The organism is Rhizobium herbae, from assembly GCF_017873135.1.
In the GTDB taxonomy this organism is placed as follows: domain Bacteria; phylum Pseudomonadota; class Alphaproteobacteria; order Rhizobiales; family Rhizobiaceae; genus Pararhizobium; species Pararhizobium herbae.
Genome location: NZ_JAGGJV010000010.1, coordinates 228,340 through 278,288 on the forward strand (window position 1 = coordinate 228,340; position 49,949 = coordinate 278,288).

Consider the following 49,949-nt stretch of genomic DNA (forward strand, 5'->3'; position numbering starts at 1 on the left):
GCTGTTCCAGACGTGCCAGCCTGAGGACTGGCTGGCCCGCCGAAACTGTCTGCCCCATTTCAACGAAGGTGGCGGTAACAACGCCGTCGAACTCCGCCCTCACCTCGGCATAACCAAGCTGCTCATGCGCCTTGGCGAGGCTGGCCATCGATTTTGCGACATTCGCTTTGGCCGATTTCAATTGTTGCTCGGCAAGGTCCCGATCCGCAACGCTGGCGGCGTTTATGCGCGCAAGGGTACGCCTGCGCTTTTCTGTCATGGCAGCGTTCTCAAACTGCGCCTCGGCATCACGCAGGTCGGCCTCTGCGCTCCTGACCGCCAGCCGCAGGCTCAGCGGATCAATCTCGGCAACAAGATCGCCTTTCTCCACGAGATCGCCCACGTCGACCTTGCGCGATACGATTCGTCCGAGCGTGCGGAAGGCCAGGTCGGTCTCGACCCGGGCCCGGACAACCCCGGGCAAGCCCCGGGCCTCCTCCTGCTCGGCTGTCACCGTGACGGATTTGACGGGACGGGGGCCTACCTCCTCGCCTGCGACCGAGCTTTGCTCGCAGCTGACAAGAAGTGAGATCGACAGAAAAAGGGGAAGGGAAGCATACCAACGGTTAAGGCTCATCTCACTTGCCCTCCCAGGCCACTGCCTGGCCTTCCTTGAGAAACTTTCCGCCGTCCGTGACGATCAGATCATTGGGGGCGATGCCGCCGGTCACGACGAAATCGTTTTTGCGGTAGCGGGCGACCGTAACCTTGCGGAGGGACACGGAGCGGCTTTCGCTGTCGACCAGCCACACGGCGGGTTCACCTTTGGCCGAGGCGATCGCGCTATAGGACAGCACGATGCCCTTGCGCGGAGACGAGCGAAGCTTGCCCACGACCGGCGTGCCGAGCGGCCATTGCGCGTCCTGCGGAAACCCGACCTTGATCCGGATTGTACCGGCTTTGGTGTCTATCACCGGGGAGACCTCCCGGATGCCGGCATGCACTTGGAGCGCACGATCGCCGACCGGCGCCACCTCGACGTCGGCTGACGGGGGGCCGCCCAGGAAGAAAGCCTCGAAGACATCGAACACCGCATCCCGGGGGCCGTCATGGGCAAGCGTGAAGGCGGACTGCGCGGCTGACACAACCTGCCCCACCTCTATGTTTCGCGCGGTGATGATCCCATCGGTATCGGCCTTCAACTCCGTATAGGACAATGCGTCCAGGGCTGTTGCCAGCGCTGCCTTTGCAGCTTCCAGAGAGGCCTGCGCGCTCGTCAGGTCCTTGCGAGATTCGTCAAAAACCTGCTGCGCTATCACCTGTGCCTGGGCGAGCTTTTCGGCCCGCTCGAAGGCCAGCATCTTTTGATTGACGATTGCCTGCGCCGATTCCAATGCGGCCCGGGCGACGCTTACGTCGGCTTGTTGCTCGACATCGTGAAGCCGTGCGAGGACTTCTCCGGCGTGAACGTGCGAGCCGACATCAACCCATCTCTGAATGACCCTGCCACTGATGCGAAAGGAAAGTTCAGTCTGGATCCGGGCCTTCACCTCGCCCGTGATTTCCGCGCCCGGCTGATACTGGGCGGTCGTCGCGGGAACGACCCGCACCTGTTGCGGCGGTGGCGCCACCCGGGCCTGGTCCTCACAGCTGGCCAAGTAGGCGCAGGCAAGACCAATTCCCAACAATCGAAAAGGCTGCATTTTTTGCTCCGCTAGTGTTGCAACCAAAAAAGAGCCCACGCCGTTCATTTGCAGTCTCCGATCTGATGCGTGACGGGCCGCAGCCCTATGTTGACAGCGCCCACTTAAGCGCAGAAGTAGACATTGTCAACATTGACTTGGCATAAAAGTTGACACGCGCAACATCAGCATCTAGATGGACAAGCATGACCAAAGCCGCTTCAACTGCAGATCAGCGCCCCTATCACCATGGAGACCTACACCGGGCGATCGTCGGTGCTGCGCTCGATGTCCTCAGCGAATCGCAAAGCACGGAGTTTTCGCTTCGGGAACTCGCCCGTCGAGCGGGCGTCAGCCATAACGCCCCCTACAAGCACTTCGCCGACAAACGTGATTTGTTGGCGGCCGTCTCGGCGGCAGGATTCGAGCTTCTCGCAAAAAAGATGAGCGACGCGACGCAGCATCTCGACAGTCCGCGCGAGCGGCTGGCAGCAATTGCGCGTGCTTATGTTTGTGGCGGAGTCAACAATCCCGCGCTCTATAGGTTGATGTTCGGCGGCTATCTTGCCGGTCAGGATAATGGGCGCCCTGCTATCGAAAGAAATGCGGCTGAGAGCTTGAAGGCGCTTCTGGTGGACGCGATAAGCGACGGCGCTCTCGGACGCCTCCTTCCGAACACCGTGGCAAATACACGAGAGATTAATGGTGCCATTCTAATCTTTTGGTCGCAAATGCATGGTCTCACTTTGTTGCTGGTAGACCACCTCGTCGGCCCCAGCGAAAAGGCAGACGAGCTGAGCGAGAGCGTCCTGCAAAGTATGCTTGATGGCTTGGCGAATGTTATTCCCGCCATCCCGGCAGGCGTGTGGGTAGGTCCTCCGCCTGCCGGGTAGATTGCATTCAGCCCCCCTCATAGCGCAACGCTTTGCCGCAACGTTATTTGTAGATGAACCCCACCGATCCGTAATAGCGGCCTTCCGGCTTCTTTCCAGTTGCGCCGTAAATTCGGTTGACGTGGCCAAGGAAGCCGCTTTCCAAATCGTTTGCGGGGTTGAAATTGTCGTCGGGTCGAGAAATCGCCGAGCGGGCGACGGGCCGAACCAGATATGGCGTTGCAATGATGACCAGCTCTGATTCGTTGCGGATAAAGTCTTTGCTTCGAAACAGCGCACCAAAAACCGGGATCTTTGACATGCCCGGCAGACCGGAGATGGCCTGACGGACATTGTCCTGTACCAAACCCGCGATCACAATCGATCCCCCCGACGGCAATTCGACGGTCGTGGACGCTTCGCGTTTTCGAATGGCGAGGTAGGTCTGGCCGGGAACGCTTGCATCCGAATTGCCGTTAACGATGGAGCCTTCGAACGTCGGCTCAGAAACCTTGGTTTCGATGAAGAGACTGATGCGGCCCGGTCCGAGCACGACCGGCTTGAAGTTGAGTTCGATGCCGTATTCCACACTCTCGACCTCGCGGGTCACGGTTTTGCTGCCATCGTCCTCTTGCGTGACCTCCTGACCGGACGCCAGGCGGTAGTCGCCACCCACATAGAGCTTGGCTTCTTGTCCGGAAATGGCGGTGAGACTGGGTTCAGCCAGCGTGCGCATGACGCCGGCCTGTTCCATTGCATTCATTGAACTCGATAGATCAAAACCTCCGACCGAGCCGTGGAACGTCGATGCGGTCGTATTTGTCGCATTGCCGAGGTTTGACGGATTTGAAAAAGAGAAATCGACCCCCGACCCGGTGATCGAGCCGCTAAACCCAAGTTGTTTCAAAACCTGACGGCTGACCTCGGCGACAGTGACCTTGAGCGTGACCTGATCCTCGCCCTCCACTCTCAGCAAGTTGACAATCTGTGACGTCTGGCGGTCCTCTGCAAAGATGGCGGCGTCACCATTGTTGCCTTGTGCGGTAATGTTGCGTGTTGTCGCCTCCCCTCCCTTCAGAAAGGCCTCGGCCAGGTCAGCGGCGGTCGTGGAATCCAACGTTGTACTGACGGTGCCGGTAAGCACGATGTTATCGGAGACGATTTCGACACTGATGTCCGCATCCCTTATGAAGCGGCGCAGGTTGGCCTCCAACTCCGCGATGTCGCGCTCGATGCGGATGTCAAGTCTGACGATCTCTTTACCGTCAGGACCAAAGACGAAGATGTTGGTCTGACCGATCGACTTGCCAAAAAGATAGATTCGCCGCGAGGTCCGTGTCACCGCATCGGCAAGGGACGGATCGGCAACAAGTATATCATGCGCGTCCGAGGGAAGATCGACAACGACAGCCTTGTTGAGGCCAAGCTTTATCGCCTCTTTTGCTCCAGGACCGACATTCGAAATCCTCATGATCGTATCGTGAGGCTCTGGCCCTTCCAACCCCGGAGGCTTACGATTTTCGGCATTTGCAAAGCATACATGGAGGAAAATCCAGAGGGCGGTTGCGATGCAAACCCGTATCATGAATAACACCTCTTGCTCGCCGAGAGCTCACATCAAATAAAAATTCCCTTCATTACCAATTATATACTTGATTGATTCGTACAAATAATATTTTTTTTCATAAAAGTATCATTTTATTTCAATATACTCATTAATGTATCACTTCATTTCTGAATCAATACGTATTTATATTATATTTTTCGGCGTGGACACGAGACAATCTCACACAGCCGCACTGCGGCTGTGTGGTGAAAAGCTGTCGGGAAGGAGCCAGCATGTGCCAAGCTTGGCGCAACGATTTCTCGTGCCCTCCCCATCCGGCGGCGGCAGAGTTGCATCGTTACTGCACGACCGAGTTCAGCCCCGGCCTCGGACTTGCCCAACCTTGCTCGATCAGGGCGGCGGTCGGGCTAGATTCAAGCCATTGGCGATCCGCTACCGCTGCATTGTTGGACTTCCGATCACGAAGCTTGCCGCGGGGCTCGGATTTTACCCAGTTTTACATCCTCTTAACAGCGCTTAACGTTCGTTGGTCTATCAAGAGCCACTGAAGATTTCGCTGTCTATCGCAGAGATCAGCCTTGGGGTCGGCCGTCGGCCTCCAGGAGCGCGATTGCCGTGCGTAACTCCTGATTTCACCCATACAGGACTGTACGATGCAACTGAAAATATCCGGTCGTCCGCATGAGATCCGCCCGCACCTGACGGCATTGCTATCGTTTATGTTGATCATAAACGGGTGCACGGTCGGGCCGGACTACAAGGAACCGGCAATGTCTCTTCCAGCTCTCTGGACGAGGGAAAAGCTTCCGTCTAAACCGCCCGAGCTCGCGCAATGGTGGAAGCGGTTAGGGGATCCGGTGCTTGATCAGCTTGTTGCAGACGCCGTTGCGGGAAACCTGGACGTTGCCGCGGCGAAAGCCAAGATCCGCGAAGCCAGGGCAACCACCAGACAGGAGGCCGGAAGTCTTTTCCCAACGCTTTCCGCCACCTCGGCCGTCGATCGGCTCAAGAGTTCGTCGTCATCAGCCGATGCGTCAGTCTACAGCCAGTATCAGGCAGGTTTTGACGCCAGCTGGGAACTTGACCTGTTCGGCGGAAACAAACGCGCGCTGGAGGCTGCAAAATATGCGGAAGACGCTTCCGAGGCGGAGCTGCGCGATACGCTGGTCACTCTGGTGGGTGATGTGGCGTCCTATTATGTCCAGGCGCGCGCGTATCAGGAGCTCATGGATTTAGGCGAGCGATCGGCCAGATCGCAACGACAAACCGCAACATTGACACGGCAACAGCAACAGGGCGGAGAAGCCTCCCTCGTTGATGTCGTCAAGGCGGAGGCACAAACGGCGGCCATAGAGGCGGACATCCCGTCTTATCGGATAGAATACGCCAAGGCAGTGCATCGGCTCGGCGTGCTGCTCGGTCGTGCGCCGCTTGCCCTCGAATCCACCTTGGCGAGCAACGGAAGAATCCCGCTGCCACCCAAGGCTCAATCGATAGGCATCCCCGGCGACCTGCTTGTTAACAGACCGGATATCAGAGTTGCGGAGCGCCAACTCGCGAAGTCGACGGCCGGCATCGGGCGGGCAGAGGCGAACCGATATCCGTCAATTTCGCTGACGGGGTCCATCGACTCGTCAGCCACGAGTTTTGGCGACCTGGGCAAGAATTCGACGATAAGCTGGTCCCTCGGCCCCAGTATCAATATCCCGGTTTTTCAAGGCGGTCAGCTAAAGGCAGCGGTCGATGTGGCCAAAGCCCAACGTGATCAATCCTTCTTTGAATACCAGGAAACTGTTCTTTCGGCCTTGGAAGACGTTCAGAATGCTATCGTTTCCCTCAATCAATCGCGCCTGAGGCGATCAAAGCTCGCATTGTCCGCCGCTCGCTACCGGGAGGCTGTCAAGTTCTCTCGCGAAATTCAGAACTTGGGCAGTGGTGACCTCTTTGCCGTGCTGGACGCGGAAAAGACACTCTACTCGGTCGAGGAAGACCTGATCGAGACCAAGCTGGATGTGGCGCGTTATTACATCGCCCTGAACAAGGCCCTGGGAGGCGGTTGGGACGGCGCCGTGGACGTGTCCGAGCCGGCGGTAGTCGGCACGAACTCCGGGCTCCGTGTGGCTGCGTCGACGCGCCGCCGCGGCTGAACCTACATCTTCGGCACCTTGCGCAGCTGTTCATCTGCAAAACCGACCGCATACGACAGAGACCGGAGCCGGATGACGGTATAGTCGCCGACCCTACCGCGGTCCTGACAGAACAGCTACGACAATGCGGAGGCTCGGCTCAGCCTGCATGCAAGGCTGAACCAGGTACCCAGTTTCCGTGCAATGACATGCGCAGCCGCATCGGCAGTTTTATCGTAGCGATCGGACCTTCGGATATGTGCTGCGCGTCGAGCACGAGAAGATCCGTCGCACGCTCCGCCAGCCGGTTTACAAGGCCGATTATGTAGCCATCGCCCTCGGGTGCATCGGCGTGCCTCGGCACGAAGATCGGCTCCTGGAAGCAGGACTGATCATCTGCAAACCAGGTCTTGGTCTTGCCCGTCGCAACGTTGATATGGGCAAGCATGTTGAAAAACTGGAATGGACGCCGCCCGACCCGGGCCTCGTCGAAAGGCTTTGTCGGATCCATCGCGATGACGAAGCCGTGCTGATATGGCCGCCCCATGTATCGATCGTCGCTGCGGGGAAATTCGCACGGAAACTGGGTGAGCGGCGTCATCTGCAGCGTATTGCCACGCGCGTTCATATCGAAGGTCAACCGCATCATGTTCGAAGACAATGTCTCCGGTGGCGGAACCGTGCCATCCGATTGCGGGAAGAAATAGAAGATGTTGCCGCTGGTGACCGGCATGTCGATGTAGATGCGGCCGCCATCGTCAAAAGCATTGAGCGTATGGCCCTGGAACCCGTTGGGAGCCTTGAACCAGCGCACGTCGCGACCGTCGCCATCGCGGCGGAGCACGCCGAAAAGCTGGTCGAGCCCCGGTTGCCACTGAAAGTGTTTCCCGCCTTGCCGGAGCCGCTCGGCATCGACGGTGAGCGGCATTAGAGGAAAGATCACATAGTTCTCGGTGACCGCGAAATCATGGATCATCGCTGCATACGGAGCGACAATCCATGTCTCCCGCTTCTTGCGGCCCTGCGCATCAATCTCGTAATAAACGACGTCGGGCGTCGCATCGCCCTTGGCCTCGTAGCCAAAGCAAAGAAGGTCGCCGCTGGCCGGGTCGATCTTCGGATGCGCCGTGAAGGTGGCGCTGGTGAGCTGGCCGTCGAAATCCCACAGGCCAATGGTTTCGAGCGTAACAGGATCAAGCGCGTAGGGCGCGCTATCCTCCTTCAGCGCCAGCAGCCTGCCGGCATGCAGGATCACATTCGTATTTGCGGTGCTGTTGTTCAGGTCCCGGACGCTTGGATCATTCGTATACTGGTTGCGATAGACGCCGTGCAGCGAGGCGCGGGCGGCACGCTGCGCCTTCAGCCGCTCCGTCATGACGTATCGGCGCTTGAAATCGACATGCCCGCTCTTGAAGCGAAAGGCGCTGATAACACCATCGCCGTTGAAGAACATGTCTTCGCCGAGCATGGGCGGATACTGCGGATCGGGTGCCGCCTGGAAGAACGTACCGTCGATTTCGGCCGGCACCGTTCCCTCGATCTCGAGATCATAGACCTCGCCTTCGAAGCGGACGGGTTTGTAAAGCGCACCGGTGAATTCCGGGCTGCTGGGGAAAGGCCGTGTCATGTGAACTCCTCCTATAACCGTACATAACTGTACTATTATAAATTTATTCCGAGGTCAACTTAACAGTACGCATCTGTCCGGTTATAACGACGCCATGCGTGTTCGAAGCGAGAAAAAAAGAAGCGAGATCATCGACATTGCCGGCGCACTCTTCCTGCGCGAAGGCTATGGCTCCGTTTCCATGGCGACGATCGCATCCGCGGTCGGCGGCTCCAAGGGAACCCTCTATGGATATTTTTCGTCCAAGGAGGAAATCTTCGCCGCCTTTGTCATCGCTGCCGGCAAGCAGAGACGCGAGGAATTCCTGCTTTTGCCGGAGGGAGGTGCCGGCCTTGCATCGACGCTTACGGCATTGGGCATAAACTATCTACGATTGTTGCTGTCACCGGAAATCATGTCGATCAACCGGCTCGTCATCGCAGAAGCCACACGCTTCCCGGAGCTTGGCAAGATCTTTTTCGAAAATGGTCCGAAAAGCATCATCGGGGTCATAGCCTCCATTCTGGCCCAGGCGGCCGATCGCCAAGAACTGACCATATGCGACCCCGGCGGAGCCGCATGGCGTTTCAAGGCCCTGTGCGAAGCCCGACTGTTCGAGCAGTGCCTCTGGGCCATTCGAGACGGGGCCACCGAGGAAGAGATTGCGCAGAACGTCGAACCGGCCGTCCGCATTTTCCTCAATACTTTTGGCACCGGAAACGGACCGGCCTGATCCGCTCCGGCGCAAGCAGACGCGGCTCACCAGAGCTTGCGAATAAAGCTCAGCTGCAAATAATTGCCGTCGAAGGCGTTTCGGGTATAAACATCCGTCAGGAATTTCAGCGAAACGGTGGTGCGCTGCTCGGGAAAGTCGATCGCCAGAATCGGACCAAGGCGAATTGACTTGTGGCGCTGGCCGTCCGCCGCCGGAACGGCGAGCGACCCTGCATCGTCCTCAATCTGCCATTTGACATTGCCGGCAAGACCGAACTGGAACCGATCGTAGCGCTCCGTGATGGCGAAATCAGCCGAGATGTAGTCGCCGTCGCGGTAGTTGAATCCCCCGGTTGCATCCTCGCGCTCGAAATTGTGGTTGTAGAATATCCGCGTGGAAAATTCTGTCCCATCCAGGAAAATCGGCCTGGTCCGGTAGGTGAAGGCAATGTTCGGCGACAGGACCCAATTGTTGAACCCGGGGCTGCCGACCGTGCTGCCGTCGAAGGTACCGATCGGGATCGTCACGCCGAGCCCGAGGCCCAGCGTGAAACCGACGGGCATGGGCGGAATGAAATCCGGACCCGGTACCGGCTGGCCCGCCGACCCGGGCGGTGGTCCTTCGTACCAGCTCTTCGACCAGAAGAAGAGGTCGGAATAGGCATCGAAGGACCCCGTGTGCTTGTCGCTGAGGTCGACCGGCAAACTGTCGGTGATCGTCAGGTCGTGCTTGCCGTAGACAAAGATCAGCGATGACGCCATCCGCCCACCCAGGAACTCCCCCGGATAGACGTAAAGTCCACCCAGCTGGCCCTGCAGAAGTCGATCATCCGTATCCGGGAACATTGCATTGCCATTGCCATCGCTCAGTTGGTCCCGCCAGTGGCCCCAAACGCCGCCGACGGCGTAAAACCCCGGTTCCGGTGGCAGCTCGGCGGCGCGTATGTCGGATGTGGCTCCGGGTGTTGTCGTCTGGTAGAACTCGGCCGCGTTGGCGATGTCCCCGGCCAACATGCCGGTGAGGCCGCTGATTACCAGCAGAGTTGATTTTAGGCTAAGCAATTGTATTTCCATCGTGATCCCCCACTTCGGATGTTTTGGAATTTGCAAACGCGGCCGCACGACGGGAGGAAAGCATGCGCCCCCCCCACTGCTCCTGCTTAATGGACAGGCATGATGTCGCGGCCCGCTGTGGCCGGCTCCTTGAAGGAATGGCCGAAGATCAATCCGGCCAGGAAAACCAAAGCCGCGAAAAGCGTGATCCCCGCAAATACGGCCATGGCTGCAACCATCCCGCCGGAGGCGGCGGCAATGGCGTTCACACCAATCGGGCAGACAAATTGCCCGATAAAAAACATTGAGGTCCAGATACCCGACGCCCGCCCGCGGTAGTCACTGCGCAGATTGCTCATCGTGAAGGCGAGAACCAGCGGAAGAGAAATCCCGCAACCGATATTGTTGATGAACATGCCCATGGCGCCGGCCGCCCATGAAGGCTGGGTGTAGAGAACGGCGTAACCGATGGCCTGCGCGGCCATGGCCACCACGAGCAGCATCCCGATCGAGCGCTGTGACTGTATGCGGAAGGCGACTGCGCCGACCACGACACCAATGGAGCCAATGGCGCTGGCAAGTCCGAGCATGCCCGCATCGGTAAAACCGCGCTCACTGAGTACCAGCGAAATATGGACCGGCGTGACATAAAACAACATGCCGCACAGAAGCGTCAGCGCAAGGCAGGCGATAAAGCGCGGCGTGAACAAGCCGGGCGCCCTGTTTTCGCGCACCAGGACGCGCGCCTCGGGCGCCACAGGTGCCGGTTCGAAGATGAGCATAAGGACGAGCGGGATAAACAGCGCCGTCGCGCCATAGACCAGAAAGGGTGCGCGCCAGTCATATCCACCAAGGAAACCTGCGAGCATGAAACAGAAGGTTGCGACCAGCGACGCCGATCCGAACTGCACGGAGAGCCAATGGGCACGGCGTTCGCCGGTGAAATAGTCACAGATCAGCGCGGTGCTTGCCGTCATCACGCCGGCCTCGGCGATCCCGACAACAACCCGCGACACTATGATGCCATTGAGGTTGTCTATCCAATAGGGCGCGATACCCGCCGCGGCATAGAAGGCGAGCGCCGCGAGCAGCAGGCGCTTGCGCCCCGTCCTGTCGGCCAGAATGCCGGCAAGCGGCGCAAGCAGCGCAACAAAGAGAGCAGGCGTCACCAGCGCCAGTGGCGCGAGCAGTTCGGCGCGCGGCACGTCGGAAAAATGCGCGATCATCTGTGGCAGGACCGGCGCGAACAGCGTCGATCCGATCGGCGCCAGCCATGCGACGGCCACCAATAGCAACCCCTGCTGCACGCCTGCGGACACATTCTGCATATCAACCTCCTCTTTTGAAGCAGACCGCCCCCCGCGGCCCGGATGGTGAACGAGCGGCGCCAAGGCTGTTGGGCCGTGGCGCTGCAGCCGCTAGCGCTGGATCGACACGAAGTGGTCGGTGGTGAATTCCTCGACGATCCACTTGCCATTGAAGCGCCCGAGACCGGAATTCTTTTCGCCGCCGAACATCACATGCGGGTAGTCGTGGATGGTGATGTCGTTGATATGCGTCATTCCCGCCTCGATGCGTTGTGCAAAGGCAAGGCCGCGGGCTTCGTTGCCGGTGAAGACCGCACTGGAAAGGCCGAACTCGGTATCGTTGGCGAAAGCGAGTGCCTCTGCCTCATCGGCCGCGCGGATAAGCGGCGCGACGGGGCCGAAAATCTCCTGGCGCGCGAAATCGGAATCGTTGGTGACATTTGCAAAGACATGCGGCGGAACGACCCGACCCTCGATCGTGCCGGCAAGGCATTCGCGAAAGCCGGCGGCGCGGGCCTGCTCGATGCTGGCGCGGACGTTACGAACCTGACTGTCGTTGCAGAGTGGCCCAACCAGCGTATCGGGCAGATCGGGATCGCCATACTTCACCGTCTTCGCCACTTCCGTGAAGGCTTCGACGAAGCGGTCGTAGAGCGAGACATCGACAATGATGCGGTTGGTGCTCATGCAGATCTGGCCCTGGTGCATGAACCGCCCGATCAGCGCTGCATGCACGGCCTTGCCAAGATCGGCGTCGTCGAGCACGACCAGGGGAGCGTTGCCGCCAAGTTCGAGGCCGATGCGCTTCAAAAGCGCCGACTCCGCTGCAACGCGCGCGATATGCCGACCCACCGGCGTCGAGCCGGTGAAGGTGAGAACGCGCGGGATGGCATGGCGGGAGAAGGCATCGCCGATGGTCGCGGAACTGCCGACGACAACGTTCAGGACACCTGCGGGCAGGCCCGCTTCCTCGTAGATTTTGGCGAGCAGCAGTCCGCCCGTCACGGGCGTGTCGTTGGAGGGTTTCAGCACGACCGTATTGCCGAGCGCAATGGCGGGCGCGACCGACCGGTTGGAAAGGTGCAGTGGAAAGTTCCACGGGCTGATAACGCCAACCACGCCGACCGGCTTTTTGTAGACCCTGGCTTCCTTGCCGGGGCGATCGACCGGGATAATATGCCCCTGCGCCGCAGATGGCATGGTTGCCGCCTCCAGCATGCCGGCGCGCACGGCGCCCCACTCGATACCCGCTTTGATGCGGGTGCTGCCGGATTCGCGCACGATCCACCCAATGATCTCGTCCTTGCGCGCCTCAAGGATGGCAACGGCCTTCAGAAACACAGCCGCACGTTCGGATGGCAACGTTTTTGCCCACTCTGCCTGGGCGGATCGAGCCGCCTCGAAAGCCAGGTCCAGATCGGCAAGGCTGGCAAGGGAGATTTCCGCGACCGTATCGTCGTTGAACGGATTTCGGTCAAGCGAAGTTACACCTTCTGTCCCCGCAACCCAGCGGCCGGCAATATACTGTCCGGTAAAGCCGCTGTAGGCGCTGGCAACGAATGCGGGGGGCTGAACATGTTGTTGCATTTCAAATTCTCCTGGTGGCAGAACCGCCGGTTCCTGCGGCGGCATTTCATTTAGACCCACGAATTTTCTCAGCCCCGCAATCAACGGGTCAGGCGACAGTCGCAGGGCAAATAACGTTGGCTCGAAATAGCACCGCGCGGCCGCGGCAGGCGGCGCTCTATGTGGCGGGTATTTTCTTTATGGCCTGGCAGTCGGGGAATGCTGCAAAACTGATGTTGCCGTCATGCGGTTGGCCCGCCACCCGATAGCTCGGCACGTTGTTCGGTGCGGAAGATGGTTTTCGCGCGCAACACCGTAACAACGGCGAAAAGGACGCATTTGATCGTCCGGGCCGTCGCGACGTGGAGCCCTGAAACCGGCAACCGGATCGGTTACCACATTCCAGCGAACCCGCCGAGCTGGTCTCGTGCAAACCCGCGCTCTCGGCATTTCCCTGACGGCATTTGATGCCTGCATGCAGCTTGGACATGGTTTCCTCCCGCGCAAAGCACCATCGACGCCTTGTCTCCTCGCAGGAACAACCATGCCGAAACCATCAGCATATGTCAATTAAATTATTATATTTTGATAATTACGGCGTCAGAAACTTTACAAATATCGGAAATCGAGAATCATTCCGCACACAGAGAACTCGATGGCCTCAACTTCGCAGCGAGCATGTCAGCGGCGGGCATGAGGGTCATGACGAGACGCCGTTCCACAGCCTCGCTGCAGTCCTCCTGTCTCACGATGAGGCTCATGCTCGCGTTAATCGCAGCTTCCGGGCAGGATAACGGCACGGAGATGCCGACGAGGCCCCTGTCGACCTCACCCCGCGTGATCACATAGCCACGCCTGCGGATGCCGCCGAGCTCCGCCGTCACGTCATCTAAAGGCGCACCGGCCTCTGCCACACTTTTGAGGAGCTTGCTGAGCCTGGCACGCGGCAGCTGCGCCAGAATGGTTTTTGACGTCGCGCCACGCGTCAGCGGCATCGGGCGACCGCGTTCGTAACTTGTTGCGATATCGGCGTCGGCGGCACGTCTGTCGGCGACGCAGATCACCTGGTCGCGATAGAGCCGCGCCAGCACGGCCACGCAGGGTATCGGCGAAGCATGGACGACATCACGAAGCACAGGCTCGCCTTCCCGGATCAGCGGATCGGAGATGCGCAGGCGCCGGTCGAATTCGATGAATGCGGCGCCGAGCCTGTAGTGCGCCTCGATCGACGGATCGAGAAAGCCCTGCCCCACCAATTCGCGGACCGTCCGATAGACTGTGCTTGCAGGAACTTCTGTGGCATCGGCGATCTGCTGGATGGTCCAGTCGGTCTTGTGCTGATCGAAAAGTCTCAAAATATCGACAAATCGATCAAGCCCTGCCATCGAATTTCCTCAAAAGACCGGTGTTCGCGCCGGGTTACGCACACCTAATTGCCATTCAGGATCGCGGCGTGTCAATGCGAATACCCGCCAGCCTTGCGGATCTGCTGCTGGACGCTTATCAAAGGGCGACAACGAGAGAGACTGCGGAAGGAGCGCTTGCAGGGCCAGCGCCCAGAGCGGCCACCTTTTCACGAAGACTGTCGACCGAGGCGACAGGAACAGCCGCGGCGATATAGCGATCACGCCGCAGAAGCAGCGCGTGTCCGAGATAGCTCTTCATCTGCGGCACGCTGAAGAGCCGGCTCACATCTCGATAGACGGAAAAGCTACCGTCGACCGGGTTGATCCATTCCGGTGTCAGGCCGACCACTTCCGCACCGGCCTTCTGGAGGAGAAGCACCGAATCTGCACTCACTGTACGATCCGGAAACTCGTCGAACACCAGAACAACCGGCTTGTCAGGCAAGACCTGGTCCAGCAACCGCCGGCGCAGATACGTATCCTCCACCGTCGGTTGCGGCACCAGGCGACCGACCATGGTGGATTTTTCGGGCCGGCCATCGCCCCACATCAGACCGGCCCGGAAACGTGGCTTTGGCTTGTAACGCATTTGCGCGAAGTAATCCCGCGCAGGGGGATAGGTCCCAAGCACGCGAAATGCCGCACGCGTCACGAACGCCTTGAGGGCATTGTCAGGCATCATGACCCGGCCCATCCTGAGCGCGAGCGTGATCATCTCCCAGGCATGCGGTTTGCGCTCGATCTCGTAACTGTCGAGAACGTTGCCAGGAACAGTTCCACGAACGGCTTCGGCCAGCTTCCAGCCAAGATTGTGTGCGTCGCGCAGGCCGCTGTTCATACCCTGCCCGGCAAAGGGCGGAGAAAGATGCGCCGCGTCGCCGGCCAGGAAGACATTGTTCTCACGCCAGCGCGTGGCCACCCGCGCATGGAACGTATAGACCCGGACGCGACGGAAGTTACAGTCCCGGTCCGGGCCGACCTGGGCGAGAAGATTGCGGACGAAAGCCTCGTCTGTCGCCGTTTTCTCGTCCTCGCCGGCATGCAGCATGAATTCGTAGCGGCGGATATTGTGCGGCCCCGGCAGTGAAATGCAGGGGCGGGCCGGGTCGCAATAGACTTCCGTGTGGCGAAAGCGGTTTTCGGTACGCACGAGGTCGACGATGAGCCAGCGCTCGGCGAAGGTGGATCCTGCGAGTTCTATGCCAAGCTTGGCGCGCGTGGGTGATCGGCCGCCGTCACATGCCACCATGTAGCGCGCCGCTATTCTGCGCATTGCGCCGTCGGCGCCGGAGATTTCCAGGCAGACGCCATCGCCGTCCTGTGAAAAGGACTGCATCTCCCAGCCGAACATTTGCGTTACGTGAGGGTAACGGTTCACGCCGGCGCGCAGCAAAGCCTCGAGTTCCGGCTGTTGAAAGGCGTTGCGCTTGTCAAACCCGTAGTCGCGCGACGTCGGCTCCACGGTCAGGAAAAGCTTTTGGCGCGGCGAGAGATAGCGCGAGCCATAACCCCGCGCGACGATTCCCTCCACCGCGTCGGCAAGACCGATCGCTTGCATGGTGCGCATGGATTCGTCATCGATCGAGACCGCCCGGGGTTCCTCGACCGTCGTCAGGTTTCGTTCGATCAGGATCGTCGATACACCCATGCCCCCGAGCAGATTGGCAAGGGTCAGGCCGGTAGGGCCGGCCCCGACGATGGCGATGTCAGCCCTTGCGGCAGGCTTGGTAACGGTCATAGGCTCCTCCTCATAGCTTTCATTACCGGCGCAATGACTAGCTCTCCGTTGCAATCGGATTGATGAGCAGGCCGACCCCTGGAATATCCACCTCGAACACGTCGCCCGGTTTCATGAACAAAGGCGGATCGCGCCGGTCGCCGACACCACCTGGCGTACCGGTGAGGATCACGTCCCCAGACTGAAGAGGCGTGAAGGACGAGCAGTAGGAAATGAGCGTCGCGATCGGGAAAATCAGGTCCGCGAGGGTCGCGTCCTGCATGACCTCGCCGTTCAGCCGCCCGCTGATGCGCAGACTGCGATAATCTCCGACCTCGTCAGGTGTCACAAGCTGCGGTCCGAAGGCTCCCGTCGAGGGAAAATTCTTGCCCGGCGTGAACTGGAAGGTATGACGCTGCCAGTCCCGCACGGTGGCATCATTGTAGCAGGCATAGCCGACAATATGGTCAAGCGCCGTCTCCTGTGAAATATAGCGCCCGCCCCGGCCGATCACCACCGCAAGTTCGGCTTCAAAATCGAGATGGTCCGATACCCGCGGCTTGAGGATCGCCTGGCGATGGGCAATCTGGCTATCGGCGAACCGCGTGAAGATCGTTGGATATTTGGCGTCCGGACGCTTGGTCTCGGCGCGGTGGCTCTCGTAGTTGAGGCCAACGCAGAGAATTTTCCCGGGATCGGGAATGACCGGCAGCAGCGCCACATCCGCATCGGTAAACTCGGCGCTACGTCCGGAGATATACTCCCGAGCCACCGGCAGAAGCCCGGCGGCGATTGCCTGTTTCAGACTGGTTGCGCCGGGCGCGAGCCGTTCCGTGAGATCAATGATCCCCTCCCCGACCTTCGCCCCGAATCCGGGGCGGCCGAGACGCGTATAGCTTACAAATTGCATGGTTCCATTCCTCTTATTGCGGCCGGGTCACGAGCGCAGGATCGCCTTGCCCCACAGGTTCAGCGTACGCGGCTCATGCAGCCACTCCTTGACCGGGCGGTCGTGGATGACCTCGAGCTCGGCAGAAATCTCGATCCAGTTCTTGTCGGGATCTTCGATGAAGATGAAGAGGTTGTTGCCAGGCCCGTGGCGACCAGGACCCCACATCAGCGGAATGTTGCGTTCCGCAACGTGGTCGCACCAGTCCCTGATAGTGTCCCATTCGCCGGCTTCGTAGGAGTGATGATCCACCCCCGTCCGGTCCGATTTGAAGCAGGCGATGGTGTGATGCTCGTGGTTGGAACGGGTAAAGCAGGTCGCGAGTGTTCCATCCTTGTGAAGGACCCGGTCCGAAAGCGCAAAGCCCAGCTTGCCATGATAGAAGTCGCTGAATGCTTCGACATCGAGCGACGCAAAAGTCAGGTGCTGGGTGGGGCCGCAAATGCCTTTGAATCCCGCCTTCTGCGGCTTTGCCAGACCGAAGGCGATCAGGTGGCCGTCCGGATCGCGCACGGCGAAAGCACCGTCTTCAAAGAAGGCCGACGGTGAAGCCAGGATGTCCAGCCCCTCCGCTTCGGCACGGGCCTTCAGCTCGGCAACCCCCTCCGCATCCCTGCAGGCAAGGCCGGCATAGGCGAGCTTCCGGCTTTCCCCTGCCCGCACGACATAGCGGCGTTGCGGCCCTTCGCAGATCCACTCGTTATCCGTTTTCGTCAATTCCATGTCCATTGCATCGGCGTAGAATTGGGCCAAGCGCTCGGGATCGGCGCTCTCGAAGGCTACATGATGCAGATAAGCGCCTGCGCGCACCGCTGTAAGGGTCATTCTGATCCTCCCTGATTTCAATACTCCATTTAATTATCATATTTTGATAATCTGACAACATAGATTGTCGCTAAATAGCAATTTTTTGTAAAATATCCCATGTCAGCATTGCCCTCATGCAATTTTGACATATGGTGATGCCTCGACAGCCGAGAGCCGCTCATCGCCTGCGGATACCGTCCGGGCGCACAGTGGACCGCTTTGCGGCGGCAAAACATGCAGGGCTTATTTCACGGGGGTGCGCTGTCTGCGGCCAGCCCCGGCAACCGACTGAACCCGCTAGGGTTGCGCGCACCAACGCCGGTCCCCGGATAATGGAGAACTGACGCATCCGAGAGTGGATCGGAATACCGCTGCTTTAAAGGTTCAGAAGACGCTTATGAGCTTGGTCAAGAGACGGTTCAAACGGTCTCGCTCAGATGCAGAGAGCGTCCGAACGCCTTTCAGGAAGCGCGATGATCGAGCGACCTGTTCACGGGTTTCAAGCAATAGGCTTTCACCACTCTCGGTCATCTGCACGAATATCGTGCGCTTGTCCGAACTTGAAGGAACACGCACGACAAAACCCTTCTGCTCCAACCTCGTAATTCGGCCTGTGATGGCGCCCGTGGTGACCATGCAAAGCTCGGCGAGATCACTGGGCCGCAACCGATGGGGCGCTGGCTGGTAGCGAAGATGATTGAGCACGTCGATTTCGCCTATGCCGATATCGAAGGACACGAGCGTCTCATGGAGAGATTCCTGATCCAGCATGTGGAGGTGGCGCAGGCGCATGGCGATCGCAATAGGCGCGCTGTCCTCGCCGGGGAAATCGACCTCCCACTGGCTGATAAGATCGGAAAATATGCCTTCGGTCTGCGCCATCGGTGTTTCACATCTAACTTAGAGCTAAAAGGAAAATGGAGAGGAAATCCTCTTCCTCTACATAAAGTTCTGATTCCATTCGCGCAATCGCCTTCGCACAAAAATCGCTCGAAGGCAGAAGCAGGATTGACCAAAAATCTTTTAGTGCTAAGATACCTCTAAGCTATTTGAGGAGAGTTTACGATGATGGGGAGCGTGGCGGCACAGCACTTTGCTGCGAAGAAAAACGGGCCTGAGACATGTCCCGATGTCGAGGATCTGCGGAGCGCCTTCGGCCGACTTCCATCCGGCGTGGTCGTGGTTACCAGTACGAGCCCTTGTGGCGAGTTTGCCGGAGCGACGGTCAGCAGTTTCACGTCCCTGTCTTTCAAGCCTCCGCTGGTGGTCTTCGGCCTGGCGCAACGCTCGACAACGCTTTCAGCCATCCTCAGCCACGGGCATTTCGCTGTCCACGTGGTTGCGGAACCGCAACAGGATTTGGCGATGCGCTTCGCCTCCAGCGGCACCGGCAAATTCAATGATGTCGATTTCAGGCTGTCCCCGTTCGGCGTGCCGCTTCTGACGCAATTCGACACTTTTCTTCAATGTTCCCTGGAGCGCGCCCAGCTGGCCGGCGACCATCAGCTTCTCATCGGTCGCGTTCTTGAGGTGTCTCTTGCCGGACAGAACTCCAAACCGGTCGCCTGGCTTCAACGCCGCTTTCACGTCTGCGAGCGTCATTCGGCGCTCTAGTGCGCCGCGTTCAGCCACCAATTTCATAAAGATAAGGAAATGTCCCCATGGAAATGAGCATGAAGCAATTCGAGCATCCGGCGCCGTCCGCGCTCGACTCGCCTTACAGCACGGCGGTGGGTCGCAAAATCCGCGACAAGGCCAAGGCGCTGGTGCCCTTGTTGCGAAAGAACGCGGGCGACGGAGAGAAACTCGGGGCGCTCACGGCAGAGAGCCTGAAAGCCTTGACCGATATCGGTGCATTCAAGCTGAGCTTGCCAACGGATTTCGGCGGACACGCACTTGGTGCGCGTGACGTCGTCGAGATCGTTTCCGAAATCGGCAGAGGCGACGGCGCAGCGGGCTGGATGGTTTTTGTCGCGGGCGGCTTGCGCAACGTGCTCGCGTTTCCAGAGCAAGCCGTGCAGGAAATCTTTGCCGGCAGCGAAGATTGGATTGGGCCCCTTGCGGCGGGCGCATCGGTCTTTGCCACCAAGGTCGGCTCGGCGCGCCGCGTCGATGGCGGCTGGATGGTCAGCGGCTCCTGGCATTTCGGAAGCGGTTGCAAGCACGCCCAATGGATGGTGGTCGGTGTCGAGTACGAGACCGGACCGGGCATGGTTGGCCGCGCGATTGCGGTCTTGAAGGCAAGCCAGGTGGAAATTATCGACAACTGGCATGTCATGGGGATGAAGGCCACATCCTCCAACAGCTTGACCGTGCGCGAAGAACAGTTCGTGCCGGACCAGCGTTTCATGGATCTGGCCGAATTCCCTCTCCGCATGGATGAAACCCGCCAACGCTACCAGGGTCTGGCAAGCAAGTTTGATGGCCGCGGGCTGATGCTGCTGACCAATCTGACCCATCTCTCCATCGTCCTGGGCATGGCTCGCGGTGCGCTGGAAACCTATATTGACATGGCCAGGAAGCAGCAGCCCTTCAACCTGCCCTATCCCCGCGTTGCTGACATGGCCTCCACCCAGATTTGCGCAGCAAAAGCCTATGCCATGATCAAGCTGGCCGAAACGACGGTCCACAGTGCCGCGGACCTTCTCGATCGTCACGCGATTGACGGGATCGAGATATCGGCCGAGCAGGAGCAGGCGATGATGATGGAGAACGTCTACGCCGCCCATACGCTGGACAGTGCCGTCGGCACACTCCAGCTCAGCATAGGGTCGGCAACAGCAAACGAGAACAACGCCATCCAGCGCTTCGTTCGCGACATACGAGTCGCGATGCTGCATGGCACGGTGAGGCTCGACCCCACCGCCGAAATCTTCGGGCGCCAGCTGATGGGCATTGCGCCCTTCCCGATGTTTGCCGGGGGCTTGCCTGATCGAGGGCCACCGCCAGCGGGCTGACGGAGGCGCCAGCGTGCGGTGGAGGTCGCACGCCATATTCAACAAGAGGAGGAGGATGTCTTGGAACAGGGAAACAGGCCGGGGGCCGTCGCCAAACCTGAGACGAACAAAGGTTTTGAATACAGCGCCCATGCGGCCAAAGTGCTCGGGGCTCTGTGGTTGATCGTGGCGCTCGTTGTAGCGGTGCCGAGTGTCGGCACGTCTGTCGTCAATGCTCGAATGATCGAAGATCTCAACATGGACCGGGCCGTGTTCGGCATGGGGTTCGGGATATTCGTCATGATGATGGGCTTTCAGGGACCTGTCGTTGCCGTGCTTATCCGGAAATTCGGTTATCGTGCCACGGTGACCTTCGGATGCCTGGTACTGCTTGCCGGATCGCTCGCGATGGCAACATTTGTTCATACGGGATGGCAATATGCCGTGGCCTTCGGCTTCCTCGTGGGCACGGGTGTGTGCCTGGCCGGGATGCTGCCGGCGCAGACGGTCGTTACCAACTGGTTCCATGTGCGTCGTGCGCTGGCGGTATCAGTCGTCTTCTCAGCCGTTGAGGTGGGTGGGTTTTTCTCCCCGCCGGCGCTTGAAAAGCTCATCGCCATATCGGACGGCAATTGGCGCATGGCATGGTGGGTCATCGCCGGGTTTGCGGTTGTCGCCATTGTCGTGGCATGGACGATGCTGAACGAGCGGCACGTTGCGAGCGCGATTGCCGAAAACCCGACGAGCCTTGCGGCACGCGACCGCGGCAACGTGTTCAAGAGCACGACGCACTGGACACTCAAGGAAGCAGTTCGCACCAGAGCCTACTGGCTCATCCTGATCTATATGAGCGTTGCCGGCGTCGCCTGGGTCTTCCTCCTGGCTCACGGCGCGGTGCACCTACAGGACATCGGATATTCATCGGCGGAAGCCGCCAATGCGGTGGCAATCATCATTGTCGCATCCTTTGTCGGCAACATGACCGCCGGCCTCCTCGGGGACCGCATCTCACCGTCTGTCATCGCCGCCGTGAGCATGGCTTTGGTAGCCGTGGCCTTCTGCATGGTTGTCAGACCTGAAGGGTTTGTCGGTATCCTGATGTACGCGCTTCCCGCCGGCATCGGATATGGCGCCTCGCAGGTCTGCGTTATGGCGCTTCTCGGCAACTATTTCGGCAAGGGGTCCTTCTCGACCATCCTGGGCTCGATGATGCCGGTTTCAACGCTATGCGCCGCCGTAGGCGCCGGCTCAGCGGGGGCCGTCTTTGATCAAACGGGAACATATGGGTGGATGTTCATAATCGTGACCGTGCTTTGCGTCATCGCATTGCTGGCCATCCTGGCTGCCTCTCCGCCGCACAGTCACCGAAGGAGGGAAGAGTCTTCGGTCAATGCAATCGCAGCGGAATGAACAGGTTCTATTCTTTAGGGGGGAATAACAATGCGAGTTCTACACACCACCATCGTGCCGCTTCTGCTTGCGTTCACCGTTCCAGCGTCTGCTGAAAACCCAACCCTTATTTTGGAGGATACACCTCCCGGCCTGCCCGCGCCGGTATATTCCGGCCCGTTGGCAGACATTGGCAAGTCGCTCCATGACAACGGAATTGATCTCCGGTTGAGCTATATCAACATCTACCAGAACGCACCCGACTTTGGTTTCGCAGGCGGTTCGTCGGTCAACTATGGCGTGTTCCTCTTCGACGTGACAGGTCATCTCTCATCCGATCTGCGCGTGAGGTTCATGGAGACGGTCAATCACCCGTCCTACAATGAAGACGGCTACCTTTTCGACATGTCGAATGCCTTCTTCCCGGTCCCGGTTGTCGATTCCGGTACGGACCTGACGCGCCTCACGCTTGAAGCCGACCTTTTCGATGACCGCTTTCAGGTCGAGGCTGGCCGCATGGGGCTGGCTCTGGACTTCATGACAAAGGGCTTCTGCGGTGGCCTTGCCTGCATCAACTCGACGCAGGCGATCAACCTCAACATACCGGGCGAGCCGCTTTCTGTTTGGGGTGGCCGCGTGGCTTACAAACCAACCCCGATCACCACGTTCGGGCTGGGGATTATCGAGGACAATCCCGACAATTGGCAGAATGGCAATGGATGGGATTGGCAATCAGGCAGCTCCGACGGATACATCGCCATCGCCAATATCCGTCATGACGAGACGTTCCTGGACAACGCCAATCCGTTGAAGTTTGAAGTCGGGGCCTATCATCGTTCGGCTCCCTACGAGGACGCTCTCTACAATGACGGATGGGGGAATCCGACATTTGGAGCTGCACCGACGATTATCACGCATGATAGCGGCACCAGTGGTGTCTACGCGCAAGCACGCAAAGTAATCTGGAGTACGCCGTCTGGCGGACTGATCCCGGAAAACGTGGCGGTTTACGGCGGAATTTTCCACACCTTCGGTGAGGGCCAGGCCTATCCGTGGGAGGCTTATGCGGGTCTTGAATATTCCGGCTTCTGGGCAGAGAACCCCGTCGCGACGATCGGCGCCTCGGTTCACTACATCGGCCTCAGCGATGAACGAGCCCAGTACGAACGCAATGCCCGGCTGTTCTTCTCGGGAGTAGATGAGGCGCAGCCAAAAGACACGTTCATGTTCGATGTCCATGGAAGCATGGGGATGTTCGGCAACGGCATTCTCGATCTGGGCGCCGCCTATGTCGTCAATCCCAACACTTCGGTCTTGGCCGATTTTTCGACGGGCAGGCAGAAAGACGGTTTCGTTTTCTACGCGACACTGGCCTTCGATTTGAGCGGCAGCCTTGGCCTTTCGCCGCGCCGCGGACCGTAAGCGATTTTATTCCACAGCAGGAGAGATCAGGAATGAACGACACGGAAAACCATGTACGACTTGAACGAAACAAGCATCTCGTCCGGGAATTCTACCGTCGCGTTTTCGACGGCCAGAACCCGGAAGCCGTCAAGGACTTCGTCACCGAAGATTACAAGCAGCACAACAGCCACCTTCCGGGCGGCCGTGCGGGTCTTGAGGGCTTCGTGCGGGCGGTTTTCCCGAACGGCCCGGTTCCCGAACCGGACGAAATGAACATTCCCCCGAGCTTGATCGTGGCTGACGGCGACATGGTCGTTGTGGCGGCGTCCCTGCCCCAGCCCGATCCCAACAACCCCGGCGCCACCTATGATTATTTCGTCTTCGATGCGTACCGGATCCGGGATGAACGCCTGTCCGAACATTGGAGTGGCGTGAACAAGATTGCGCCGCCGAAACGCTTTTGACGACGTCGTTTGTGCCTCTCCTGAACAGGCAAGGCACAAACGAACTTCTTTTCACTGACACTTGGAGACTTAGTACATGAAACTTTATCACGCGCCCGGCGCCTGCTCGACCGCATCCCGCATCGTGCTCGAAGAAGCGGGCATTGCCTTCGAGACGGTAGAAGTCAACGTGAGGGACAAGACGCTGGCGGACGGAACAAGTTTTCTCGCTATCAATCCAAAGGGCCAGGTCCCGGCACTGGTTCTCGGCAATGGCGAGGTACTGACCGAAGGCGCCGTGATCATACAGTATATCGCTGACCAGGCGCCCGAATCCGGTCTTCTGCCGCCGCCTGGCAATCTCGAACGCTACCGCGTGCTGGAATGGACCAATTACATCGCCACCGAACTGCACAAGACCTTCTCGCCGTTGATGCGGCCGAACACGCCACCGGAATTTGCCGCAATCACAAAGGCAGCCTTGTTGCCGCGCGTCTTCGGCGTCCTCAATGACCGTCTGGCCGCCAGCGATTATCTCGCCGGCGCAACGTTTTCCATCGCTGATGCCTACGCCTTCGTCATTCTCGGATGGACGAAGCGGCAGGAGATCGACCTGTTCCCTTGGCCGAACATCCAGGCCTATCTCACGCGAATTTCAGACCGCCCTTCGGTCAAAGCGGCGCTGTAGGAGGAATAGCCATGACATATCTCATTCGGCAAATGGGCCACGTGGTCATCTCCTCGCCCGATCCTCTGGGCGCAGCAAAGGACCTTTGCGACGTCGTCGGACTGAGGATCACGGAAGTGGACGGCGAAACCGTCTATCTCACCAGCAATGACCGCCATCATGAAGTGACCTATATCAAGGGCGACGGAAAGGCTGTCGCCTGCGGGCTTGAGGCTGTGAGTGCGGATGCCGTCGATGAGGTCTATCGTCGCGCAAAGTCGGACGGTCTGGAAATCCTGTCGGACAGGCCGCTCGGCAAGCACTACGACCGCGCCGTGCGCCTGGTTGCCCCCGGCGGCACCATCCTCGAAGTCCACACCCCGATCGCCCGAAACCAGCCGCGGCACTACAGCTATTCGGCACCCGGTGCCCGTCCCCGTCGGGTCGAGCACATCAATTCCTTTGCACCGGATACCGCCGCCTATGGCGAGTTCTGCCAGAAGGTCCTCGGCATGAAGCTGTCGGACATGACGGAAGGTGGTGCACTGCGCTGGTACCGGGCAGAAGACGGCTATCATCACACGATTGCCATGGGTCCCGGCGAAAGCGGATTGCACCACTACGCCTTCGATCTGCATTCCCTTCAGGACCTGCAGACGATCGCCGACAATCTCGCGGGCAAGGACCAGGCCCTGGTGTGGGGACCCGGCCGCCACGGTGCGGGCGGCAATATCTTTACCTACTACGCCGACCCGCATGGCTGCCTGGTCGAGAACTCGATCGAGCTGGATCGTATCGACAATGACGCCACCTATGAGCCGCGCAGTTGGGATATTTCAGAAGGATTGGCCGGCCGCTGGCTAAACCTGTGGGGCACTCCGCCAACCGCCTCCTTCCTGCGTCCCGGCATACCTTTCGATGCCACGGTCTAGGCCGAAGGATACCTGGCACGAAGACTTCCCAAAGAGGAAATATCCGAAACATGAGTATCACACTGAACCCCGAATTCCGCTACCGAATGCCGGTTTCGTTCGGACCAGCGCCCGGCCCCCGCCAGAAGCCCGGCGGCGGTATGTGGGTGCCGGAGGAAACCGGCCGGATGAACGCGGAATGGATGGCGGTCACCTATCGCACCGATCCGAAAAAACTGGAGGCGTTGCTTCCGCCGGGGATGGACCTGCGCGGCGAGCCGCTTCTCACCGTTTCCTGCGCCTGGTTCAAGAACCTCTACTGGCTGGCCGGGCGCGGCTACGGCATCGTCGTCGTCGACTTTCCGGTAACCTATCGCGGCAGGATGGAAACCCTCGAAGGCACCTTCTGCCCGGTGCTGTGGGAAGGGGCGCCCGATGCCATCATGACCGGACGCGACGAACTGGGCTTTCCAAAGATGTTTGCCGACATTCCGCAGATCACCCATGATAGGGAGCTTGGAACCGCTGCATGCTCTGCGTCCTGGATGGGGTTCAAGTTCTTCGACATCACCCTCACGGACCTGATCGACGCCGGCAATGAGCCTGCCCTGCCCGGAGCGGATAACGGCCCGGCGATGTATTACAAATATGTTCCCCGCACCAGTATTGGCGGGTGTGAGGGGGCCGATGTGGCCTATGTCACGACCGCGGCCGCCCCACCCGGAACAGGTGGCAGGGTCGGCAACATCAATTTCGACGGCTTCGACTTCAAACGCTGGTCCGCCAAGGGCACGGTGGCGTGGCACCGGGCCACGTTCGAGCAATTGCCGCTCAGCGCGCATGTCGTCAACGGCATGGCCAATCTCGATATTCTCGAAGTCACCAAGGTGCAGATGGTTGCCTTTTCCGGTCCCGGCATCGCCGTCTCGGTCAACACCATGCGCGCCGTAGAGCCCGCATAACCCAGGAATTACACGATGAAATTGGCAAGATTCACGATCGACGGCAGCACCCGTCTTGGCAAGGTCGAGGGCGACAGGATTGTCGATCTGACCGATGAAACCAAGGATTGCGGGGGTTCGATGCGCCTGTTGCTGGAAAACTATGAAACGCTGCGTCCGGCACTTGAGCAAGTGCAGGCGCCATCGTTTCCGCTCGCTGACATACGACTGGAAGCGCCTGTTGCCGATCCGCGCAAATTCCTGGCGATCGGCATGAACTACAAGGCGCATGCCGAAGAAGCAGCGGCGGCAGGGATCAAGATCCCCGACAGCCAGCTGTGGTTCAACAAGCAGGTCAGCTGCATCAATGGTCCCTACAGCGACATTGTCCTGCCCCAGGCATCGACGATGGTCGATTACGAGGCCGAACTGGGTTTTGTCATCGGCAAGCGTTGCCGCCATGTGAAGAGCGAAGAAGCCCGAACCGTCATTGCCGGTTATCTGGTGGCCAATGACGTCACCGCGCGCGACTGGCAGTTCCGCTCACCGACCTATACCCTCGGCAAATCCTTCGACACGCACGGCCCCATCGGCCCTTGGATCACGACGGATGACGAGATAAGCGATCCGCACGATCTGACCCTCACCCTTTCGCTGAACGGACAGGAGCGGCAGCGAACATCGACCGGTGACATGATCTACGACATCTACGACCAGATCGCATACCTGTCGACGGTCATGACGTTGGAACCGGGCGATATCATCATCACCGGCACGCCGGCCAATGTTGGAATTGCGACGAAAACATTCATGAAACCGGGCGACGTCGTCCGCGTCGAAGTCGAAGCCCTGGGAGCGATCGAAAACATTTTCATCGCCGAAGTCTGATTGCAGTTCGGCGCTTGAGGCAGACGGCTTTTTGAACGCCATCTACCTCAAGGTCTCCGCAAGCCAATGACCGTTTACGCCTTGCTCTTTTGAAACCTTGCCTTGAACAGGCCCAGCACATCATCCAGCAGTGTGAACACAACCGGGATGACCAGGAGACTCAGGAAGGTCGAGGTAATCAGTCCTCCAATCACGACGATGCCCATGGGCTGGCGAAAGCTCGAGTCACCCGACACGAGGCTCAGTGCGGCCGGCAACATGCCACCCGCCATGGCGATGGTCGTCATGATGATCGGTCGTGCCCGCTTGTGGCATGCATCGACAAGCGCGTCGTAGCGAGACATGCCACCTCTCCGTGCCTCTATAGCGTACTCGACGAGCAGGATCGAGTTTTTGGACACGATCCCCATCAATAGCAGCAGACCGATCACGGCGGGCATGGAGAAGGCTGTACCGGTCAGGACCAGCGGCAGCAGGGCGCCGCCAAGCGCCAGCGGCAGGGCCATCAGGATTGTCACAGGCTGAAGGAAGTCATGGAACAGAAGAACCAGAACGGCGTAGATGCAGAAGATGCCAATCGCCATCGCCGTGCCGAAACTGGTGAACAGCTCGCTCTGACGCTTCAATTCGCCCTGCTCAACAAATTTCACACCCTGCGGTAAATTCTGATAGCTGGGCAACCGGGCGGCCTCCGCCGTCACGTCCGACAGGCTTCTGCCATTCAATTCGATGGTAAGCGAGACATTGCGTGACCGATCGAGGCGATCGATTTGACTTGGGCTGGATCCTATCGAAATATCCGCAACAGCGCCGAGCGAAACGTTGCCCTCCTTGCCTTCAACGGGGATAAGGGAAACTGCATCCAGTGACTGTCGGCTTTTTGTGTCCAGCATAACCCGGATAGGCACCTGGCGTTCCGGTAGATTGAGCTGGGACAAGGCGGTGTCGTAGGCGCCCGCAGTCGCAACGCGGATAGCCTCGGCGATAGCTTGAGACGTTACTCCCAGCGACGCGGCTTCAGCCAAATCCGGTTTGATTGTAATCTCCGGCGATTGCTTGGCCGCAGACGACGTGACATTGCCGATACCAGACAGGGTGCGCAGTTCGGCCTCAAGGCTGCCTGCCGCCTGCTCCAGAAGTTCGGAATCATCGCCCGCCAGCGTAAGCGTGAGCTCTGTGCCATTGCCGCCGGAGCCTATCTCGACACGAACACCGGGCAGCTTCTCCAGGGCCGTGCGCAAATCCGCTTCGATCTGTGACTGCTTGATATCACGATCGTCAATCGGTGTGAGGTTGACGACGATCGTGGCGCTGTCGGTGCTCGCATTCGATGTACTGTTCATGCCGCCGGTGGAGGCTGTGCCCGTTGCCTGAAACACCGAGGTGACATGATCCACGCCGGCGATGATCGCGGATGCCTTCCGCGCGGCGGCGTCAGTCGATTCAATCGTCGACCCGGGAGGCGTGGTAATGGAAACCTGGGTCTGCCCGTCGTCGGACGCCGGGAAAAAGCCAGTCGACAGATTGGTCAGGAGCAAGGCCGAGAATGCCAGGAACCCTACAGTCCCGAGCACTGGGATCCAGCGATGCCGAAGCGCACCTTTGACCAGCCAGAGATAGGCCTGCATCAAGCGACCGTCGTCTTCGTGCGCCTTGTCTGTCGCCTTCATGATGTAGGCCGCCATCATCGGCGTGACCAACCGCGCGACCAAAAGCGAGGCGAGAACGGCGACGGAAGCCGTGATGCCGAATTGCTTGAAGATGATGCCTGGAATTCCGCCCATGAAGGCGGTGGGCAAAAACACGGCGACCAAGGTGAACGTGGTGGCGATAACCGCCAGGCCGATTTCGTCGGCCGCCTCCATCGCCGCTTCGAAAGGACTTTTTCCCATATTGAGGTGTCGCTCGATGTTCTCGATCTCGACGATCGCGTCGTCGACGAGAATTCCAACGACCAACGACAACGCCAGGAGCGTGATCGTGTTCAAACTGTAGTCAAGCAGATACATCACAAGAAACGTGGGTACGATCGATAGCGGCAATGCAACGGCAGCCAGAAGCGTCGCACGCCAATCGCGCAGGAAAAGCCAGACCACAAAGATCGCGATCAACGCGCCTTCGTAGACCATGTGCATCGACGATTCATAATTCTGCTCGGTCGGAACAATCGTGTTGTAGGCTTCCTCGATTGTCACGCGGGGATTGGCCGCGGCAAACGCCTTCATGGCTTCGCGGACATTCTCGGTGACCGCAATATCGGAATACCCTTTGGAACGCTTGATCTGGGCCGCAATGACCGGTTTGCCGTTCAGATAGGCAAGCGAAGTAACATCGCTGTGGGAATCGGTGACGGTGCCGAGTTCATCCAGTCGAACCCAGCTTCCCTTTGGCAGCGGAATAGGCGTTGCGCTAAGCTGATCGGCGCTGTCCGCAGCCGCCAAAGTGCGGACCGACTGGCTTTCGCCGCCAATCCGTCCTTTCCCACCTGAAAGATCGGATTGCACCGCTTCAAGCTGCCCGTTGACATCGTTTGCGGTCAATCCCAGGCCGTCAAGCAGGTTTGCGTTGAGCTCCACCCTGACTTCCCGATCGATGCCTCCGAGGCGACCGACTTCGCCAACACCGTCCACAGCCATCAGCGCGCGTGACATGTCGTTGTCGATGAACCACGACAGTTCCGCATCGTCCAGTGTGTCGGAACGCACCACATAGGTGATCAGCGGCGAAGCGTTCAACGACTGTTTCGAGACGGTTGGTGCATTCATGTCCTTCGGCAGGTCGTCCTGCGCCTGGTCGACAGCGCTTTTCACCTCGTCCAGCGCTTCTTGAGTGTCCTTTCCCACTTCGAACGCGACAGAGATGCTCACCGAGCCGTCAGTGATCGTCGTGGTCACGGAATCCAGCTGGGTAAGGCCCGTCAGCTCATCCTCGATCTTGCGCGCCACCTCGGTTTCAAGCTGGGAGGCTGCCGCCCCGTCGAGCGAAGCGCTGATCTCGATTGTTGGAAGATCCATATCGGGGAAATTTTGGATGTCGAGACGATTGAAGGCCCATAGGCCACAGGCGGTCAGCAATGCAAAAAGCAGGATGGGCGGAACGGGATTGCGGATGGACCACGAGGAGAAATTCATTTCGTCTCCTCCGTCTTGGCCGTTTCAGTGCCTTCGGATACCCGCACAGCTGAACCGTCAGCGAGGAATGCGCCACCTGACGTCACGACTTTGTCGGCCTTCTCGATTCCCGTAACGATCTCGACGCGATCATCCTGCCGCCGGCCGGTCTGGACGCGCTTTCGCGCGACCGTTGGCTGGTCTGCGTCATTCAGGATAAAGACGTACGAAAAGCCGTCCCGCATCACAACGGCGGTCGCCGGTACCGTCAGCGCCTCCGTGCGATCGAACTCGAAATAGCCACTGACCAGGATGCCGGTTTTCGGTTGCGGCATGCCCGCATCGGGATAAAGGGCCACATAGACCGTCACGCGACCATTGTCCGTCGATGTCGTCGGCGCGATCAGCCTGACCTTACCCTTCACTTCACCGACCGGGGTGGGAATGACCGCCTTTGTGCCTTCCTTGACGTCCGCCAGTCGCTTTAAAGGTAACTCAGCCTGCCATTCGACCCGGTTCTGTCGGATCAGCTTGAACAATTCGTCGCCGGCGGTGACGACCTTTCCAAGAGATGCAGAGCGTTCGGAAATCACGCCATCGTCTATCGCGTAAATCTTGGTGCGGTCCAATGTCAGTTGAGCGGATGTCAACGCGGCCTTCGCTGAGGAGAGCTCGGCCTTCGCCTTACGCTCAGTAATCAGATATTCCGTCGTCTGCTGGCTCGATAGCGCACCGGATCCTGTCAGTCCTCGCGCACGGTCGGCGTTTGCCGTCGCCTGGTCAAGGTCGGCTTCGGCCTGTTCGACGGAAGCCTGCTGTTGTTCCAGTTCCGCTTGCGCGGTCTCGGGTGCGAACTGCACGAGCAGGTCGCCTTTCTTCACCGACGTACCGACATCCGCCCTGACATCAATGATCCTCTGTCCACTGACCTCGGCGGCGATGATTGCCTCATGCCATGCAGCGAGGCGGCCACTCGCAGGGATGGTCACCGGCCATAAAGAAACCTCCGGCCTGGCAATGCTAACAGTCAAAGCCGCCGCTTGAGCGCCTTTCTGTTCGACCTCCTGGCTTCGGGCCGTGACGCTGAGCGCAAGATTAGACGTCAGGGCGAGCGCCGTGACGACAGGAAGGAAAGTAAATCTACGCATCAGTGTATTCCGTTGACAGAGGCAATCGAGGCGTCGTCCGAGGCGGACCAGCCGCCTCCCAGAGCCTTGTAGAGCGCGATCCAGTACTGGATCGCGTCGCGCCTGATTTCGATGAGGGTGATAGCTGCCGATTGCGCCGAGCGACGGGCTTCTTCGCGGTCAAGGATACTGACCCCGCCGGACTTCCAGTTCTGATCGACTGAGCTGAAATAGTTTTGATAGTTGTCAGCCGCCGTTTTGGCATCGTTGATCCGCTGCAGCGCTGTATTGACCCGGATGAGCGCCGTCTCGACGTCGGCGACAGCCGTCAGGACGCCGCTCTTGTAACTCGCGACCGCAATATCATAGTCCGCGACGGCGCTTCGCACCGCCGCCCGTCTTGTCCCGCCGTCAAGCAGCGGTATCGACAGCGCCGGCCCGAACGACCATGGGACCGATCTGCCTGTTACTGTGGACTGGCTGATCGAAATCGATCCGCTCAGGCTGAGACTGGGATACAGATCAGCCTTTGCTGCACCGACGTCTGCGATGCTCGCCGCAACTTCGGCTTCCAGGGCATTGATGTCAGGTCTTTGCCGCAAGACGTCAGCGGGAACCGAGGTGATGCGCAACGCTGATGGCTGAGGAATGCGGCTCTTTCCCTGTTCCAGCAGTTTTCTGACGACGAGTTCGTCGCCGCCTGTCAGCTGGACCAGCGATTTGACAATGATCTCGCAATCCCCACGCTGAGCAGTCAGGCTGGACGAGGAGGTTGCTGCGCTGGCACGGGCAAGCGCCAGATCGGCCGTCGAGGTAAATCCTGACTGCGCCGATTTTTCCGTGACACGGATCGTTTCTCTCTGCGAGGCAAGCTCATCCCGGTAAAGCCGTTCCAGCTGACGACAAGCGCGATACTGGACATAGTAATCACCGACTTCGGCCGCGACGGAAAGCCGTGCGTCATGCCACGACCAGATCTGACCTTCAGCCCGTAACGCCGAAGCCTGTGCCTCTTTCTTGGTCTTGCCGAACAGATCGAGCTCCCATGCGGCATCCAGAGCACCACCTTTACTGGTTCCAGCCGTGATCCTGTTGACATCGTCCCCCTTGTTGCCCTCGCGCGTTGCGGTGGCAGAACCATCGAGTGACGGGAAAAGGCCTGCCCTAGCGGTATCGAGCGTGGCTCGAGCCTTGTGGATATTGGCGACGGCTTCCTGGACGGAGGGATTTTCGCGTTCCGCCAGGCTCAGCAATCCATCCAGCGAGGGGTCCTTGAAGCTCGCCCACCAGGCCAGAAGGTCGGTCGAACGACCACCATGCGGCAACGTCGCGTGCCAGCCGGTAGCCACGACAGACCTTGAAGGTTTCAGTTCGCCCAAGCTGGTGCAGCCGGTGAGCAACGCCATCGTGGCGAAGATCGAAATTGAAGAAAAAACTATACTGCGCATGGGATCCGTGCTGCCTCGAAAGCTGTCGGCCGCACTATAGGGATCGTGATGTTAATGTCGGTCAAGAACGTGTTAAGTTAGGTAAAAGTGCTGTATCCGCGGCCTGCAAGCCTTAAAGGTGCATGCATCGACCTGACGGATGCAAGACATGACCAAGGTGCTTTTGATCGATGATGATATCGAGCTCACGAATTTGCTCGGCGAATACCTGACCGAGGAAGGTTTCGCCGTCGAGACAACCGCGGATGGCAGGATCGGTGTCGCCGAAGCCATGTCGTCCTCAACCGATCTCATCGTTCTGGATATCATGATGCCGCGTATGAATGGCATCGAGGTCCTGCGGAAAATCCGGCAGGTGAGCGACGTGCCGGTGCTGATGCTGACGGCCCGCGGTGACGATATCGACCGTATTTCCGGTCTCAATCTGGGAGCGGATGACTATGTTTCCAAACCCTGTTCGCCAGGCGAACTGGCTGCCCGAATCCGCGCGATCCTGCGCCGTTCCGGCCGCAGTGAGCGGGATGGCGCGGTAGAAGAACTAAAGACCGGCGCACTGGTCCTCTATCCATCGAACCGGAAAGCCCAGTGGCATGGTGCACAGCTTGAGCTGACCGGCACAGAGTTCAGCCTGCTGGAGGTTCTCGTCCGGTCCGCCGGCCAACTCGTCTCCAAGCAAGAGATCTCGCTGCGTGCTTTCGGCAAACCCCTGACCGCATTCGATCGGCGGATCGACGTCCATATCAGCAGCATTCGTCAAAAGCTCGGGGCCCGCGCGGACGGACAGTCCTGGATACAGGCCGTGAGAGGTCGTGGCTATCAGCTACTGGAAGGCTAGCAATGCGTCGACTGTTCTGGAAGTTCTTCACCGTCGTATGGTTGGCCATGGCGGGGTCCATAGCGCTGCTCTTTGCGATCAGCATGCTTTTTCAATCACCGTTCGAGGAAGAAGTCGTAAACCGTGAGCATATCCTTGCGCTGGAAACGACAGCGCAGATTCTGCAATCAGACGGAGTGGACGCAGCGACAAAGCTGATTGCGGCCATGCAACGAACTGGCCGCAACATCCAGATCAGCATAAACCCGATGGGGCTGGCGATCGACTGCACCTCGGCCACTGGCAACGACCTCGTTAGAAACGCAGTGAGGGATGGGAATTGCTACCGGATGGAGATCACTGGTTCGGCGCGGGGCATGATTTCCAGGACGTGGCCAAGGACGGTTCCCTGGCTGGCGGCACTTCTTGCCGCCGCGGCGGCGGCTTACTGGCTGGCCCGTTATTTCATTACGCCGGTCGAGCAGCTGCGCTACGGACTTCGCTCCCTGGCTAACGGCCAGCTCGATGTTCGAATAGCACATACGATCGGCAGCAAGCGCGACGAGATAACATCTCTGGCACACGACCTGGACATCACCGCGGCGCGGCTCCAGGAACTTCAGGTCGCACAGCAACAGTTGTTCCATGATGTCTCCCACGAGCTTCGCTCGCCGTTGTCGAGGCTGCAGGCAGCCATCGGCGTGTTGCAGCAAAACCCCATGCGGCTGACGGCGATGATCGAACGAATGGGACGGGAGGTTGAACGCCTCGACGAACTGGTTGAGGAAATCCTGACGCTGGCAAGGCTGTCTGAACGCGATACTCTGCGCTTTGACCGGCAGACGCTGGATGTCATCGATCTTGTTCGCGAGATTGTTGAAGACGCCGGCTTCGAAGGGCAGGCCCGCGGCATAGAGGTCCAGTACAAGGGTGTCGATTCGTGTGTGGCCTCGGTCAATGGCGAACTGATTTACCGGGCACTCGAAAACGTGATCCGCAACGCGATCACACACACCGAGGCTGGCACATCGGTTCTTGTCAGCTCGGAGGTGAAGGGGAATCAGCTTTTACTGTCGATAGAGGACGAAGGCCTCGGTGTTCCGGAAGCGGAATTGGAGGCCATTTTCCAGCCATTCTCTCAAAGTTCAACGGCCACCGCGCGCTCAGGGTTCGGCCTCGGGCTTGCTATCACGCGCCGGGCAGCCGAATGGCATGGCGGCAGGGCGACCGCCCAAAACAAGGCGTCCGGCGGTCTTCGCATGGAGATTACAATTCCGGCTATCGCGCCACCAGTCAATAGCCGCCAGCTGTCCCTTGGCGTCGGGCGCGATGTTCGTTAAGCCCGCAACGAGGACGCATCGCGACAACGGTTCACGCCGATCATCCGGGATTTCATCCAGACGGCGGTGATTGGAAAGACACCGGACCATCGGCCGGCGACGCTCGAAGTGCCGGCCATGTCGCCCGTGTGATGGCAGCCATGGACGCGGTAACCGCCTGGGAAAAACAGCTTCAGATCGAGAAACCGCGAACGACGAACGCCCGCGGACATTTCTGCCGCCACATCATATAGAGGCATCGCGAGTTGTATCCTTTCGCGTGTTTTGTGTCTCCGGATGACACCCGGATTGAAGCAGATGTCTCCTCCCACGGCCAATGCTCTTCATCCCCAAAGTGCAATAATGGACGAGAAACGCGCAAAGCCCGACGATCGCGGCGTGGCGCACGAAGAACTCCACCGCCGCTTCCTCGAAGTTCCAGAAGTTCAACATGATCTCTGCCATGAGCTTGGGCCCGACGCCGATGACCATCCAACTGTGGATCCCGTAGACCGCAATCGCGACAGCGATAACGCGGAGGACCATGGTGCGGACCCGATTGGGACGGGTAATCCCGATCAGGCTGCGGACTGCGGCCATAATGAGCGGCCAGCGCATACCGAGGTGGATAGACGCCAGCAGCAGCGCCCAGTAGGCCGCGAGCCCGTGGATTTGACGGGCACCAAACGAACCGCTGAGCGGCAGGAAGCTGAACACGGTGCGGGAGATCACAACGCTGGTCGCCACGAGTGTCAACATCGTCACCAGGAGCGCCAGGATGCTGGCGATGTTGAGCCAACCGCGCGCGTCGCGGCCGCTTTTGGCCGCCGACCCGTACCAGCGACGGTTGAAGGTGTTGTGAGCGATCAGCAGCAGGAACATGACCGTGCCGACAATTTCATGCGTGGCATTGCCAAGCCAGTCGTAGGCCAGAGCGGTCAGCAGCAGGGCGGCAGCCACAAGGTCCATCAGCAGACGCGCGCGAAACAGCGACATCAGGGCAGATAGGCCCGCATCCGGTCGATGGTGAACATGAAATCATTGCTTTCCTGCGACTGGTGACAGGCCTGGCACCGCTCGGCGATCGCGGTCCGGTTGACTTGTCCTTCGGTATCAAATTGCTGGAAATGCCAGTCGCCCGTGCGCAATTTCTCATCGACGTCCTGACCCCAGCCCACACCTTTTTCCATGACGAAGTAGCCCGTGAGCTTATAATCCGTCCAGATGCCCAGGACGAGCTGCGTGCCGGCCGGCAGCGGATTACCGGACTTGGAAAGCGCAATCGTTTCGGGCTTTGCGAAGGCCTCCTCCTTGGAGGCTCCCCGGTCATAGGTGGCGTAAAGAACGTACTTGTCGAAATCCTTCGGGAACGTCGCGCGATTGGTATCAGCGCGAACACCAGGCCCCGACATCGCGAGGATGAGCATGGCGGCGGCCGCTAGACCTACGCAGCGCGAAATGAAGCGCATGAAAACCTCCTGCGGGATTTGAAGATTACGTGGTTGCGGGGGCGTCCGTGACGCCCCCGCAGAGGAAAACCTAAGCTTTCACCTCGAAGGCAAGCGAACTTGAAAGCTCCCGGTGGGCGTCGATCTGTTGCTGCAGCAGCACGATTTTCTGTTCCACCATGCCAACAGCATCCGCTCCGGCGATGAACCGGCGGGGTAGCTCCGGCTGATTGACCAGGGTGATCAGCGCTTGGGCGAGTTTGGCCGGATCGCCGGGTTGCTGGCCGTTGGCGGACTTCCAGAAGGCGAGGTGCTGGGCGCGCCTTTCGTCGTAGTCGCTGACAGACGGCGGGGCATATTGGGTTGATTCATCGGTCAATAATTCGGTGCGGAAGAAGCCCGGATTGACGATCATCGTTTCAATGCCGAACGGCGCCACTTCCGGCTGCAGCGATTCCATCCACCCATCGAGGGCAAACTTCGAGGCGGAGTAGGCGCTGCAGAACTCAAAGCCCAGCAGGCTGGCCGTCGACGAGATCGAGATGATCCTCCCTGCCCCCTGATGGCGCATCACCGGCAGGACAGCGCGGGTGACGCTCATGGGGCCGATAAGACTACTGGCCAGTTGCAGATATATCTGGGCCGGCGTCAATTCCTCAAAATAGCCTGCTTGGAAGCTCGCGGCATTGTTGACCAGTATGTCGATGCGGCCAAAGCGTTCGAGTGCGGCCTTAACAGCGAAATCCGCATCGGCCGGCTTGGTTACATCCAGCGCGACGACCAGCAGGTTTTCCGATGGGCCGATAGCCTTGGCAACGCGCTCCGGATTGCGGCCGGTTGCAACGAGCTTGTCGCCGGCAGCCAGAACCGCCTTGGCGAAGTCCAGGCCCATGCCGCGCCCGGCTCCTGTGATCATCCAGACTTTACTCATAGAATCTTCCTTCATTGTAAATTGTGCGCAGAGGCTCTAGGCGCTGGCCTTCTGCCGCTGCGCTGCGTGATCATCGTTGATGTTGAACCAGCCGGTGGCTGCCTCGATGACGCCCCAGAGCTTGGCTGGAAGGACGATTTCCGGGATTGCCGTGGTCCTGATCTCTATCTCGATCAGATTCCCGTCGTCCCACTGTGAAAGTTCGACCCAGTCCGGGTTTATCACCAGCCCCTGGCCGACAGCCACGAGCGAAAGGCCCAGATTGAGGGCGCTTTCCGCCTGTTGGGGTGTTCTGACCTGGCCAGCGGCGATAACCGGAACGCGTCCGGCAACCCTGGCGGCGATCAGTTCAGCGATGCTACGATCATCGATGGCTTCGAGGGGCTTGGCTTCGAGCACACTCGACAGTGATGCATGGATGTAGTCCGCCCCGCTGTCGATGAGATGCTCGATAAGCGTGTAGGTGTCGTTTATACGAAGGCCGCCCGGTTCCGATTCCTCGGGCGAGACCCGATATCCAAGAAGGAATGGACGCGTCGCGTATGTACCTATTACCCGCCTTACCTCACTGACCACGGCGAGCGGGAACCGCATCCGGTTTTCCAGCGTGCCTCCCCACTCGTCGTCGCGATGATTGTAGAGTGGTGAAAAGAAGTTCTGGATTAGGAATCCATGGGCACCATGGAGTTCGATGCCATCGAAGCCTGCTTCGATGGCGCGGCGTGTTGCCTCGCCGAACGCGGAAATTATGTCTTGGATTTCGCCATGGCTCAGTGCGCGTGTGGTGACGCCGCCCGGATTGAAGGGGCCGGCAGGAACTTGCAGTGCGCTGGCACTCACGACGTCTCCGCCGGGAATGAGTCCTGGCACGGCCTTGTTCCCAGCGTGGAAAATCTGGAGAACCGCTGGCGCACCGCCGCTCTTGGCTGCCACGGCCAGACGCCGGAGGCTTGGCGTGAAGCTGTCGTCATAAGAAGCGAATTCGCCCGTGAACCCGATGCCATTGGGCGAAACATGCGTGCAGCCCGTCAGAACGAGGCCCACGCCGTTCACCCTGCGTCGATAGTAGGCAACTTCCTCATCAGAGACAGTTCCATCGTCGTTCGCCGACCACGTCGTCATCGGGGCCATGACGACCCTGTTTCGAAGCGTGAGCCCGTTGGCGAAGACGAACGGTTCATACAGTGGTTGGGTGGCTTCCATGATCGATGATCTCTCTTGCTTGCCGTTTGCACAGTTTGTGAAATGGCAAATAGCAATGAAGACAAACGATGATTAGTTGCTATAATCTGCATGAAGTTAGAAATGGGACTGATAAATGAGACACGGTGATTTCAGCGAACTTGCGGCCTTCATCGCCGTCGCCGAGGCCGGAAGTTTTACGCGCGCAGCCGCCAAGCTGGGGCTTTCCCAGTCTGCTGTCAGTTACTCGGTCAGGACGCTGGAACAGAGGCTCGGGGTGCGGCTGATCTCACGCACCACACGAAGCCTGTCGCTGACCGATGCCGGGCAACGCATGCTGCGAAACCTTCGGCCCTCGTTTGAAAACATCGAAAGCGAAATCGCAGCCATCACCGCGCTGCGCGACAAGCCCGCAGGCACGATCCGCATCACGACGTTCCGATATGCCGCCACGAGCGTGCTCTGGCCTGTCGTCACCACGTTCCTGGCGGAATATCCGGACATCGAAATGGAGATCATCCTTGATGAGGGCCTTACCGATATTGTGGCGGACCGGTTCGACGCAGGTATCCGCATTGGGGAACAGGTTCAGAAGGACATGGTGGCCGTCAGGATCGGCCCGGACCTGCGCATGGCAGTCGTCGGATCGCCGTCCTACTTCGAGAACCGCAAAATCCCGATAACGCCCCGCGATCTCGGGGAGCATCGGGGAGTAAACTACCGTCAGACCACAGGAGGTGGGTTGTATGCCTGGGAGTTCGGGCGTGATGGCGAGGAGCTTCAGGTCAGGATGAACGGGCCAATTATCATCAACGACGGTCAACTGCTCGAAGCCGCTGCCCTGGACGGATTGGCACTTGCCTACACATTCGAAAGCCAGGTCTCGCAATATATTGAAGACGGCCGACTGATCCGGGTCCTGGACGATTGGTGCCAGCCGTTCCCGGGCTATCACCTTTATTACCCGAGCAGGCGTCAGCATACGGCTGCGTTTGCTCTCCTCGTCGAGGCGCTCCGTTTCAAAGACTAGCGAACCGTCTGGGGCCCATTCAGAAATCCCAATTCTAACGTCATGCAATGAATGTTGCCTCATGGTGATCCGGTTGCGACCTCAATCTGGGTTCATCGAGATGCGTTGCGCCACGCAATTGAAAAACACCTCGGTCCTGTGCGGCCGCTACATCCAGCGGCGCACAGGACCGGATCAAGTTTTCGTCCCGATGTGGGTCTAAGCCAGGTTGAAAGGCATCTGCCGAACCGGCTTGCCTGTCAGACGCGAGATGGCATTGGCAAATGCAGGTGCCAATGGTGGCAGGCCGGGCTCGCCCATGCCTGTCGGTGCATCCGCGCTTGGTACGATGTTGACATCAAACTCCGGCACATCAGTGATCCTTGCCATCGTGTATTCGCTGAAGTTGCCTTGTTCCACGACACCGTCCTTGAGCGTAATTTCCGAGCCGGCAAGGCACGTCGACAAGCCCATGATCGCCGCGCCCTGTACCTGCGCTTCCACTGTCCTGGGGTTGACGGCCAGATTGCAGTGAACCCCGGCAGTGACCCGATGCAGCTTCGGCTGTCCATCGACAACGGAGGCTTCCACCACGTAGGCCACCACGGATGAAAAGGATTCATGTACGGCCACACCCCAGCCCCTGCCTTCGGCCAGGGTCTTGCTGCCGTAACCGCTCTTGTCTACGGCGAGTTGCAGTGCATCGCGATGACGAGTGTGCTCCTCGCCAAACATCTTCATACGGTAGGAAACCGGGTCCTGGTCGGTGGCTCGCGCTATATCGTCAAGCAACGTCTCCATCACGAAAGCCGTATGGGTGGAGCCAACGCTGCGCCACCAAAGAACCGGCACATTGACAACGGGATGATGCACTGTCAGGCGCATGGGAAGCGGATAGGGGTTCCGCATCCCTTCGGTCGTGGCGGCATCGATGCCGTTCTTCACCTGGAACTTCTCGAACACGGTTCCCGTCAGTATGGACTGGCCGACGATGGTGTGGTCCCATGCCAGTACGTTGCCTTGCTTGTCAAATCCGATGCGGGCGCGGTGAAGATGCGTTGGACGGTAGTAGCCGCCCCTCATATCGTCCTCGCGGCTCCAGAGCATGCGCACCGGAGCGTCCAGCCCTGCCGCCTTGGCGGCTTTGGCTATTTGACAGGCTTCCATCGCCGTGTCGCTGCTGCTGGAAAAGCGTCGGCCGAAACCGCCACCCGACGTCAGCACATTCACCACGACCTGTTCCGGCTTGAGGCCAAGCACGGTTGCGGCAGCGCCGGCGTCGAGCCCGGCACTTTGGCTCCCCATCCAGATCTCGGCACGATCGTCGGAAAGCCGAACCGTGCAGTTCAGCGGTTCCATTGCCGCGTGGGCGAGATATGGGAACACGAACTCGGCTTCCAGACTGAGGGGCGCCGTTTCGAGTGGTGCCATGTCGGCATCGAACTGGCGCGGACCGGGGCGAGTGGCAATCTCGCGAAACTGAGCGAGCTGCTTTTCACTATCGACCTTTTCCACAGCCGATGTGTCCCATTCCACCTTGAGGGCATCACGACCCTGGCTGGCCTGCCAATATCCGTCGGCGATAACTGTCACGCCCTCGGCGCCGCGGTCCAAGGGAATCCGCAAAACGGCTTTTACGCCCTTTATCGCGCGTGCTGCACTGTCGTCCAGAGAGGCAATCCTGGCTCCGAACACCGGAGGACGGGCCACAACGGCCGTCAATTGTCCCGGCAGCTTGAAGTCGATGCCAAAACTTTGCTGGCCACTGCTCTTGGCCTGTGCGTCCAGGCGCTGGGTGGGCTTGCCGATAATGCGGAAATCCTTCGGGTCCTTCAGCGCAATCGTCTGAGGCACGGGCAAAGCCATCGCCGCCTCGGCAAGCTCTCCATAACCGAGCTTGCGGCCACCGGTAGCCAGAACCACACCAGCCTCGGTTCGCAGTGTGGAAACATCCACGTTCAAGCGCGCCGCCGCTGCGGAAAGCAGCATGGCGCGAACGCGGGCGCCGAGTTCGCGATATTGCGTAAAGCTGTTCTTGATGGTGTTCGAACCACCGGTGAGGTGGATGCCGAAGAGCGGATCGACGTAGGCCGCATCATTGGTGCCGAGCTGGCTGCGGACCAGGCTCCAGTCCGCATCGAGTTCTTCGGCAAGGATCATCGGCAATGCCGTCTGAACGCCCTGACCGAACTCCAGCCGGTTGATCGTGACCGTCACTTCGCCATTTGGCGCGATCTGAACGAATGCAGAGGGCTGCTCGGTCGGCTTCAGGCTGGCTGCTGCCGCATCGGTGTTTGTAGACTGCGCTGCGGCCATGTGGGGGAAAATGCCGACAGCGAGGCCGAGAGACCCCGTCAGCTTGAGAAAACTGCGGCGTGGCATCGCTTCGGCCACCTTTGAGCGGCTACGTTCCAGCATGTGCTGCAGTGCACGCGGTAATTCGCTATAGTCGATGTTCGGGTTCGGCAACATACGGCGTCTCCTTTAGACGAGAGTGCTGGCAGCGTCGGCTATGGCGGCGCGGATACGGACATAAGTTCCGCAGCGACAGATATTGCCTTCCATTGCGGCATCGATCTCCTCGGCCGTCGGCTGCGAACCGGAGGGCAGGGATGCAAGGAAAGCCGTGGCGCTCATGATCTGACCGCTCTGACAATAACCGCACTGCGCCACGTCGTGCTTGACCCAGGCCGCATGCACGGCGGCGCCAACGCGGTCGCTGCCGTCGGTGGTTTTTTCGATGGTGGTGATTTTCAGACCCTCGGCAGCGGAAACAGGCGTGCTGCAGGAGCGGACGGCCTCGCCATCCAGATGCACGGTGCACGCGCCGCAAAGCGCTGCGCCGCAACCGAACTTGGTACCGGTCATTCCGAGCGTGTCGCGCAGAACCCAAAGGATGGGCATGTCCGGGTCGGCATCGACCTCGTGCTGACTGCCGTTGATATTCAGTGTGATCATGGCTGGTCGGTTCTCCTATATTTCATATCGATAGTCTCGGTGCCTGCGGTTTTGCAGCCGGCCGTTGGAACCGACCGCCTCAAAGGAAACCGGCGGCGACGGCGGTGCCGGCGCCAATCTCCAGGATGAACAAGACGCAGTTGACCAGGGGCCTGCTCTCCGCGGCGACGATAGCGCGTCCGGCAATACCGGATTAGTTCGGGCAAACTGCATGAGGTTAGAAATGCGGTTTCTGAATGCGATGCGACAACACGAGGAACCACCTCAACTGGGGACCAGGTCCCAGCGGCATCGCCAAACGGGTTCCATGCTCGGCAGCCGGTCGCCCCTATTGAGGCAGGGACTTCAGGTAGGCGATGATATTCTGCCGATCCTCAGGCTTGGGCACGCTCACGGACATCGTGGTTTTCGGCACAACATCACGAGGCGCTGCCAGAAACCGATCCAACGTCGCCTCGTCCCATACCAATCCCGACGCCTTCATGGCCGCCGAATAGCGGACACCCTCCACAGAGCCGGCTGCGCGTCCAACAACGCCGCCAAGACCTGGCCCTGCCTTTTTCTGGTCCGTGGTCGAATGGCAGGCGGAACAGCGCTGAAACGCTTTTTGCCCCAAGGCTGCATCTCCCTCCGCAACGGCGGGGGCTATGGTTGACAGAAGAACCAGAGCAGTGGACGAAACGGAAGCCAGAATTTTTATCATGCGTGTTCTTCCCGAATAAGCAGGCTGTGAAATCCATGAAAGGACGATGGAGTTGCGCGCGTCAGTATCGTTGCTACCAGCGGTGGTTCGCGGAGAATCCCCGCGGCCCAGCCATGAGCCAAAGACTGCCGATCTTCACCGTCAACCTTCATGCAGCACGATACCTCGCTGACTGACTCCGGATTAGGCGGCATTAACTGCATGAGCCTAGAAACGGGATTTCTGAATGCGCCGATTCAAACGGCATTCGGGTGAGAGGCAACTGGAATGAGCGGATTGGGCTAGAGCCTCGTCCCAAGGACCAGTCAACTCGATCTATTCGAATATGCGCCCCCCACATCCGCCAGCACGGATAGTGCAAGGGCACCGGCATCGCGTACGGGACCGAACATCCCAATCGGCGCCTTGATGCGCTCGATCTGAGTTTCGCTGTACCCAAGCGCGAGCAGAGCCTGACAGCGCTTTTCGTGGGTTCGCCGGCTGCCCAGGGCACCGAGATAGAAAGGTTCTTGTGCGAGTGCCGCTTTAAGGAACGGGATTTCCTGATCGATATCATGAAACAACAGGGCAACGGCTGTGTCCTGATCGACATCGTCGTCAATTTTCGCAGGTGATCGGCCATCGAATGACAAGGTCTCGAACGCCGAAGCGGTTGCGAGCCGCGTTGTCGTATCCAGTTCGATGCCGCGTCCGCACAAAATCAGGCGCGCCTTGGGTCGATAGCGACGAACGAACAAACCATCGCCCCAGCCTGCATTAATGGACGGGCCGATAACCCTGACGGACTGGCGATGCGGATCGTAGCCAAGAGCAACGCGCCTGCGTGATCGAAGCAGGGCCAGAACCTCCCGCACAGGATTGGCGTCTTTCAACACGTGGATTGCCAGAGTAATGCCGCCGCCGCAAGGAAGGACAATGTCGAAAAACCGCGATCCTTCTCCAAGAAGCAAATACCTGTCGACTCCTTTGCCAATGGCTTCGATCGCTTCGGCCGCAACCGCCGCCTCGGTGCAGCCTCCCGAGACATAGCCGCAGTAACCACCGTCACCCCGCACAGCCATCTGAGCGCCAAGCGCACGGGAAGCTCCCCCACGAATGTCCACCAAGGTGACGAGCGCGCTGCCAAACTGACTTTCTGCGCCTTCGCCGGCATAATTCAGGATCGTTTCGGCATCGTCCGTCATGATCGCGCAGTACGGAGTAGCTGGAGTGGTGTTTAGAAGGGGGGACGACTTCTGCATAAAGGCTCCTTGCTCAACCCAAACTCCTGTGTCCGATTGGCAATCGATACCGCGCCTCATGACAGAGTATTAGACGGTGCAATCCGCATGATGTTAGAAATGGGGTTCATGAATACGCGGCAGCCATCGATCGTCGACTGACGTTGCACCTCGCTTTGCACCCGTAGTCCTTGACCCTTCAGATGTCCGTCACGGCATAGAGGTCAGTAGAGTTATTGTTCGCTCGGAGAGGCTCGCGAGACAGTGTGTGCATCGCTGAAATTCGCCTATTCAGAAGCTGCACTCATAACCTCATGCGAGCAATGACGGGTAATCGGATGGCTTGATGTCTGGTATCTCTGCTCCTCTACGCTGCCCATGCCGGGATCTCCCACCCAGAAGGGCATTCGTCAGTAGAGCGAGATAGAAATGCACACGGATAGTTCGGCCATGCAACGTAAGCTCGCAGCGATTATGGCCGGGGACATTGTCGGCTACAGTCGGCTCATGGCTGAAAACGAAGCAACGACGTATGCGGAGTTGCGTTCCGTTTTCGACGACGTGATCGAGCCAGCGGTCCAGCACCACGGCGGCCGAACATTCAAAAACAGTGGGGATGGCTTCCTTGCCACATTCCCGAGTGTCAACGAAGCGTTGAATGCGGCGATAGAGATTCAGAACGGCTTTGAAGCGCGGCCCTTCGAGTTTCGGATCGGCATCAATCTGGGCGATGTCATCGAGGATAATGGTGACATGTATGGCGATGGTGTGAATGTCGCTTCGCGCCTTGAGGCGATGGCAGATCCGGGCAGTATCTTCGTGAGTGGTGCGGTGGTGCTGAGCGCTGACCGGAGCCGAGGAGACGAGTTTTTCCGCATTGGACGTCGCTATGCCAAAAACATTCCTGAACCACTCGATGTCTATAGGGTCAGGGGTAAAGGACAGCCGAGAACCAAATGGGGTGGGTTCACGTCTTTTGCCCCGCACGTAAGCGCTCGTCTTGCTTATTGTCTTGGGGCTGCCTCGCTCGTGCTCATTGGAATTTCAATTCAGCCGCTTCCTCTTGCGGCCATGATCGGCCGGATACCGGCTGAGTTATCGGCGCTTGCCGGCGGCCAACGCACCGATCCTCGGCCGTCTGTGGCTGTTATGCCTTTCAATAATATGAGCGGCGAGCCAACACAGGCCTACTTTGCCGACGGCCTGACGGAAGACATCACCACGGAGCTTGCCCGTAACTCTGAACTCCAGGTGATTGCCCGCAACTCCACCTATGCAATGCGAGGCCAGGAAGCCGATGTTCGCAAGGTCGGCGAGAAATTGGGTGTGGCATACGTGGTCGAAGGCAGCGCGCGACGGGTGGGTGATAAACTCCGCGTTGCGGCCCAACTTATCGACGTTAACAGTGGAGCCCACCTCTGGTCGCGCAGCTACGACCGCCATATCGATGATATATTCACGGTCGAAAGCGAATTGACGTCCGAGATCGTTGCCAATCTTGTCTCCTTTGTACGCAAGTCAGAAGTTGCAGAGGCGATAAAACGCCCAACCAAGAATCTGCAGGCCTACGACCTCGTTCTGCAGGCACGGGCTCGCTTCACGCACGATTCAAAAGATGCCGAGGCGCTTCTTTCCGCCCGAGGCCTTTTCCAACGGGCGTTGGAACTGGACCCTGCCTATGCCGTGGCGCGTGCCAATCTCGGCATGACCTATATCTTGGATGTCGCGCAGAGCGTCAGCGGTCGCGCCACAGACCGAGACCTCGAGATTGGTTTGAGCGAGGCGCGTCAATCTATCCGGCTCGATCCAAATTTGGCGATGGGATATCAGGTGTTAAGCTTCGGCTTGGCAGCAAGCGGCGACTATGCCGGTGCTTTGCAAGCTGGACAGCGGTCAGTGGAACTCAATCCGAACGATCCTGACAGCATGATGGCGCTCGCAAAGGCCCAAGTTCGTTTTGGTGACTACGATGGGGCGTTACGCAATGCCGAGCGTGCCCGCCGTCTTCATCCCATGGCTCCGGAATACTATGCTTATGTCCATGGTCAGGCGCTTTATGCGGCTGGTCGCAGCGATGAGGCTGCGAACGTTATACAAGAGTGCCTGATCCGTGCGCCGCAGGATTCAAACTGCCTGCTCATTCAGACCGCATTGCAGGCGGGTCGCTCGGAGCTGGACAAGGCCAGGGAGACCATGGCCAGTTTGGTCAAGGCCAAGCCCGACTTCTCGCTCCAATCAGAGCGCGACTATCGTCGGTTTGGTGATTCCACGCTGATGGAACGATTTCTCGCGGATCTGGCCCGCGCCAAGGCTCCCGAAACGGTCTCGCTTCAACGGCGTGCATTGTCATCTTAGCTCTACTCTCAAGAGTTCCGACTGCTGCGTCAGCGTTTGTAACCTGACGGCTGCATCCGCTGGTCCAGACTGGCGTTTCACCGCCGCGACGGGGTGAGGATCATCGCCCTGCCCCTCCGAACGACGAAAGCCCCGGGACATTTCTGTCACCGGGGCTTGGCACGCCAACCCGCAGACTGGCCGCGAGGTGGCTCAGGTCGCGCCGTAATGATAGCGAACCATATCACAATAAGCCGCCTTCGTTGCCGGTCGTCCGGGTCCGGACAATGAGGTATTGGCCAGCCGCGGCCCTTTCACCCACGACGGCGGGGGTCATGGAATGAATGGGGGCCGGACGATGGCGATCGAGGCAACGGCTCCCTAAGTTCAACAACAATCCATGCTTCAATCGTCCTGACGGCTAGATTCAGCAATTGCGCAGAGGCCGAGACATCGACAAACTCGCCCCGCTAGGGCTTGGGGGGCAGCATGATCAATCGAAAATTGTCGGACGAGGATATTGAGCTTCTGAAGCGTGCGCTTTCTGGTCGATGCATGCACCTCGGCATAAGCCCTGATGGGGTCGCAGCACAATTTGCCGCTGGTCAACTGATGGAGATGTTCCAGCTCGGGGTTATCGACGAGTGGCAATTGGCAAGGGGACCAATACCGATTGCAGCAGCGAGCAATCAACATTGATGTCGAGATACACTGTAGAAGAGCCGGCCACCAATCGAGGCAGCAGGTTCTAAAACGCCTCGCAAATACACACCGTTGAAAAAACGCGCATCGCGGACAGTCAAAACGCTTTCGCCGCAGATCAGCGATCGGCAGGCCGAGTTCCTGCGCCAATGGAAGCACGTCGAAGCACGGGCAGGCTTCGATGTTCGAATGAGTCGATGCCCCCCTTGCCGGTCTTGCCGGGTGACAGGTCGCGATGGCCGCACCACTTGATGGCGGGGAAATCGACGGTCCATCATGCATCCGCCGCTTCAACGTGACGAGCTCCGCATCCCTGACGGGGTCGAAATCCGGCCGGTTCTTGGCGTCAATGCCGCCGACCATCGGCAGGCTATAGGAGATCGAATTAAACCCGGCGACATGAGCGCTAACCGTCCCCTTGCCACGGCCAATTCGGCGTGGCCATCCGGATTGATAGTTTCGTTGTAGCGGATGTCGGATCAGCCGCCTTATGGATGGCGCGAATGCCGGCACCCCCTACCCTAGCCCCAACCTGAGGCGTAGCAGTGACGTGCACGACGCCGAGCATCGTCCGCTTGCGAACAGTCATGGTGTACCTCTTTTTCTGGTAGATCGTTGCGTGTCGAAAAGCGCTATCTTGAATTGTCGCCCCGCAGATTCGGCCCTGAACGGCGGCACGAGGCCTGACCTGCGAAAGCGCGATCAGGCCTCAACCAAATCAGCCATGCCGCGTCAGACGGCAGCGCGCTTGAAGGCCGGTCGGTCCTGCCCCCGTTTCCCCAATGAGGCTACGGCGCCATTTCCAACGATTTTAACGGATGTCCGTCCATGCCGCCTTCGGCGTCCGCCACGCAGAACAAACCTATCAACTTGGTCGACTTACTGGTAGCACCACGACAGCCCACCGGAGTACCACCATGACCCTCACCGAAAAATACCAGATCATCATCAACGCCTTCCACAATACCCGATGGGGCGTTTCACCGACCGCGACACGCGGCGCAGTCGAAAGCCATGCCAAAAAGCACGGGCTCGAAGGCCAGAATTACACCGAGGCTCTCACCTCAGCGATTGCTGGTGGGCTTGTTGCGCAGATGGCAGATTCGGCACTTACAATCCGTAACGCTGGCCGCAAAATGCTGCCACGGCGATAAGCGTTCTGGTTGGATCGCGGTAGCGCCTTCCGCGCAAGGCGCCGCGCACTCAAGCGGTGCCCTTGAATGAGTTCAAACGCCGGAACAGCGGTACCCCTTCTTGATAGCATCCGTTCAGCTTGTGCCGGGCCGTGGATCCGGGCGTGTTGAAGCCTCGGAAGGCAGAGTGATCGGAACCGACCGTCCTCTACCTTGATATGCACGTTGCCGTGCCCGAGATAGCCGCCGATCTGCTCCCGGAACGGCAATGGGCCGAGGCCGTAATCAAAGCCTGTCGCGGCCGGTGACATGCGCCGGCCCTGGCCAGTCTCGCGTGGCGCCGCGTCGATGGCCCGAGCGCCCGCGCCGGTATTGTAAGACTCGCTTTTCGGCTTTTAACGAGAAAATACTGCTTCTCGCGATCTTGTCTTGTTCCTCGTGCCGGCACTGATGGCGGATACCCGCTCCGTTCGAATGTCAGTGTAGAAGCACGACCTTGATATCGTGATTTCTAGCGAAGAAATAGATCGACGATTTCCGATTGGCTATGCAGATCGGATCGCCATCGAAATCGACCAGAGCCCACATGGTATCACCCTCGACATCGACCTTGCGGATATAGCCAGTATGATCGGTTGATGCGGGGAACTCGGTGCGATCGGCTTCCATGCAGTCGTCTCCTGAAATGAGAAACAGGGGCGGATTGTGATGTCTAGCGCGGCTTATGTCATCGGCTCGACCAGCTAAACTATCTGCAACCGTTCCCTTGATAAACCGAACATGAGGCTTCGCTACACCAATCACGAACGGCGGCCGAACGGATATTGTACGGTTGTCGACCTGCGGCATCACACTAAATCCGCAAAAACAAATGCTTTGCAGGCTCACCCTTTGATGCCCGGGAGCCAGGCCGGTCTCTACCGTCGCCTTTTCTTAAAGAACGAAATCGCCTTTCTCCAGGCTGAGGGCGTCATCGAGGTGAATGGCGAAATCAGCCGTCTTGTCGCCGTTGACATCGCCATAGACGTAGGTGTCGGAGGCCTGCTTGATATACCGCAGTTCGCCGGCGTGTCCGGTGAAGGCAGATGTTCCCAGGTACCAGAATGCCTGATTGCCTGAAGCCGACGTGTTCGCATCGATGGCCGACAGGTCAATCCTGTCATTGCCGGTGACGGAGAAGTCGAAGATCGAATCCCGCCCCGCGCGCGCCGTGGTCGTGTCGACCAGTGTTCTAAAGACGAAGGTGTCTGCACCCGCACCGCCCGTCAGATCGTCAGCACCGCTGCCGCCATAAAGCGTATCATTACCGCTGCCGCCGTTAAGGACATCGTTGCCGGATCCACCGGCGAGCAGATTGGCGCTGCCGTTGCCGTAGAGCTTGTCGCCATAGGACGAACCTGTCAGCCGCTCGATCGACACATAGACGTCGCCCTTGGCATGGCCGGTATTGATAGACGCATTGGCGAGACTGGCCGTCACGCCTGCGGATGCGCCGTAATAGGCGGCGGTGTCCGTCCCTGTACCACCGTCGAGCTTGTCGGCGCCGGCGCCTCCATTCAGAAGGTCATTGCCCGAGCCACC

Annotated in this window: 44 protein-coding genes (1 of these 44 running past the window's edge); 18 read left to right on the forward strand and 26 right to left on the reverse strand. The window is 59.1% G+C overall.

The annotated features are described in order from the left end of the window. Together J2Z75_RS24615 and J2Z75_RS24620 are read right to left on the reverse strand one after the other, a co-directional pair. On the reverse strand, positions 1-616 hold the 5' portion of the coding sequence (locus J2Z75_RS24615) for an efflux RND transporter periplasmic adaptor subunit (RefSeq protein WP_209855720.1). The gene continues 482 nt to the left of window position 1, outside the view; only the first 616 of its 1,098 coding nucleotides appear in the window; its start codon is at positions 614-616; its stop codon lies beyond the left edge, outside the window. A gap of 1 nt (position 617) precedes the next feature. Then, positions 618-1,682 carry an efflux RND transporter periplasmic adaptor subunit gene (locus J2Z75_RS24620; RefSeq protein ID WP_209855870.1) on the reverse strand — a complete coding sequence of 355 codons (1,065 nt, stop codon included), beginning with the start codon at positions 1,680-1,682 and terminating at the stop codon, positions 618-620. Positions 1,683-1,867: 185 nt separating this feature from the next. On the opposite strand from J2Z75_RS24620, the gene J2Z75_RS24625 reads away from it, so the two are divergent. Further along, a complete protein-coding gene (locus tag J2Z75_RS24625) occupies positions 1,868-2,554 on the forward strand; it encodes a TetR/AcrR family transcriptional regulator (protein ID WP_209855722.1) in 687 nt (228 codons plus the stop codon). A gap of 43 nt (positions 2,555-2,597) precedes the next feature. Here the strand turns inward: J2Z75_RS24625 and J2Z75_RS24630 are convergent, their stop codons facing one another. Further along, positions 2,598-4,004 (reverse strand): type II and III secretion system protein family protein, encoded by a 1,407-nt coding sequence (locus J2Z75_RS24630; protein WP_234937536.1) that lies wholly within the window; start codon positions 4,002-4,004, stop codon positions 2,598-2,600. Positions 4,005-4,753: 749 nt separating this feature from the next. Here J2Z75_RS24630 and J2Z75_RS24635 point away from each other — a divergent pair. Next, the gene (locus J2Z75_RS24635; RefSeq protein ID WP_209855727.1) at positions 4,754-6,247 is read left to right on the forward strand and encodes an efflux transporter outer membrane subunit; all 1,494 of its coding nucleotides are present in this window, start codon (positions 4,754-4,756) and stop codon (positions 6,245-6,247) included. A gap of 139 nt (positions 6,248-6,386) precedes the next feature. On the opposite strand, the gene J2Z75_RS24640 is transcribed toward J2Z75_RS24635, so the two are convergent. Further along, positions 6,387-7,853, reverse strand: coding sequence for a carotenoid oxygenase family protein (locus J2Z75_RS24640; RefSeq protein ID WP_209855730.1), 1,467 nt, complete (start codon positions 7,851-7,853; stop codon positions 6,387-6,389). Positions 7,854-7,947: 94 nt separating this feature from the next. On the opposite strand from J2Z75_RS24640, the gene J2Z75_RS24645 reads away from it, so the two are divergent. Then, positions 7,948-8,565, forward strand: a complete 618-nt coding sequence (locus J2Z75_RS24645; RefSeq protein ID WP_209855733.1) for a TetR/AcrR family transcriptional regulator — start codon at positions 7,948-7,950, stop codon at positions 8,563-8,565. A gap of 26 nt (positions 8,566-8,591) precedes the next feature. On the opposite strand, the gene J2Z75_RS24650 is transcribed toward J2Z75_RS24645, so the two are convergent. The 8 genes from J2Z75_RS24650 to J2Z75_RS24685 all read right to left on the reverse strand — a co-directional run bounded on the left by J2Z75_RS24650 (position 8,592) and on the right by J2Z75_RS24685 (position 18,233). Then, on the reverse strand, positions 8,592-9,620 hold the full coding sequence (locus J2Z75_RS24650; protein WP_209855736.1) for a SphA family protein: 1,029 nt from the start codon (positions 9,618-9,620) through the stop codon (positions 8,592-8,594). A gap of 86 nt (positions 9,621-9,706) precedes the next feature. After that, positions 9,707-10,927 carry an MFS transporter gene (locus J2Z75_RS24655; protein WP_209855738.1) on the reverse strand — a complete coding sequence of 407 codons (1,221 nt, stop codon included), beginning with the start codon at positions 10,925-10,927 and terminating at the stop codon, positions 9,707-9,709. A gap of 90 nt (positions 10,928-11,017) precedes the next feature. Next, positions 11,018-12,493, reverse strand: coding sequence for an aldehyde dehydrogenase family protein (locus J2Z75_RS24660; RefSeq protein ID WP_234937537.1), 1,476 nt, complete (start codon positions 12,491-12,493; stop codon positions 11,018-11,020). A 611-nt stretch (positions 12,494-13,104) separates the two neighbouring features. Then, positions 13,105-13,857, reverse strand: coding sequence for an IclR family transcriptional regulator (locus tag J2Z75_RS24665; protein ID WP_209855741.1), 753 nt, complete (start codon positions 13,855-13,857; stop codon positions 13,105-13,107). Between the two features lie 118 nt (positions 13,858-13,975). After that, a complete protein-coding gene (locus tag J2Z75_RS24670; protein WP_209855744.1) occupies positions 13,976-15,616 on the reverse strand; it encodes a bifunctional 3-(3-hydroxy-phenyl)propionate/3-hydroxycinnamic acid hydroxylase in 1,641 nt (546 codons plus the stop codon). Positions 15,617-15,653: 37 nt separating this feature from the next. After that, a complete protein-coding gene (locus J2Z75_RS24675; RefSeq protein WP_209855747.1) occupies positions 15,654-16,505 on the reverse strand; it encodes a fumarylacetoacetate hydrolase family protein in 852 nt (283 codons plus the stop codon). 27 nt (positions 16,506-16,532) lie between these two features. Then, positions 16,533-17,369: a VOC family protein gene (locus J2Z75_RS24680; protein WP_209855751.1), complete on the reverse strand. Its 837-nt coding sequence runs from the start codon at positions 17,367-17,369 to the stop codon at positions 16,533-16,535. 366 nt (positions 17,370-17,735) lie between these two features. Continuing rightward, a complete protein-coding gene (locus J2Z75_RS24685; RefSeq protein WP_209855755.1) occupies positions 17,736-18,233 on the reverse strand; it encodes a MarR family winged helix-turn-helix transcriptional regulator in 498 nt (165 codons plus the stop codon). Positions 18,234-18,416: 183 nt separating this feature from the next. On the opposite strand from J2Z75_RS24685, the gene J2Z75_RS24690 reads away from it, so the two are divergent. The 9 genes from J2Z75_RS24690 (at position 18,417) to J2Z75_RS24730 (ending at position 26,930) form a co-directional block, all read left to right on the forward strand. Next, on the forward strand, positions 18,417-18,965 hold the full coding sequence (locus J2Z75_RS24690) for a flavin reductase family protein (protein WP_234937538.1): 549 nt from the start codon (positions 18,417-18,419) through the stop codon (positions 18,963-18,965). A gap of 59 nt (positions 18,966-19,024) precedes the next feature. Then, positions 19,025-20,308 carry an acyl-CoA dehydrogenase family protein gene (locus J2Z75_RS24695; RefSeq protein WP_234937539.1) on the forward strand — a complete coding sequence of 428 codons (1,284 nt, stop codon included), beginning with the start codon at positions 19,025-19,027 and terminating at the stop codon, positions 20,306-20,308. Positions 20,309-20,326: 18 nt separating this feature from the next. Next, the gene (locus J2Z75_RS24700) at positions 20,327-21,697 is read left to right on the forward strand and encodes an MFS transporter (protein WP_327791290.1); all 1,371 of its coding nucleotides are present in this window, start codon (positions 20,327-20,329) and stop codon (positions 21,695-21,697) included. Between the two features lie 30 nt (positions 21,698-21,727). Beyond that, on the forward strand, positions 21,728-23,098 hold the full coding sequence (locus tag J2Z75_RS24705; protein WP_209855758.1) for a carbohydrate porin: 1,371 nt from the start codon (positions 21,728-21,730) through the stop codon (positions 23,096-23,098). Positions 23,099-23,130: 32 nt separating this feature from the next. Beyond that, positions 23,131-23,544: a nuclear transport factor 2 family protein gene (locus tag J2Z75_RS24710; protein ID WP_209855761.1), complete on the forward strand. Its 414-nt coding sequence runs from the start codon at positions 23,131-23,133 to the stop codon at positions 23,542-23,544. 76 nt (positions 23,545-23,620) lie between these two features. Continuing rightward, entirely contained in the window at positions 23,621-24,211 is a 591-nt protein-coding gene (gene gstA / locus J2Z75_RS24715; protein WP_209855764.1) for a glutathione transferase GstA, read from the forward strand. Between the two features lie 11 nt (positions 24,212-24,222). Then, positions 24,223-25,122, forward strand: coding sequence for a VOC family protein (locus J2Z75_RS24720; RefSeq protein WP_209855767.1), 900 nt, complete (start codon positions 24,223-24,225; stop codon positions 25,120-25,122). 50 nt (positions 25,123-25,172) lie between these two features. Continuing rightward, positions 25,173-26,063, forward strand: a complete 891-nt coding sequence (locus J2Z75_RS24725; protein ID WP_209855771.1) for an acetoacetate decarboxylase family protein — start codon at positions 25,173-25,175, stop codon at positions 26,061-26,063. A gap of 15 nt (positions 26,064-26,078) precedes the next feature. After that, positions 26,079-26,930, forward strand: a complete 852-nt coding sequence (locus tag J2Z75_RS24730; protein ID WP_209855774.1) for a fumarylacetoacetate hydrolase family protein — start codon at positions 26,079-26,081, stop codon at positions 26,928-26,930. A gap of 74 nt (positions 26,931-27,004) precedes the next feature. Here J2Z75_RS24730 and J2Z75_RS24735 read toward each other — a convergent pair whose 3' ends face one another. Genes J2Z75_RS24735 through J2Z75_RS24745 form a run of 3 tightly spaced genes read right to left on the reverse strand, consistent with a single transcriptional unit; the run spans position 27,005 to position 32,615 of the window. Beyond that, complete coding sequence (locus J2Z75_RS24735) at positions 27,005-30,061, reverse strand: efflux RND transporter permease subunit (protein ID WP_209855775.1); 3,057 nt, start codon at positions 30,059-30,061, stop codon at positions 27,005-27,007. Beyond that, positions 30,058-31,188, reverse strand: a complete 1,131-nt coding sequence (locus J2Z75_RS24740; RefSeq protein ID WP_209855776.1) for an efflux RND transporter periplasmic adaptor subunit — start codon at positions 31,186-31,188, stop codon at positions 30,058-30,060. The genes J2Z75_RS24735 and J2Z75_RS24740 overlap by 4 nt, the downstream gene beginning before the upstream one ends. Next, positions 31,188-32,615, reverse strand: a complete 1,428-nt coding sequence (locus J2Z75_RS24745) for an efflux transporter outer membrane subunit (RefSeq protein WP_209855777.1) — start codon at positions 32,613-32,615, stop codon at positions 31,188-31,190. The genes J2Z75_RS24740 and J2Z75_RS24745 overlap by 1 nt, the downstream gene beginning before the upstream one ends. A gap of 148 nt (positions 32,616-32,763) precedes the next feature. Between J2Z75_RS24745 and J2Z75_RS24750 the strand changes: the two genes are divergently transcribed. Together J2Z75_RS24750 and J2Z75_RS24755 are read left to right on the forward strand one after the other, a co-directional pair. After that, positions 32,764-33,450 (forward strand): response regulator, encoded by a 687-nt coding sequence (locus J2Z75_RS24750; RefSeq protein ID WP_209855779.1) that lies wholly within the window; start codon positions 32,764-32,766, stop codon positions 33,448-33,450. 2 nt (positions 33,451-33,452) lie between these two features. After that, positions 33,453-34,769 carry a HAMP domain-containing sensor histidine kinase gene (locus J2Z75_RS24755; protein ID WP_209855781.1) on the forward strand — a complete coding sequence of 439 codons (1,317 nt, stop codon included), beginning with the start codon at positions 33,453-33,455 and terminating at the stop codon, positions 34,767-34,769. Here the strand turns inward: J2Z75_RS24755 and J2Z75_RS24760 are convergent. The 5 genes from J2Z75_RS24760 to J2Z75_RS24780 form a co-directional block, all read right to left on the reverse strand. Continuing rightward, positions 34,766-35,008: a hypothetical protein gene (locus J2Z75_RS24760; protein WP_209855784.1), complete on the reverse strand. Its 243-nt coding sequence runs from the start codon at positions 35,006-35,008 to the stop codon at positions 34,766-34,768. The two genes, J2Z75_RS24755 and J2Z75_RS24760, sit on opposite strands and share 4 nt — an antisense overlap. Then, a complete protein-coding gene (locus J2Z75_RS24765) occupies positions 34,995-35,744 on the reverse strand; it encodes a DUF4405 domain-containing protein (protein ID WP_234937540.1) in 750 nt (249 codons plus the stop codon). The genes J2Z75_RS24760 and J2Z75_RS24765 overlap by 14 nt, the downstream gene beginning before the upstream one ends. After that, positions 35,744-36,217, reverse strand: coding sequence for a cytochrome P460 family protein (locus J2Z75_RS24770; protein WP_209855787.1), 474 nt, complete (start codon positions 36,215-36,217; stop codon positions 35,744-35,746). Before J2Z75_RS24770 ends, J2Z75_RS24765 begins: the two co-directional genes overlap by 1 nt. A gap of 70 nt (positions 36,218-36,287) precedes the next feature. Beyond that, on the reverse strand, positions 36,288-37,127 hold the full coding sequence (locus J2Z75_RS24775; RefSeq protein WP_209855790.1) for an SDR family oxidoreductase: 840 nt from the start codon (positions 37,125-37,127) through the stop codon (positions 36,288-36,290). Positions 37,128-37,163: 36 nt separating this feature from the next. Beyond that, positions 37,164-38,330 (reverse strand): NADH-dependent flavin oxidoreductase, encoded by a 1,167-nt coding sequence (locus tag J2Z75_RS24780; protein WP_209855793.1) that lies wholly within the window; start codon positions 38,328-38,330, stop codon positions 37,164-37,166. A gap of 115 nt (positions 38,331-38,445) precedes the next feature. Here J2Z75_RS24780 and J2Z75_RS24785 point away from each other — a divergent pair, with 115 nt between their 5' ends. Beyond that, a complete protein-coding gene (locus J2Z75_RS24785) occupies positions 38,446-39,339 on the forward strand; it encodes a LysR family transcriptional regulator (protein WP_209855795.1) in 894 nt (297 codons plus the stop codon). Positions 39,340-39,537: 198 nt separating this feature from the next. Here J2Z75_RS24785 and J2Z75_RS24790 read toward each other — a convergent pair whose 3' ends face one another. From J2Z75_RS24790 to J2Z75_RS24805, 4 genes are all read right to left on the reverse strand, one after another. After that, a complete protein-coding gene (locus tag J2Z75_RS24790) occupies positions 39,538-41,790 on the reverse strand; it encodes a xanthine dehydrogenase family protein molybdopterin-binding subunit (RefSeq protein ID WP_209855798.1) in 2,253 nt (750 codons plus the stop codon). Between the two features lie 12 nt (positions 41,791-41,802). After that, on the reverse strand, positions 41,803-42,276 hold the full coding sequence (locus J2Z75_RS24795) for a (2Fe-2S)-binding protein (protein WP_209855800.1): 474 nt from the start codon (positions 42,274-42,276) through the stop codon (positions 41,803-41,805). 328 nt (positions 42,277-42,604) lie between these two features. Continuing rightward, a complete protein-coding gene (locus J2Z75_RS24800; RefSeq protein ID WP_209855804.1) occupies positions 42,605-42,979 on the reverse strand; it encodes a c-type cytochrome in 375 nt (124 codons plus the stop codon). A 305-nt stretch (positions 42,980-43,284) separates the two neighbouring features. Continuing rightward, positions 43,285-44,220, reverse strand: a complete 936-nt coding sequence (locus J2Z75_RS24805) for an XdhC family protein (protein WP_209855806.1) — start codon at positions 44,218-44,220, stop codon at positions 43,285-43,287. A gap of 429 nt (positions 44,221-44,649) precedes the next feature. Between J2Z75_RS24805 and J2Z75_RS24810 the strand changes: the two genes are divergently transcribed. The 3 genes from J2Z75_RS24810 (at position 44,650) to J2Z75_RS24820 (ending at position 48,389) form a co-directional block, all read left to right on the forward strand. After that, positions 44,650-46,554, forward strand: coding sequence for an adenylate/guanylate cyclase domain-containing protein (locus J2Z75_RS24810; protein WP_209855809.1), 1,905 nt, complete (start codon positions 44,650-44,652; stop codon positions 46,552-46,554). Between the two features lie 468 nt (positions 46,555-47,022). Beyond that, positions 47,023-47,232, forward strand: a complete 210-nt coding sequence (locus J2Z75_RS24815; protein WP_209855812.1) for a hypothetical protein — start codon at positions 47,023-47,025, stop codon at positions 47,230-47,232. Between the two features lie 920 nt (positions 47,233-48,152). Continuing rightward, positions 48,153-48,389: a hypothetical protein gene (locus J2Z75_RS24820; protein ID WP_209855815.1), complete on the forward strand. Its 237-nt coding sequence runs from the start codon at positions 48,153-48,155 to the stop codon at positions 48,387-48,389. Positions 48,390-48,845: 456 nt separating this feature from the next. Here the strand turns inward: J2Z75_RS24820 and J2Z75_RS24825 are convergent, their stop codons facing one another. Both J2Z75_RS24825 and J2Z75_RS24830 read right to left on the reverse strand, forming a co-directional pair. Next, positions 48,846-49,037, reverse strand: coding sequence for a DUF1150 family protein (locus J2Z75_RS24825; protein ID WP_209855818.1), 192 nt, complete (start codon positions 49,035-49,037; stop codon positions 48,846-48,848). Positions 49,038-49,301: 264 nt separating this feature from the next. Then, positions 49,302-49,949, reverse strand: a 648-nt coding sequence (locus J2Z75_RS24830; RefSeq protein WP_407692815.1) for a M10 family metallopeptidase C-terminal domain-containing protein, incomplete at its 5' end; no start/stop codon positions are given.

Excerpts from the sequence above, each read along its gene's own strand:
- J2Z75_RS24620 (WP_209855870.1), bottom strand. The coding sequence starts at position 1,682 with ATGCAGCCTTTTCGATTGTTGGGAATTGGTCTTGCCTGCGCCTACTTG.
- J2Z75_RS24625 (WP_209855722.1), top strand. The coding sequence starts at position 1,868 with ATGACCAAAGCCGCTTCAACTGCAGATCAGCGCCCCTATCACCATGGA.
- J2Z75_RS24630 (WP_234937536.1), bottom strand. The coding sequence starts at position 4,004 with ATGAGGATTTCGAATGTCGGTCCTGGAGCAAAAGAGGCGATAAAGCTT.
- J2Z75_RS24635 (WP_209855727.1), top strand. The coding sequence starts at position 4,754 with ATGCAACTGAAAATATCCGGTCGTCCGCATGAGATCCGCCCGCACCTG.
- J2Z75_RS24640 (WP_209855730.1), bottom strand. The coding sequence starts at position 7,853 with ATGACACGGCCTTTCCCCAGCAGCCCGGAATTCACCGGTGCGCTTTAC.
- J2Z75_RS24645 (WP_209855733.1), top strand. The coding sequence starts at position 7,948 with ATGCGTGTTCGAAGCGAGAAAAAAAGAAGCGAGATCATCGACATTGCC.
- J2Z75_RS24650 (WP_209855736.1), bottom strand. The coding sequence starts at position 9,620 with ATGGAAATACAATTGCTTAGCCTAAAATCAACTCTGCTGGTAATCAGC.
- J2Z75_RS24655 (WP_209855738.1), bottom strand. The coding sequence starts at position 10,927 with ATGCAGAATGTGTCCGCAGGCGTGCAGCAGGGGTTGCTATTGGTGGCC.
- J2Z75_RS24660 (WP_234937537.1), bottom strand. The coding sequence starts at position 12,493 with ATGCAACAACATGTTCAGCCCCCCGCATTCGTTGCCAGCGCCTACAGC.
- J2Z75_RS24665 (WP_209855741.1), bottom strand. The coding sequence starts at position 13,857 with ATGGCAGGGCTTGATCGATTTGTCGATATTTTGAGACTTTTCGATCAG.
- J2Z75_RS24670 (WP_209855744.1), bottom strand. The coding sequence starts at position 15,616 with ATGACCGTTACCAAGCCTGCCGCAAGGGCTGACATCGCCATCGTCGGG.
- J2Z75_RS24675 (WP_209855747.1), bottom strand. The coding sequence starts at position 16,505 with ATGCAATTTGTAAGCTATACGCGTCTCGGCCGCCCCGGATTCGGGGCG.
- J2Z75_RS24680 (WP_209855751.1), bottom strand. The coding sequence starts at position 17,369 with ATGACCCTTACAGCGGTGCGCGCAGGCGCTTATCTGCATCATGTAGCC.
- J2Z75_RS24685 (WP_209855755.1), bottom strand. The coding sequence starts at position 18,233 with ATGGCGCAGACCGAAGGCATATTTTCCGATCTTATCAGCCAGTGGGAG.
- J2Z75_RS24690 (WP_234937538.1), top strand. The coding sequence starts at position 18,417 with ATGATGGGGAGCGTGGCGGCACAGCACTTTGCTGCGAAGAAAAACGGG.
- J2Z75_RS24695 (WP_234937539.1), top strand. The coding sequence starts at position 19,025 with ATGAAGCAATTCGAGCATCCGGCGCCGTCCGCGCTCGACTCGCCTTAC.
- J2Z75_RS24705 (WP_209855758.1), top strand. The coding sequence starts at position 21,728 with ATGCGAGTTCTACACACCACCATCGTGCCGCTTCTGCTTGCGTTCACC.
- J2Z75_RS24710 (WP_209855761.1), top strand. The coding sequence starts at position 23,131 with ATGAACGACACGGAAAACCATGTACGACTTGAACGAAACAAGCATCTC.
- gstA (WP_209855764.1), top strand. The coding sequence starts at position 23,621 with ATGAAACTTTATCACGCGCCCGGCGCCTGCTCGACCGCATCCCGCATC.
- J2Z75_RS24720 (WP_209855767.1), top strand. The coding sequence starts at position 24,223 with ATGACATATCTCATTCGGCAAATGGGCCACGTGGTCATCTCCTCGCCC.
- J2Z75_RS24725 (WP_209855771.1), top strand. The coding sequence starts at position 25,173 with ATGAGTATCACACTGAACCCCGAATTCCGCTACCGAATGCCGGTTTCG.
- J2Z75_RS24730 (WP_209855774.1), top strand. The coding sequence starts at position 26,079 with ATGAAATTGGCAAGATTCACGATCGACGGCAGCACCCGTCTTGGCAAG.
- J2Z75_RS24735 (WP_209855775.1), bottom strand. The coding sequence starts at position 30,061 with ATGAATTTCTCCTCGTGGTCCATCCGCAATCCCGTTCCGCCCATCCTG.
- J2Z75_RS24740 (WP_209855776.1), bottom strand. The coding sequence starts at position 31,188 with ATGCGTAGATTTACTTTCCTTCCTGTCGTCACGGCGCTCGCCCTGACG.
- J2Z75_RS24745 (WP_209855777.1), bottom strand. The coding sequence starts at position 32,615 with ATGCGCAGTATAGTTTTTTCTTCAATTTCGATCTTCGCCACGATGGCG.
- J2Z75_RS24750 (WP_209855779.1), top strand. The coding sequence starts at position 32,764 with ATGACCAAGGTGCTTTTGATCGATGATGATATCGAGCTCACGAATTTG.
- J2Z75_RS24755 (WP_209855781.1), top strand. The coding sequence starts at position 33,453 with ATGCGTCGACTGTTCTGGAAGTTCTTCACCGTCGTATGGTTGGCCATG.
- J2Z75_RS24760 (WP_209855784.1), bottom strand. The coding sequence starts at position 35,008 with ATGCCTCTATATGATGTGGCGGCAGAAATGTCCGCGGGCGTTCGTCGT.
- J2Z75_RS24765 (WP_234937540.1), bottom strand. The coding sequence starts at position 35,744 with ATGTCGCTGTTTCGCGCGCGTCTGCTGATGGACCTTGTGGCTGCCGCC.
- J2Z75_RS24770 (WP_209855787.1), bottom strand. The coding sequence starts at position 36,217 with ATGCGCTTCATTTCGCGCTGCGTAGGTCTAGCGGCCGCCGCCATGCTC.
- J2Z75_RS24775 (WP_209855790.1), bottom strand. The coding sequence starts at position 37,127 with ATGAGTAAAGTCTGGATGATCACAGGAGCCGGGCGCGGCATGGGCCTG.
- J2Z75_RS24780 (WP_209855793.1), bottom strand. The coding sequence starts at position 38,330 with ATGGAAGCCACCCAACCACTGTATGAACCGTTCGTCTTCGCCAACGGG.
- J2Z75_RS24785 (WP_209855795.1), top strand. The coding sequence starts at position 38,446 with ATGAGACACGGTGATTTCAGCGAACTTGCGGCCTTCATCGCCGTCGCC.
- J2Z75_RS24790 (WP_209855798.1), bottom strand. The coding sequence starts at position 41,790 with ATGTTGCCGAACCCGAACATCGACTATAGCGAATTACCGCGTGCACTG.
- J2Z75_RS24795 (WP_209855800.1), bottom strand. The coding sequence starts at position 42,276 with ATGATCACACTGAATATCAACGGCAGTCAGCACGAGGTCGATGCCGAC.
- J2Z75_RS24800 (WP_209855804.1), bottom strand. The coding sequence starts at position 42,979 with ATGATAAAAATTCTGGCTTCCGTTTCGTCCACTGCTCTGGTTCTTCTG.
- J2Z75_RS24805 (WP_209855806.1), bottom strand. The coding sequence starts at position 44,220 with ATGCAGAAGTCGTCCCCCCTTCTAAACACCACTCCAGCTACTCCGTAC.
- J2Z75_RS24810 (WP_209855809.1), top strand. The coding sequence starts at position 44,650 with ATGCAACGTAAGCTCGCAGCGATTATGGCCGGGGACATTGTCGGCTAC.
- J2Z75_RS24815 (WP_209855812.1), top strand. The coding sequence starts at position 47,023 with ATGATCAATCGAAAATTGTCGGACGAGGATATTGAGCTTCTGAAGCGT.
- J2Z75_RS24820 (WP_209855815.1), top strand. The coding sequence starts at position 48,153 with ATGACCCTCACCGAAAAATACCAGATCATCATCAACGCCTTCCACAAT.
- J2Z75_RS24825 (WP_209855818.1), bottom strand. The coding sequence starts at position 49,037 with ATGGAAGCCGATCGCACCGAGTTCCCCGCATCAACCGATCATACTGGC.